This is a genomic window from Psychrobacter sp. I-STPA10, from assembly GCF_021012795.1.
Taxonomy (GTDB): Bacteria; Pseudomonadota; Gammaproteobacteria; order Pseudomonadales; family Moraxellaceae; genus Psychrobacter.
In genome coordinates this window covers 1-57671 of the sequence record NZ_VFYU01000026.1, presented here as the reverse complement: position 1 = coordinate 57671, position 57671 = coordinate 1, and the positions used below count along the sequence as shown (strand labels likewise).

Annotated in this window: 43 protein-coding genes, 1 tRNA gene, 2 pseudogenes and 1 CRISPR repeat array (1 of these 47 running past the window's edge); of the genes and pseudogenes, 26 read left to right on the top strand and 20 right to left on the bottom strand. The window is 38.6% G+C overall.

The genetic code is table 11. The features are described from left to right. A protein-coding gene (cas3f, locus tag FHK89_RS12855) for a type I-F CRISPR-associated helicase Cas3f (protein ID WP_230661027.1) crosses the window boundary here: on the top strand, nt 1–2475 show its 3' portion. The gene continues 1197 nt to the left of window position 1, outside the view; only the last 2475 of its 3672 coding nucleotides appear in the window; its start codon lies off the left edge, out of view; its stop codon occupies nt 2473–2475. Here the strand turns inward: cas3f and FHK89_RS12850 are convergent. Both FHK89_RS12850 and FHK89_RS12845 read right to left on the bottom strand, forming a co-directional pair. Beyond that, nucleotides 2472–2825 (bottom strand): HigA family addiction module antitoxin, encoded by a 354-nt coding sequence (locus tag FHK89_RS12850; protein WP_230661025.1) that lies wholly within the window; start codon nt 2823–2825, stop codon nt 2472–2474. The two genes, cas3f and FHK89_RS12850, sit on opposite strands and share 4 nt — an antisense overlap. Nucleotides 2826–2834: 9 nt before the next feature. After that, complete coding sequence (locus FHK89_RS12845) at nt 2835–3116, bottom strand: type II toxin-antitoxin system RelE/ParE family toxin (protein ID WP_230661023.1); 282 nt, start codon at nt 3114–3116, stop codon at nt 2835–2837. 277 nt (nt 3117–3393) lie between these two features. On the opposite strand from FHK89_RS12845, the gene csy1 reads away from it, so the two are divergent. The 6 genes from csy1 (at nt 3394) to FHK89_RS12815 (ending at nt 12849) form a co-directional block, all read left to right on the top strand. After that, entirely contained in the window at nt 3394–4794 is a 1401-nt protein-coding gene (csy1, locus tag FHK89_RS12840) for a type I-F CRISPR-associated protein Csy1 (RefSeq protein WP_230661021.1), read from the top strand. After that, on the top strand, nt 4791–5780 hold the full coding sequence (gene csy2 / locus FHK89_RS12835) for a type I-F CRISPR-associated protein Csy2 (RefSeq protein ID WP_230661019.1): 990 nt from the start codon (nt 4791–4793) through the stop codon (nt 5778–5780). The genes csy1 and csy2 overlap by 4 nt, the downstream gene beginning before the upstream one ends. 115 nt (nt 5781–5895) lie before the next feature. Further along, nucleotides 5896–6957: a type I-F CRISPR-associated protein Csy3 gene (gene csy3, locus FHK89_RS12830; RefSeq protein WP_230661017.1), complete on the top strand. Its 1062-nt coding sequence runs from the start codon at nt 5896–5898 to the stop codon at nt 6955–6957. 3 nt (nt 6958–6960) lie between these two features. Continuing rightward, complete coding sequence (gene cas6f, locus FHK89_RS12825) at nt 6961–7566, top strand: type I-F CRISPR-associated endoribonuclease Cas6/Csy4 (RefSeq protein ID WP_230661015.1); 606 nt, start codon at nt 6961–6963, stop codon at nt 7564–7566. A gap of 207 nt (nt 7567–7773) precedes the next feature. After that, a CRISPR array of direct repeats spans nt 7774–11524; the repeat unit is 28 nt; unit sequence CTTCAACATCGCATAGATGATTTAGAAA. Nucleotides 11525–11779: 255 nt separating this feature from the next. Further along, nucleotides 11780–12019 (top strand): hypothetical protein, encoded by a 240-nt coding sequence (locus FHK89_RS12820; RefSeq protein ID WP_230661013.1) that lies wholly within the window; start codon nt 11780–11782, stop codon nt 12017–12019. Further along, nucleotides 12016–12849 carry a Fic/DOC family protein gene (locus FHK89_RS12815; protein ID WP_230661011.1) on the top strand — a complete coding sequence of 278 codons (834 nt, stop codon included), beginning with the start codon at nt 12016–12018 and terminating at the stop codon, nt 12847–12849. Before FHK89_RS12820 ends, FHK89_RS12815 begins: the two co-directional genes overlap by 4 nt. Before the next feature lie 143 nt (nt 12850–12992). On the opposite strand, the gene FHK89_RS12810 is transcribed toward FHK89_RS12815, so the two are convergent. Then, nucleotides 12993–13835 (bottom strand): ankyrin repeat domain-containing protein, encoded by an 843-nt coding sequence (locus FHK89_RS12810; protein ID WP_230661009.1) that lies wholly within the window; start codon nt 13833–13835, stop codon nt 12993–12995. A gap of 468 nt (nt 13836–14303) precedes the next feature. On the opposite strand from FHK89_RS12810, the gene FHK89_RS12805 reads away from it, so the two are divergent. Beyond that, a complete protein-coding gene (locus FHK89_RS12805) occupies nt 14304–15545 on the top strand; it encodes a S1 family peptidase (protein WP_230661007.1) in 1242 nt (413 codons plus the stop codon). A 69-nt stretch (nt 15546–15614) separates the two neighbouring features. Then, the gene (locus FHK89_RS12800; protein WP_230661005.1) at nt 15615–16928 is read left to right on the top strand and encodes a phosphoribosyltransferase domain-containing protein; all 1314 of its coding nucleotides are present in this window, start codon (nt 15615–15617) and stop codon (nt 16926–16928) included. Between the two features lie 11 nt (nt 16929–16939). Here the strand turns inward: FHK89_RS12800 and FHK89_RS12795 are convergent, their stop codons facing one another. From FHK89_RS12795 to FHK89_RS12785, 3 genes are all read right to left on the bottom strand, one after another. Then, nucleotides 16940–18028: a leucine-rich repeat domain-containing protein gene (locus FHK89_RS12795; protein WP_230661003.1), complete on the bottom strand. Its 1089-nt coding sequence runs from the start codon at nt 18026–18028 to the stop codon at nt 16940–16942. Nucleotides 18029–18156: 128 nt separating this feature from the next. Next, a complete protein-coding gene (locus FHK89_RS12790; RefSeq protein WP_230661001.1) occupies nt 18157–19389 on the bottom strand; it encodes a leucine-rich repeat domain-containing protein in 1233 nt (410 codons plus the stop codon). Nucleotides 19390–19569: 180 nt separating this feature from the next. Then, nucleotides 19570–20781, bottom strand: a complete 1212-nt coding sequence (locus tag FHK89_RS12785; RefSeq protein WP_230660999.1) for a leucine-rich repeat domain-containing protein — start codon at nt 20779–20781, stop codon at nt 19570–19572. A gap of 450 nt (nt 20782–21231) precedes the next feature. Between FHK89_RS12785 and FHK89_RS12780 the strand changes: the two genes are divergently transcribed. The 3 genes from FHK89_RS12780 to FHK89_RS12770 all read left to right on the top strand — a co-directional run bounded on the left by FHK89_RS12780 (nt 21232) and on the right by FHK89_RS12770 (nt 24733). Next, the gene (locus FHK89_RS12780) at nt 21232–22089 is read left to right on the top strand and encodes an HAD hydrolase family protein (RefSeq protein WP_442966597.1); all 858 of its coding nucleotides are present in this window, start codon (nt 21232–21234) and stop codon (nt 22087–22089) included. Between the two features lie 102 nt (nt 22090–22191). Continuing rightward, a complete protein-coding gene (locus FHK89_RS12775; RefSeq protein ID WP_230661173.1) occupies nt 22192–23523 on the top strand; it encodes a cysteine protease StiP domain-containing protein in 1332 nt (443 codons plus the stop codon). A 190-nt stretch (nt 23524–23713) separates the two neighbouring features. Next, nucleotides 23714–24733 (top strand): HpcH/HpaI aldolase/citrate lyase family protein, encoded by a 1020-nt coding sequence (locus FHK89_RS12770; protein WP_268992986.1) that lies wholly within the window; start codon nt 23714–23716, stop codon nt 24731–24733. A gap of 119 nt (nt 24734–24852) precedes the next feature. Here the strand turns inward: FHK89_RS12770 and FHK89_RS12765 are convergent, their stop codons facing one another. The 3 genes from FHK89_RS12765 to FHK89_RS12755 form a co-directional block, all read right to left on the bottom strand. Further along, nucleotides 24853–25353 carry a hypothetical protein gene (locus FHK89_RS12765; RefSeq protein WP_230660997.1) on the bottom strand — a complete coding sequence of 167 codons (501 nt, stop codon included), beginning with the start codon at nt 25351–25353 and terminating at the stop codon, nt 24853–24855. A gap of 162 nt (nt 25354–25515) precedes the next feature. Continuing rightward, on the bottom strand, nt 25516–25938 hold the full coding sequence (locus FHK89_RS12760; RefSeq protein ID WP_230660994.1) for a hypothetical protein: 423 nt from the start codon (nt 25936–25938) through the stop codon (nt 25516–25518). Nucleotides 25939–26141: 203 nt separating this feature from the next. Then, complete coding sequence (locus tag FHK89_RS12755; protein WP_230660992.1) at nt 26142–27809, bottom strand: alpha-keto acid decarboxylase family protein; 1668 nt, start codon at nt 27807–27809, stop codon at nt 26142–26144. Nucleotides 27810–28036: 227 nt separating this feature from the next. Here FHK89_RS12755 and FHK89_RS12750 point away from each other — a divergent pair. After that, nucleotides 28037–28111 (top strand) — tRNA-Gly (locus FHK89_RS12750). Between the two features lie 332 nt (nt 28112–28443). Then, nucleotides 28444–28955: pseudogene (locus FHK89_RS12745) on the top strand (transposase); the annotation flags it as partial. A 997-nt stretch (nt 28956–29952) separates the two neighbouring features. Here the strand turns inward: FHK89_RS12745 and FHK89_RS12735 are convergent. Further along, on the bottom strand, nt 29953–30522 hold the full coding sequence (locus FHK89_RS12735; RefSeq protein WP_230660990.1) for a hypothetical protein: 570 nt from the start codon (nt 30520–30522) through the stop codon (nt 29953–29955). 304 nt (nt 30523–30826) lie between these two features. Next, nucleotides 30827–31888, bottom strand: coding sequence for an alpha/beta hydrolase (locus FHK89_RS12730; protein ID WP_230660987.1), 1062 nt, complete (start codon nt 31886–31888; stop codon nt 30827–30829). A gap of 97 nt (nt 31889–31985) precedes the next feature. Here FHK89_RS12730 and FHK89_RS12725 point away from each other — a divergent pair. Beyond that, nucleotides 31986–32180, top strand: a pseudogene (locus FHK89_RS12725) (IS1/IS1595 family N-terminal zinc-binding domain-containing protein); the annotation flags it as partial. A 117-nt stretch (nt 32181–32297) separates the two neighbouring features. Further along, on the top strand, nt 32298–32489 hold the full coding sequence (locus FHK89_RS12720) for a hypothetical protein (protein WP_230660986.1): 192 nt from the start codon (nt 32298–32300) through the stop codon (nt 32487–32489). A 967-nt stretch (nt 32490–33456) separates the two neighbouring features. Here FHK89_RS12720 and FHK89_RS12715 read toward each other — a convergent pair. The 6 genes from FHK89_RS12715 to FHK89_RS12695 form a co-directional block, all read right to left on the bottom strand. Beyond that, nucleotides 33457–34881: an SIP domain-containing protein gene (locus tag FHK89_RS12715; protein ID WP_230660984.1), complete on the bottom strand. Its 1425-nt coding sequence runs from the start codon at nt 34879–34881 to the stop codon at nt 33457–33459. A gap of 55 nt (nt 34882–34936) precedes the next feature. Then, nucleotides 34937–36928 (bottom strand): Fe(3+)-hydroxamate ABC transporter permease FhuB, encoded by a 1992-nt coding sequence (fhuB, locus tag FHK89_RS12710; protein WP_230660982.1) that lies wholly within the window; start codon nt 36926–36928, stop codon nt 34937–34939. Beyond that, complete coding sequence (locus tag FHK89_RS12705; protein WP_230660979.1) at nt 36925–37911, bottom strand: ABC transporter substrate-binding protein; 987 nt, start codon at nt 37909–37911, stop codon at nt 36925–36927. The genes fhuB and FHK89_RS12705 overlap by 4 nt, the downstream gene beginning before the upstream one ends. Before the next feature lie 94 nt (nt 37912–38005). Continuing rightward, nucleotides 38006–40129 carry a TonB-dependent siderophore receptor gene (locus tag FHK89_RS12700; protein WP_230660976.1) on the bottom strand — a complete coding sequence of 708 codons (2124 nt, stop codon included), beginning with the start codon at nt 40127–40129 and terminating at the stop codon, nt 38006–38008. Between the two features lie 16 nt (nt 40130–40145). Beyond that, nucleotides 40146–40280 carry a hypothetical protein gene (locus FHK89_RS14915; protein WP_268992985.1) on the bottom strand — a complete coding sequence of 45 codons (135 nt, stop codon included), beginning with the start codon at nt 40278–40280 and terminating at the stop codon, nt 40146–40148. A 158-nt stretch (nt 40281–40438) separates the two neighbouring features. Beyond that, nucleotides 40439–42118, bottom strand: a complete 1680-nt coding sequence (locus tag FHK89_RS12695) for a multidrug ABC transporter permease/ATP-binding protein (protein WP_230660971.1) — start codon at nt 42116–42118, stop codon at nt 40439–40441. A 110-nt stretch (nt 42119–42228) separates the two neighbouring features. Between FHK89_RS12695 and FHK89_RS12690 the strand changes: the two genes are divergently transcribed. Further along, nucleotides 42229–42993 carry an ABC transporter ATP-binding protein gene (locus FHK89_RS12690; RefSeq protein WP_230660969.1) on the top strand — a complete coding sequence of 255 codons (765 nt, stop codon included), beginning with the start codon at nt 42229–42231 and terminating at the stop codon, nt 42991–42993. Between the two features lie 91 nt (nt 42994–43084). Here FHK89_RS12690 and FHK89_RS12685 read toward each other — a convergent pair whose 3' ends face one another. Then, entirely contained in the window at nt 43085–44140 is a 1056-nt protein-coding gene (locus FHK89_RS12685; protein WP_230660966.1) for a helix-turn-helix transcriptional regulator, read from the bottom strand. A 250-nt stretch (nt 44141–44390) separates the two neighbouring features. Here FHK89_RS12685 and FHK89_RS12680 point away from each other — a divergent pair, with 250 nt between their 5' ends. The 9 genes from FHK89_RS12680 (at nt 44391) to FHK89_RS12640 (ending at nt 56420) form a co-directional block, all read left to right on the top strand. Then, entirely contained in the window at nt 44391–46613 is a 2223-nt protein-coding gene (locus FHK89_RS12680) for a TonB-dependent receptor (protein ID WP_230660963.1), read from the top strand. Continuing rightward, nucleotides 46561–48054, top strand: a complete 1494-nt coding sequence (locus FHK89_RS12675) for an LLM class flavin-dependent oxidoreductase (RefSeq protein WP_230660961.1) — start codon at nt 46561–46563, stop codon at nt 48052–48054. Before FHK89_RS12680 ends, FHK89_RS12675 begins: the two co-directional genes overlap by 53 nt. Nucleotides 48055–48150: 96 nt before the next feature. After that, nucleotides 48151–49107 carry a siderophore ABC transporter substrate-binding protein gene (locus FHK89_RS12670; protein WP_230660959.1) on the top strand — a complete coding sequence of 319 codons (957 nt, stop codon included), beginning with the start codon at nt 48151–48153 and terminating at the stop codon, nt 49105–49107. Nucleotides 49108–49415: 308 nt separating this feature from the next. After that, entirely contained in the window at nt 49416–51548 is a 2133-nt protein-coding gene (locus FHK89_RS12665; protein WP_230660957.1) for a TonB-dependent receptor, read from the top strand. A 126-nt stretch (nt 51549–51674) separates the two neighbouring features. Then, nucleotides 51675–52664 (top strand): ABC transporter substrate-binding protein, encoded by a 990-nt coding sequence (locus FHK89_RS12660; RefSeq protein WP_230660954.1) that lies wholly within the window; start codon nt 51675–51677, stop codon nt 52662–52664. Continuing rightward, nucleotides 52664–53683 (top strand): FecCD family ABC transporter permease, encoded by a 1020-nt coding sequence (locus FHK89_RS12655; protein WP_230660951.1) that lies wholly within the window; start codon nt 52664–52666, stop codon nt 53681–53683. Before FHK89_RS12660 ends, FHK89_RS12655 begins: the two co-directional genes overlap by 1 nt. Further along, nucleotides 53676–54716 carry a FecCD family ABC transporter permease gene (locus FHK89_RS12650; RefSeq protein WP_230660949.1) on the top strand — a complete coding sequence of 347 codons (1041 nt, stop codon included), beginning with the start codon at nt 53676–53678 and terminating at the stop codon, nt 54714–54716. Before FHK89_RS12655 ends, FHK89_RS12650 begins: the two co-directional genes overlap by 8 nt. Nucleotides 54717–54747: 31 nt before the next feature. Further along, nucleotides 54748–55605, top strand: a complete 858-nt coding sequence (locus FHK89_RS12645; protein WP_230660946.1) for an ABC transporter ATP-binding protein — start codon at nt 54748–54750, stop codon at nt 55603–55605. Beyond that, on the top strand, nt 55605–56420 hold the full coding sequence (locus tag FHK89_RS12640; RefSeq protein ID WP_230660943.1) for an IucA/IucC family C-terminal-domain containing protein: 816 nt from the start codon (nt 55605–55607) through the stop codon (nt 56418–56420). The genes FHK89_RS12645 and FHK89_RS12640 overlap by 1 nt, the downstream gene beginning before the upstream one ends. A 2-nt stretch (nt 56421–56422) precedes the next feature. On the opposite strand, the gene FHK89_RS12635 is transcribed toward FHK89_RS12640, so the two are convergent. Both FHK89_RS12635 and FHK89_RS12630 read right to left on the bottom strand, forming a co-directional pair. Then, nucleotides 56423–57265 carry an IS3 family transposase gene (locus tag FHK89_RS12635; protein ID WP_329958684.1) on the bottom strand — a complete coding sequence of 281 codons (843 nt, stop codon included), beginning with the start codon at nt 57263–57265 and terminating at the stop codon, nt 56423–56425. Between the two features lie 29 nt (nt 57266–57294). After that, entirely contained in the window at nt 57295–57606 is a 312-nt protein-coding gene (locus tag FHK89_RS12630; protein ID WP_230656861.1) for a transposase, read from the bottom strand. Between the last annotated feature and the right edge of the window lie 65 nt (nt 57607–57671).

The window sequence follows — 57671 nt, the reverse complement described above, 5'->3', positions numbered from 1 at the left end:
TGTAGAAGCTTGCCTGCCATACAGCAAGCTCTGCCTAGACTTTGCAATCATAACCCTTTAGTAAAAAATACTGCTGGCACACTCTTTAAATGGCAAAACAAAGCCTTTAAAAGTGCTTTTGAATATCATGAGTTAAGTGAAACACACGGTTTTTTTGGGGTCAATATGGCATCAACAGGTGCAGGTAAAACCATCGGTAATGCCCGTATTATGTATGCCTTAGCCAATCCTAAAAAAGGCGCAAGAATTACCGTTGCACTCGGACTTAGAGTATTGACCTTACAAACAGGGCTTAGCTTTCGTAGGGATTTGAGTTTAGATGCTAATCAATTGGCTATATTGGTCGGTGGTACAGCACAAAAACAGCTATTTGAGCTCAATCAACAAACTGGGGAGTTAGACGCTCCCTCAAAAGACAAAACTGATTTTACCCATCATTTAGAAAGTCCAGAGAATTATAGCAAGGTTTATGGTAGCGAATCAGCCAATGACATTATTGAGGAATGGGTGGATAGTGAGATTGACATTCATGATTATGATGAGCTTGGACTTGGTACGGTCATTGCCAGCCAAAAAGCTCAAGATTTACTGTTTGCACCTTTTGTCGTTTGTACGGTTGACCACCTAATGCAAGCCTCAGAATGCAAAAAAGGGGGCAAACATATCGCCCCTATCTTGCGTCTACTCAGTAGTGACTTAATCCTAGATGAGCCTGATGACCTTGACCACAATGACTTGCCTGCTCTATCAAGGCTTATTCATCTAGCAGGGCTATTTGGCTCTAGGGTTATGTTATCTTCTGCCACACTTCCACCCGATATGCTACAAGGCTTATTTGAGGCTTATCTTACAGGACGTAAATTGTTTAATCAGCAGTTTAATCAACCCACACCCAAAGTCATCTGTGGTTGGTTTGATGAAAATAACTGCAATATCAGTGCTTGTGATATTCCTAGCAACTTTGCTGAGCAAAATAGGGACTTTGTCCAATCACGAGTAAACTTCCTAAATAAACAGCCCATCAGACGTACGGCAAATATTTTGCCCCTGACAATGAATTATAGTAAAGAGACTCATATTGGCTTTTATGAACAGCTTGGCTTTGCTTTACTACAAAAATCACAGCAACTGCATCAACACCATCATGTAAAACACCCTAACTCTTGCCATCATGTGAGTATTGGCTTAATGCGTATGGCAAATATCCAACCGCTGATGAATGTCGCCATTGCCATGTTGAATCTTGCAAATACACCAGAGTCAGCGACCACGCAGTATCATTTGTGCTGTTACCATGCCAATCAAGTGCTTATCCTACGCAGTCGCCTTGAAAAAAACTTAGATGATATCTTAACCAGAAAACCGTTAAAAAAAGATGCCTCTAATGATAAACACAATAAAGATACTGGTATTTTTAATCATGATGCCATCAACACAGCCATAAACAATCACCCTCATAAAAAACACCATATTTTTATTGTTCTTGCCACTCCAGTTGCTGAGGTAGGTCGTGACCATGATTATGATTGGGCAATTGTTGAACCCTCTTCCATGCGTTCGCTTATCCAATTAGCAGGACGCGTATGGCGTCATCGACCTGATAAAACCATTGTCAACGATATCCCTAATATCAGTATTTTGCAATACAACATACGGGCATTAAAACATAATAACCGAGGTGCAAAACAAGCTGTCTTTACCATGCCTGGCTTTGAACAAAATGGATTTTTATTAAGCAGTCATAACAGTGCAGAGATTATCAGAGAATCTGAGTTAAACCGCATAGATGCCCTACCCAGAATAAGTAAAGTGTCAGCAGAAAACTTTGACGGGACACATTATCTAAGCGATTTAGAACATAGTGTCATGATGGATTTAATGAATAATAAAAATACCAATGTGGTTAATGGCTATTGGCAAAATCCACAAACCTCCAACCGCTCTCATGTGCATCTAAGCTGCCTAACACCCTTTCGTAAAAGCAGTCCACAAACTGAGTATGTTATACAGCCAGAAGATTTTAAACATACCTTATACAATGGCAACCAATACAGAGATAATCCAGATAGCGATGACGAAATAGATAATGCAATAGACGCTGCAATGGATATTAATACAGCAGATACTGACAGTACGCTAAATAAAAATCGTACGAATGACAAATACCCTCAGCAGTATTTAATGTTTAGTGCCCAACAATTAAAAAATATTGGCATAGCCAAAGCTAACTTAGTCAATAGCACCATTAAACCCACACAAGTGCCTATCAGCAATCCTCATGTGTCTCCATGGCTTACCGATAACTTAACCCAAGCTTTAATTGACACACAAGCCCAATTTCCTGAGTTAAGCCCCACCACTATTTTAATCAGATTTGCGGTATTAACTCTGTATGAAAACCAAAACGGTTGGCTTTTTGATGAGCGTTTTGGCTGTTGGCGTGATGAAGGTATGTTTAAAGAGGGTTATGGTTAAGCCATTTCATAAGGCTCAATACTAGCAATGTCATCAGCAACTTCTCGACTTGCCATTTCAAGGTCATAGTGTGCTTGTAAGTTTATCCAAAACTGTGCAGAAGTTCCAAAATATTTTGCAAGGCGTAAGGCAGTATCTGCGGTGATAGCACGTTTACCGTTGATAATTTCACTTAAACGTGAGTCAGGCATATGTGTCGCTCGTGCCAGTGCATAAGCAGAAATACCCAATTCATCTAAGAACTCAGTTTTTAGATATTCACCGGGTGTTAATAATGGTATATCAGGTTGGCTAATATCGGCAACATCGCTGAAATCCATATTTTTAGCGTCTTGCATCGTGATAGACATAAAATGTCCTTAATGATAATCGACAATCTCGACATTTTCAGCATGACCATCTTGCCAGTTAAAGCAGATACGCCACTGTTGATTAATCCGAATACTATATTGTCCCTCACGGTCACCTGTTAATTTTTCAAGATGATTGCTAGGAGGTATTCGTAAGTCTTCTATATTGTCAGTTGAGTTTAATACATGCAACTTTGTTCTTGCACGAGTATATATAACAGGGGAAATACTTTTGGCTCGTTTACCAAAGTATACAGCCGCTGTTGCCTTATCAGCAAATGAGGCAATCATATTAATTGTCCTATGAATAAGGCATGGCAATATAATAACGCCATGCGTAAGTAATAGCAATCTGATAAGCCACCTATGCGGTGGAAAAGAAGTAAATAAATTACCAATTTAATAGTTTTCTAAATCATCTATGCGATGAAGCTTACATTCTACTGGTTTCAGCACTCTCATGCAAATTTTAATCAAAATATATTACTAAATTTATAGTGGATAACTAACTATAAAATATGTTAACTTAATCACAGATTTTAAATATTCGATAACTAAGGGTGAAAAAATGAAAAGTATTACCCACACTCATATAAAAGAAGCCATCAATCGCTTCCTAACCTCGCAATATGACAATAAAGCCAGTCCAGAAGAAAAAAAGCTTGAAAAAGCGATACAAGATAATAACACCCAAGCTATTGAACAGATTAACGCCAAACTGCAACAACTAAAAGATAAATATAAACGTGATACATGGATGGAATATGCCAGTAGCTGGATGAGCAATCAATTAAGTTTCGGCACACATATTTCTAAAGGCGTTCATGCCAGCTCAAAAGGTGACAATATTATTTATACCCCCTCACCTACAACAAATAATCAATCCTCAAAAAAAGATTTTGCTGGTCACCATAGCCTTCCTGAACCAATCATTGATGCCAGTGGCAATGCCGCCGCCCTACCTTTAGCTGCCTTTTTACAAACTACCGTATCTAGCGATACCTCTAATAAAAGCACCAATACCACCATTCACACCACTATTGGAGAACTAATAAAAAACCAACACCCCAGTCTAAAAGACGTTTTTCATTCTGATAGTGCCACTTCCCAGCAGATTCATGATATTTTTTATAAGTTGGTGATTGCTCATATTGATACACCCAGCACGGACGAACAAAATAAGCAAATACTATTTCCTACCGAAGATGATTATATTTGCCTTGTGCCTTTATATCCCACCTCATTAACCCATCATCTCTATACAACTATTCAAGATATCAAATTTTCTGATGACAATATGCTGGCTAAAAAAAATAGAAATAAAGCCACGGAAATTCAGCAACCTTACACCACCATTCATGACTTAGCTGTACTCAATATCGGGGGTAGTAACCCTCAAGGCGTCAGCCAATTAATGAGTAAAAAACGTGGCAAAACCTATCTTTTACCCTCATTGCCACCAAACTTTACCCAGTCACCACAGCTCACATTTAGTAAAAATGCCAATAGCATATTTAATGCCAAATCAATGGCATATCAAACTCGGCGTACTTTAGATGCCTTATATAACATCATAAAAACCAACTACAACAACGTCAGTATTCGTGATGCCCGTAAGTCTATCTTAGATGATTTGCTACTACAGATACTACAAATTGCCAGTAGTATCCAACACAATCGTCCTGCGGGCTGGTCAACCCAATACAATCTTGATTATGCAGAAAAACTTTGGCTTGACCCAAATCGAAAACATCTAGAAGGCGAAGATACCTTTAAAGAGGACTTTGAAAAAGGTCACTGGCAACAAGAAATAGAGCAAAGATTCGCTCGTTGGCTACAAGCCCTATTAAAAAATGAATTCCCCAAAATAAAAGATGACTTTGCTGACCCAGAACAATCTAATTGGCAGCAAGAAATGCAAACTGCATTAAAAGAGTCACAGCGTTTAGGTCAAGGAGCATTTCAATGAGTTATATCTACCCTGACAAAGAATTGGTCGGCTATGTGTTAATCAAAAATATGCATATCCAAAATGCCAACACTATTTCAAGTCCTATTACCTATGGTTTCCCTGCCATTACTGGCTTTACAGGTGCAACACATGCCCTTAGCCGTAAGATTGCTGACATCACTGGATTGGAACATGTCCGTCTTGATGGTGTGTTAATCGCTTGTTATGACTGTCGTCCACAAATATACCGAGAAGAGAGTTATAAAGACTATACCTTTAATCAAACCCGCAACCCTATTTTAAAATCAGGTAAAACCTCTGCCATTATCGAAGAAGGACGCTGTCATCTGCGTATCTCATTAATCATAGGTGTTTATGCAGATGATTTTATGTTGGAAGACGACTGTATCGAACAATTAAAAACTGCCTTAAACATTAAAGTTCAACAACAGCGTTGGGCGGGAGGTAATGTTACCCATCTGGATAGATTCAATCCGATTGACTATTTAGCTGTAGAAGAAATCAATGACTTTAACAAAAGCTTATTACCTGCTTTTATCCTAATAAATGCTGATGAAGACCTTATTAATATTACTGAGGAGTTACAGCAAACCAATCCTGATGCCACCACTTTAGATGCGCTAATAGAAACTGCCACTTTACATCATCAACCACCTATCAATGATGGCAATAAAACAGCCCCTCAGCCAACCTCACAACAAACCTCACAGCAAACAAAGTGGCAAACACAGTCCATCAAAAAAGGTAGAGGTTGGCTCGTGCCGATTGCATTAGGTTTTCAAGGCATATCAGAATGTTATGAAGCTGGCGTGATGCAAAATATCCGTAACCCTGAGTATGCTAGTCAATATGTAGAAGCCATTTATGGTCTAGGCAAATGGGTATTCCCACATCGCATCGAAGACTTAGCAGATGCCCTTTGGTATCAAAAATATGATGCAGAAAATAACTTGTACTTAGTCACTCAATCTTTAGATATTTAACCGTTTTACAAACTGACTTTACCAATAGTTTTATAAACAGCTTTGCAAAATTAAGTAACCAAACTAAGCAATAAATCAAGCAACCCAATGACAATCATCAATCATGGAGAATACTATGTCAAAAACCACCCTTAAAACAGCCTCAGTCCTTGCCTTTGAACGCAACCTTGACGTATCAGACGCTTATCTATGGCAAACCAACAGCAAAACCCAAGCTAACAGCAAAACCAACGATACAGATTCAGCAGACAATAAAGCGTCCGCACGCTCGCCTGTCACCATTAAAGAAAAATCGGTACGTGGCACCATTAGCAATCGGCTTAAAAATGCCATTACTAATGATCCTGCTAAACTGGATGCCGAAACCGAAAAGGCAAATCTACAAAAAGTTGATTCTGCGTCTTTAGATGAACAAAACGATACGTTAATTACTCGTTTTAGCATAAAAGTTCTACCATTTACTGGCAAACCAAATGTCTGTAATGACCAAGATTATCAGCAAGCATTAGAAAAAGTGGTCGCTGATTACATCCAAAGCCAAGGATTAAATGAGCTTGCCCGCCGTTATGCGATTAATATTTTAAACGCACGCTGGCTATGGCGTAATCGTGTCGGTGCTGAAAAAATTAGCGTAAGTGTCAAATGTAATGACCAAACTGTCAGCATTGAAGATGCCCATGTCTATAGTCTGAAAAACTTTGATGCAGATGATGCTCAAATAAAACAAGTCGCCAATTGGATAAAATCAGGGCTAAGTGGTGAAGAGTTTATTATTTTATACATTGAAGCTCATGCCATCATTGGCTATGGTCAAGAGGTATATCCTTCACAAGAACTTATCCTAGATACGGGTAGTAAAAAAAGCAAAGTGTTATACCGTGTCAATGACCGACAAGGCTGTGAAGACAATGCGGGTATGCACTCACAAAAAATTAGCAACGCCATTCGTACCATTGATACATGGTATCCAAATGCCGAATTTCCGATAGCTATTGAACCTTATGGAGCAGTGACTACCATGGGAACTGCCTTCCGCCAACCCAAAGCCAAAATGGACTTTTACAGCCTATTTGATAATTGGGTATTAAAAGGTGAAGTACCAGAAGTAGAACAACAGCATTATGTTATGGGTGTGCTGATTCGTGGCGGGGTGTTTGGTGCCAGTGGTAAGGAGTAATCTATGAGTAAACTTAGCCATTATCAAGAAATTACCTTACTTCCTGAGCCTGATATCTCATCTTATTTTATTTGGCAAAAGTTATATACTCAGCTACATATTGCCTTAGCAGATTTAAAAAATAAGCATGGTATTGAGAGTATTGGTGTCAGCTTTCCTGATTATCACTATGACGCTAAAAATGAGCAATCATCAAAGCTAGGGCATAAACTTCGAGTTTTTGCCCCGAATCAAGCAGATTTAGAAAAGCTTGATTTAAACTGTTGGCTATCTCGTCTTACTGACTATGTGCATGTTAAAAGTATCAGTGCAGTGGATGATAAAGCGACAGGGTATTTGGTGGTGAAACGCTATCGCTTTAAGCCAGTTGAATTGCAGGCACAAACACTTGCTGAAAAACTCGGCATTAGCTATGATGAGGCAATGGTCACTGTGGCAAAACGACCACCAGAGATGCAATTACCTTATATTAATTTAAAAAGTGAAACAACGGGTGTTGCTTATAGGCTGTCCATCCTACAACAATCGGTAGATAGCCCTAATAAGGGCACATTTAATACTTATGGTCTCAATACCATGACCACGGATATTACTGTGCCTCATTGGTGACCATGGCAAACACAGTGACAAAGTTAGTCAAGTTGGCAAAGGTAATGACGAATTACCCAAAATTTGGGTATAAAAACCCTTTTTTTGAGCTATTTAAAAATTTACAATAAAATCAACCAATTATAGCAAGGTAAAAAATGGAGGGTAAAATAAGGGTTTTTGCCTTCCATGCCTTGTTATTATTGGTTTTTTAGAGTTATAATTCCTCTTCAACATCGCATAGATGATTTAGAAAGCTAAGGCTAGCAAATTTAGAGCAAGTGTCATCTTCAACATCGCATAGATGATTTAGAAACAGAGCATCTACACACGTATTTGTACGGATTCCTTCAACATCGCATAGATGATTTAGAAAGTTTTTCTCAAAAACATTACCAATATGAATTACTTCAACATCGCATAGATGATTTAGAAACTGACATTGATCAGGAAATATACGGAGTTCCCGCTTCAACATCGCATAGATGATTTAGAAAAATAGTCATTGATGCCCTACGCTCACAAGTAGCTTCAACATCGCATAGATGATTTAGAAATCAGAGAAGTAACATCAAATAGCAATAAAATCCTTCAACATCGCATAGATGATTTAGAAATCATTACGTTGCCAACCACCTGTAGATGCCTCCTTCAACATCGCATAGATGATTTAGAAAATCTGCGCTATGACGATGATGCCAATGACACACTTCAACATCGCATAGATGATTTAGAAAGCAGTGTTTGGTGATGGTGTTGAATACAAAACCTTCAACATCGCATAGATGATTTAGAAACTCACCAGTTTGTGTTACTGTGTCGTGCTCAGCTTCAACATCGCATAGATGATTTAGAAAAGTAAGCGTGAGGTTGCTCAAATGGGTCGGGGCTTCAACATCGCATAGATGATTTAGAAAAGGTACACAAACAAATGACGATGACTATAAAACTTCAACATCGCATAGATGATTTAGAAAGTTACAATTTGATTTAACTCCGATTTGTGATTCTTCAACATCGCATAGATGATTTAGAAAATTTCAGGGGGGTTATGCTGTATGTAGCGTTTCTTCAACATCGCATAGATGATTTAGAAAATCGGGATTTTTAATGCTAATGTTTTTCGGTGCTTCAACATCGCATAGATGATTTAGAAATATTTCTTTATCCTCAGAACTGTATCCCCTTTCCTTCAACATCGCATAGATGATTTAGAAACAATCCAGCGCAAAGTCGCTCAGATTGTTATACTTCAACATCGCATAGATGATTTAGAAATTTGTGTGTAGAGAGTGGGATTTACAGGGTAACTTCAACATCGCATAGATGATTTAGAAATGCTTGCACATAGTTGAGCACTGGCGCCATCTCTTCAACATCGCATAGATGATTTAGAAACATAACAGCCGGCAATTCAATGCCGTCAAATTCCTTCAACATCGCATAGATGATTTAGAAATCTATACAGCAACAGTTAAACTTGCTGAGACACTTCAACATCGCATAGATGATTTAGAAAAAAAGATAAAGAAAAAGATAAATTTGAGCTGCCTTCAACATCGCATAGATGATTTAGAAAATCAGCACGTTTTGAATTGGGTGGCAGTTGATCTTCAACATCGCATAGATGATTTAGAAAAATCCCGAATCTGAGACGCTGTATGACGGCATCTTCAACATCGCATAGATGATTTAGAAAACTCTCTTCTAGTTCATGGAAAGTGTCATAATCTTCAACATCGCATAGATGATTTAGAAAGTGGTGCGGTGTTTTTATCGCTCACTGTCTTACTTCAACATCGCATAGATGATTTAGAAAAACTATTGCTAGCTGAGGCTCTTGTTTGTCTGCTTCAACATCGCATAGATGATTTAGAAAAATACTGATTAACCCCCAGCGCTCTAGCTATTCTTCAACATCGCATAGATGATTTAGAAACCACCTCGCTATCTGCTTGAGCCAGCATATCTCTTCAACATCGCATAGATGATTTAGAAAATACCAATACTCGCGGCTGACGATTTAATACCCTTCAACATCGCATAGATGATTTAGAAAGCAAAGGGTGGTGGTGATGTGCAGCTACCTACCTTCAACATCGCATAGATGATTTAGAAAAGCACTACTGCCCCTTGCCAGCAATCCAAGCACTTCAACATCGCATAGATGATTTAGAAATGCTGACTCAATACTCATCAGCTCTTTTTTGGCTTCAACATCGCATAGATGATTTAGAAAACCATCACGTAGCTGCTCTTCTCTATATTGCTCTTCAACATCGCATAGATGATTTAGAAATTTTAAATTTCCATTTAAACCATCGCCATTTACTTCAACATCGCATAGATGATTTAGAAAAACAGATTGATAAGCAGATTCATATTTGCTAACTTCAACATCGCATAGATGATTTAGAAAAGCATGCCAAACACCGCCATTGCTAGCATGATCTTCAACATCGCATAGATGATTTAGAAAATATAGCTAACACTCAAGATGCTAAATTTTTACTTCAACATCGCATAGATGATTTAGAAATTTAGTTGAGCTTGTTAGAATTGACTTTAGCACTTCAACATCGCATAGATGATTTAGAAATGTTTCCAATTCTCGACAAGGGGGCGGTCTGCCTTCAACATCGCATAGATGATTTAGAAATTATGAATGAAAATCTTAATATTCTGATGACACTTCAACATCGCATAGATGATTTAGAAAGACCCCCAACTTTTGGCACAAACTAAAATAGGCTTCAACATCGCATAGATGATTTAGAAATACTGAGCCTAATCCAGCTCGTATGTCACCGCCTTCAACATCGCATAGATGATTTAGAAAGTCATAAGTATAACCCTGCTCCAAATACTTTTCTTCAACATCGCATAGATGATTTAGAAAAGCTCCAGTTAAAACATCACGCAGCCAACCCTCTTCAACATCGCATAGATGATTTAGAAAAATTTATTTGTAGTTAAGACAAACGATGTGAACTTCAACATCGCATAGATGATTTAGAAAACATATCGGCAAGGGAAGATTTAGCTATGACACTTCAACATCGCATAGATGATTTAGAAATGTAAAAAATGGTCAGGCAGTGTTGAGGACGGCTTCAACATCGCATAGATGATTTAGAAAAAGTCCACCCCGAAGCCCTTTTGCAATCGAACCTTCAACATCGCATAGATGATTTAGAAAGTCAAACCCTCATCAATTATCATAGATACACTCTTCAACATCGCATAGATGATTTAGAAAATTCTCTATCGCTTTTGACAGCAGCTTCATAGCTTCAACATCGCATAGATGATTTAGAAATGATTTTCACATTTTATTTCGTGGTTTTGATGCTTCAACATCGCATAGATGATTTAGAAATCTCACGATTATTATTCCGCCTGTAATATAAGCTTCAACATCGCATAGATGATTTAGAAAAATATCGACTCTTCATTTTTAATCGCCTTAACCTTCAACATCGCATAGATGATTTAGAAATTCAGGTTCAGGTCTAAATTCAGGTTTTGGTTCTTCAACATCGCATAGATGATTTAGAAAGCCCCAAATCATCATACGCAATACAGAAAATGCTTCAACATCGCATAGATGATTTAGAAACATGCTTTGCCATATTTGAACGTGAACCTGATCTTCAACATCGCATAGATGATTTAGAAAGTACACTTTTGCGCCACCGTGTCGACTTGTACCTTCAACATCGCATAGATGATTTAGAAATTGTACCGTACGGCACAAGGCTAATCACAATTCTTCAACATCGCATAGATGATTTAGAAATGCTGACGGCTACTTCTTTGGACTTATCAAAACTTCAACATCGCATAGATGATTTAGAAAGTCTCTTGTGCGTTCGCTAAACATGAGGTGACCTTCAACATCGCATAGATGATTTAGAAAAAGCTCCGCTTATTTTTTGATAAATACCATTTCTTCAACATCGCATAGATGATTTAGAAAGGTGATGATACTATAAGGTGTGATAAGCAACAACATTATATAGTCGGCTCAATACAAAAATGTTACATCGTTAAACTCACTCACAGTACTACTTGTACACTTTCGCTCGTTTTCTTTATAACAGTATTATCTTGAATTGACTATGTTACAATTGGATATTTAGTCAGAATAACAAAACCAAAAAAGCTGTTCATATAATGATACGACAAACAATAATTGTTCAAACAGCATCAACTTTTTATTAGAGGATATATTATGAAAAAAGATATCAATTATTTTCGCCAAAAAATCAGGGCAATGGACTTTACACCTTTAACAGATGAAGAGCTAATAGTAGTAAATCAAAAGCATATAGACGCTGTTGAGAATGCTCGATTAGAAGGATATTATCAAAAATCAGATTCAAAAGAATTATTTGCTATGTTAAATGAGGAACGTGTACCACTAGATATACAAGAAACTATCGTATATGAATGGGTGGTATCTAATTTATGATTAAATATACTTATACAAATGGTGTATTAATAAATAAATTCGGCATCAAAGACCAAGAGAAGCTAGAATATATTGAAAACAATTTAATTATTGCAAAAGAATTAACCATAGAAAAACTACAAATACCTTTATCTTTTGAAGGAATTAAGTCCATTCATAAATATTTATTTTCTGATATTTATTCATGGGCTGGTAAACTAAGAACAACAACATTAAGTAAGGGTCATTCTTTTACTCATCCTAATAAGATAACTACCAAAGCTACCAAAGTTTTTAAAGATTTTGAGTCAAAAAATCAACTTCAAGGTATGAAAAGAGAAGAATTTGCGATAGAAGCGGCTCATTTGTTTGGTTTACTAAATGAAATCCATCCATTCCGAGACGGGAATGGTAGAACACAAAGAATATTTTTAAAAGAAGTTGCCAAACAAGCAGGACATGAACTTAACTTTAATCCAATTACCCAAGAGCGTATGATACAGGCCTGTATTGATTATAGCTTAGGGAATCCTAAAAAAATGCAGGAGATGTTTGTTGAAATTTCCAATCCCAAGAAAATAGCAAACTTAAAAAAAGTCAATCATTTTCTTATTGAAGGTATAGGTATAGAAAAATGGAACAATCTCTATATTGCCAATGCTCATCCTAATAATACTTATATAGGAATTTTTGTTGCACAAACAAAAGAGGATTTTTTAATTCAGCTACGTGGAAATAACAACGATATTGAAGAAAACAGCTTAATTATTGCAGACAATATATTTTTTCAATACTTAAATAATTTAAACCCGCAACCAAAACAAAATATTATATTAGACATTCCTATATAGGCAATTTAGAAAATAAATTCAGATAACTATAAACTATAAAATAAAAAGGCCACCACCTAATGATAGCTACCTTTGTGATAATGACAACCGTGACCTATTAAAACCACTCAGAAAAAATCATCAGAAAAAATTAGATGCAAGCGTTACTCACAACTTGCCCTACCAGTACGGTGATTAATTGCACCATTTTCAGCAAGCAGTTGCTGCATCTGTTTTAAATTTCGGCTACACGCATACGAATACGCGCTTTGGTTGTATGAACCCATATTTTTATTTTGTGTCGTTGCTACTAAATTAGGGTCTGCGCCTTGTTCTAGCAAGTATTTGACGGTTTCTAGACGATTGTTACTAGCCGCTACCATAATTAGCGTTTCACCATCACTCTCGACAGTTTGGTCGTTTAAATCAACGGGATTTTCTGCATTTAATAATTGATGTACTTTTTTGACAATATCCGTATTTTTACCCAGTACCGCTGATTTCATCACATTATAAACGTCGCCTCTGTCAGTGGCATGCAAATCTGCACCTTGAGCGATTAAGTAATCCACCATGTCTTCATAGCCAATAAAGGCTGCCCACCCCAGTGCAGTTTGATTGAGACTGCCTGTATCTTTGGCTTCAATGTCCTGACCGTTTTCTACCATATATTTAACCGTAGGCAAGTCACCACGTTTCACTGCATCAAACCATGCGGCATCTGCGCCTGTCGATGGTTTACTATAAAAGATACGATGTGATAATCTGTTTGGATTGGCAATGTCAAAATTCTCTTCATCACTAAAGCGAAAGCCTGTTTGTGGCATGGGTGGCGTGGATGACGTAGGTGCTAAACTAGCTGAACTGGTCGTCTGTTGCTTAGTTGCTGTCTCAACATTCGTTGGATTGTTTGCTTGATTTTCAGGATTGGCATTCATGTTTGAACATCCTGCCAATAATACTGCCATAGTAATCGCTGATAGTTTTATGCCAAAAATATGCTGCATAATGTCGCCTTGTTAGTCAGTAATTTAAAGATATAAACTTTTGAGAATGAATCATTCTCTTTTGATATCTGTCATTATAATTTAGCCATTTGCAAATTTAAATGCGCTGAGGTATTGATTTTGCTATGGTTTATTGATGATTCTTATAAATAGTGTTGTATTAGTGATATTTTTTAACCTAATGGCTTTAGCAAGTTTAGCAATGATTAATGGGGTTGAGACAATAGTAATGCACCAAACTGTGTCCCTTAGCCCCTCTAGGCTTTAAGTAAATATAAGTTAATAAGTAGAATTGGTTACGTATATTATTTTTACTGCTGTTATGATAAGCGAAAAAACGGTTACAATGGAATAGGTTTTGATGGTTAGCTGATAAATTTTGTTGTTTAATTTTTAATATATTAATTAGATTTATTTATAAATATGGTTTGAATTACCATGATAGAGTAAATAATAAGGGTTTTCACGATGGGCAAGACGATGTTGGTGTTAGGGGCAAATACAGTTATTTCACAGGCAAGTTGTACGGTTGGTTTTTCCCCGACGAATACTGAGCAACAATTTAACCAACAACTTGGTATGCTTTGGCTACCACTTGATGACAAACGCCATGCTGTGTGTAGTCCAGCCTATTTACACGAAACCAAAGATTGGGCAAGCCTTGATGATGCCAATAATCCCAGTGAGTGGCGATTGGATTTGGATAATCTGTTTGATAAACAGGGTGTGCATTTTTTGCAACTTATCGTCTATGCTTATCACACCCCTACCCTCAACTTGCCAGCCGTTGAGTTTGAAGGCATACATCTTAGCATTGATAACGAACAGATACACTATGACTTTACCACCCAAGAACGCCATGTCAAAGCGGCAATTGTACTAGAGATTTATCGACGCAGTGGACAATATAAATGCCGAGCATTAGGTGAAACTTCCACCCAAGGACTAGATAGCCTCTCGCAACGGGTACAAGTTGCCATTGACACCCGCCCACCCCAAACTCATGAACAAATCCAATCCCAAAACCAACAAATCGGCTCTGAATCTCGCCAGCGTCCACCAAGACAAGTGCAGGCAGGTGAAACTTGGACAGGTACAGCCTTTGCCATCGACCCTTATCATTTGCTCACTTGCTATCATGTGATTGAGTCAGCGCAGCGCATTGGTATTCGTCAACAAGGACAGCCTGACCGTGAGGTACAGGTGGTGCTCAGCGATATCGGTAGTGACAGTGCCATCATTAAAGTTAGTGAGCCTCTGCCTTGTTATTTGCCGTTGGCATCTGGCTGTAGCGATTGGCTTGGAGAAACGATTACAACACTGGGTTTTCCATTATCGGGGCTAAGTAGCCAATTACAGGTAACTCAAGGCTGCATTGCTGCGCTGACAGGCTTTGGTGATGATATTCGATATATGCAATTTACCGCCCCCATTCAGCCTGGCTCTAGTGGCAGTCCGTTACTATTACCAACTGGTGAGGTGGTGGCAATGGCAACCTCCAGCTTTGCCCATGAACACGCCCAAAATGTCAACTACGCAGTAAAATTTCAACTATTATCAGCACTACTAACCAGTGCAGGTATTAGTTTGTCTTATTTGGATAATACTCAATCAGCCACTAAAGTACCTGTATCACCAACCCCACTGACCACACCTCAGCTTAGTCGCCAAAGTCGTGGGGCATTGTGGTTGGTAGGGTGTCAGGGATAATCTGAGACAATATAAAAATAAATATTAACTAAAAAATACAGTCAAAAATTCACAGGAAATTTAGTAAATATGGCAAATACCACCATTCATACCAACACCAAAACCATCACCCTACCCCGTGGCTCGCTCACCCTCACTTATCAACAAACTGAAGAAACCAATCACCTTTATGAACTAGATGACCTGCTTGACTTTGCCCAACGTATTAACCCCAAACGGGCGTTTTTATTTGTCTCAAAAGTCTTGGGGCGACATATCCCAGTTGCCCCTAGTATTATGCGTCAAGCATTTAGTGATTTAGCAAATCTTGTCCCTGATAATCTACCCGAACCGATTGTGGTGGTGGGTATGGCAGAAACCGCAGTTGGGCTATCGGCAGGGGTGCATCAAGTGCTACAACATCGCTACCCAAACGCCTTACTACTTAACTCCACCCGCCATGCGCAAGAGACTTGTCATCATGATAGTAACGACCACTCAAACACCACCTTATTCACCACCTTTAGTGAAGACCATAGCCATGCTAGCCAACATTTAATCTATCAAAGCAATGACCCTAATATTCAAGCTCAATTATTGGCAAGCAAAACGCTGATTATGGTCGATGATGAAGCTTCCACAGGTAATACCTGTATTAATGTGGTCAATGCCTTACAGCAGGCAGGTTTGCATCAGCTTAAGCAAGTACATCTCACCACCTTGGTTGACTGGTCGCTAAGTCAAACCAATATGAATGACAGTATCAGCCAAAAATTAACTCAATCTGCGGATACACCACTACAACGAATAGAAAAAACAATAGCCTTTCATCGTCATCATTTATTGGCAGGCTCGTGGCAATGGACGGACAGCCCCAACCCTGAACCGATTATTATGCCAAGCCTTGATACCACTGAGGCAGGCTCTCAGCCCATCTTAGATACGGCTAATTGGGGACGCTTTCCCACGCTGGATAGCACACAAGGATTTGCTAATTATTTGGCTCAGTTTCAACAAGCCTATGCTCGCCATTTTGGGATTGAAAACTGGCAAGCTAATGATTGGCAACAAAATCCCCTACCCAAGCGTATATTGGTATTGGGCAGTAATGAATTTGTATGGTTGCCGTTTTTATTAGCAGAATGGCTAGAAAATCATGTAACAGAGCAGACGCAAAACATAGTGAAATTTAGTGCCCTAACCCGTTCTCCGATTGCATTGGGCGGAGCAATTAAGCACATGCTAAGTTTTGCTGATAATTATGGCTTGGGTATGACCAACTTTGTTTATAACGTTAAAGCTGACGAGTGGGATTTGATTGTCTTATGTATCGAAACCCATGCCAATAGTGTCGATACGCTATGGCAAGAGCTTGATAATGTGTTGGTGGTGAGTGCTGGGTAAGCGTAGGTTAATTAGGTTAACTCATCATTATCCTGCCAACCTGTAACATAACGTACAGTCCGTAAAAAGGCTTGAACAGGTTCTGATAAATGAGTTAGTGGATTATCATCTAACCTAATCCATTCTAATTTTTTTAGATAACAAATACTTTCAGGCAGTTTGGTTAGTTGATTATAACTAATATCAAGTTTTTTTAAATTAGTCAGTTGTCCAATACTTTCAAGTACTTTGGTTAGTTGATTATTACTAATCCTAAGTTCTTTTAAATTAGTCAGTTGTCTAATCCATTCGGGTAGTTCGGTCAATTGATTACTACCAATATAAAGCTCTTCTAAACGAGTCAGTTGCCCAATACTTTCAGGTAGTTCGGTCAGTTGATTATTACTAATCCTAAGTTCTTTTAAATTAGTCAGTTGTCCAATCCATTCGGGTAGTTCGGTCAGTTGATTACCATCAATATCAAGTTCTGTTAAATAAGTGAGCTGTCCAATCCATTCAGGCAGTTTGGTTAGTTTATCATAACTAATATTAAGATAAGTTAAATTTATGAGTTGTCCTATACTTTTAGGTAGTTTAGCCCGTTGATTATACTGAATATCAAGTTCTTTTAAATTAGTCAATTTCCCAATGCTTTCAGGTAATTTGTTTAGTTGATTACCATTAATACTAATTATTATTAAATTGGTTAGTTGCTCAATACTTTCAGGCAGTTGGGTAATTTGATTATCACTAATATAAAGCTCGGTTAAATTAGTTAGGTTACCAATACTATCAGGTAGTTTCTTAAGTTGGTTACAATCAGCATAAAGATAAGTTAAATTCGTTAGTTTGCCGATACTATCAGGTAGCTTAGTAATTTCATTCCAACTAATATCAAGTGAGGTTAGATTGGTTAGCTGTCCAATTTCATCAGGTAAATAGGTAATTTTAAGAATATGACAGTTATCTTCATCATCATAGCGATTAATATCAAGCTCAGTCATAGCCAGCAGTTTGTATTTATCTCGTGGGATTTCATCATCGGCAATGTCAAACTCATCTGCCCATGCAAAGATGGCATTTATCCATTGCTCATCGGGTTGTTGTATATCTTTAGTCATCATTTATTCAGTGTATTATGGTAAGGTTTGATTGTATAAAACATCAAAACCCCTGCTGATAGTGTCGATACGCTATGGCAAGAGCTTGATAATGTGCTGGTGGTGAGTGCTGGTTAAGAGAAGTACAATTATCTAATGTCATCGTCCCCCATATTCCAAACCTTTGGCACAGTTTGTAAAAACGCCTCAATAGGGGCTGATAAATTGTTTAATAGAATATTAGTTATATCAAGCGTTTCTAATTTTTTCAGGTTACATATACTATCAGGTAGCGTGATCAGTGGATTATCACCAATATAAAGACCTTTTAAATTAGTCAATTGTCCAATATTATCAGGTAATGTAGTCAGTTGATTACACTCTAAATCAAACTCTTCTAACTTCCTTAGATAACAAAGACTAGCAGGTATTGTCGTCAATTGATTTTCATCAAGATTAAGTTGTGTTAGATTAGGCAACTGCCCGATATTATCAGAAATATTTCTTATTTTATTAATTTCACCTCTAAGATAGCTCAAACCAACTAATTCTCCAATACATTCAGGTAGTTCGGTGAATTCATTATTATTAATATGAAGACAGGTTAGATTGCTAAGATTTCCTATACTTTTAGGTAGCTGAGATAATTCATTAAATCCAAGATTTAAATCGGTCAAATTAGTTAATTCTCCAATACTATTCGGTATTGTTGTTAATTCATTACAAAAAACATTAAGATGCTTTAAACTAGACAACTCTCCAATACACTCAGGTAGTTTGAATATTAGATTTTGACCAACATCAAGATATTCTAAATTAGTCAACTGTGCGATACTATCTGGCAATTCAGTCAATTGATTGTGACTAGCCTCAAATACTGTCAAATTAGTTAATCCACCAAAACTATCTGGTAGTTTAACCAGTTGGTTGAACCAAACCCCAAATTTTTTTAAATGAATCAGTGCTCCAATACTATCTGGTAATTCAGTCAGTTGATTGTTACTAATATAAAGCTTTGTTAAATTGGTTAGCTGTCCAATCCACTCAGGTAGCTCGGTCAACTTATTCCCACCAACATAAAGCTCTGTTAAATTAGTAAGTTGACTCATACTATCAGGTAATTTAGTGAATTCATTAAACTCACCATGAATCACTTTTAATTTTGTTAGCCTGCCAATTTCATCAGGTAGATAATTGATTTTATTAAGAAATCTTTTATCCCCCCAACTCTGACGTTTAATATTCAACTCCGTCATTGTCAATAATCTTTCTTTATTTCTTGGAACTTCGTATTCTGGAATATCAAATTCATCTGCCCATGCAAAGATATTATTTATCCATTGCTCATCCTCATCGTTGCATTGTGTTGACATTGTATTCATTACTAACTCCAAAAATTGCTATTTATATAAAAAATATTTAATCATAATAAATATTATAATTAAATAAATAACATGAAAATATAAAAACCCCTGCCAGATAGTAAGTCATGTTACTACCCTATGGCAGAGGTCTAATAATGTGATGCTAGTCAGTAGAGAATAAGGATAAAAGCTAATAACTTATCCCACTTTACGCCAACCCCAAACAAAAGGTATATGGCTCATAAACTCTTGTACTTCTTCAGATAAATCTTTTAATGGATTACCTTCTAAATTAAGAGCTTCTAAATTTTTAAGGTGACATAGGCTTGCAGGTAATTGTGAGAGTTGATTATAACTGACATATAGGTCTTTTAAATTAGTAAGCTCGCCAATATCACTCGGTAAATTGGTCAGTTTGTTACCACTAGCATCAAACTCCTCTAAACTGCTAAGCTGTGCCATCTTCTCTGACAATGCCGTAACTTGATTACCATAAATATAAAGATGACCTAAATTACTAAGTGTCCACAAACCCTCAGGTAAACTTGTCAGCTGATTTTTACTAATATCCAATTTTTTTAACTGTTTAAGATGACCAATATCTTCTGCTACTTGATGAATGCGATTATTATTAAGTTTTAGCAGAGTTAAATTAACAAGTGCGCCAATATGTGCAGGTATTTCAGTAATCTGATTATGATTCAGTAAAAGACTACTCAAGGCTTGCAAACTACCTATGCTCTTTGGAATGGTGGTCAACTGATTGTCACTCATATCTAACAGCACTAAGTGGCTTAATTGTGAAAAGTTATCTGGCAATTGGGCTATTTCATTTTGTGAAAGTTTCAATGTGGTTAACTGATTCAGTTGTCCAATACTATCGTGAAGCTCTGTCAATTGATTGTTCGAAAGATTAAGCTCTTCTAAATTAGTTAAGCGTCCAATACTCTCTGGCATCTGTGACAATTTATTTGAGAAAGCATCAAATACTGTTAAACCATCCAATTGTCCTATTGCTTCAGGCAATTTTTGGAGTTGATTAAAATCAATATGAAGCTCAGTTAAGTTAGAAAGCTCGCCAATGCTTTCTGGTAATTCAGTCAATTGATTAAAACTGATATGTAAAGTAGTCAGATTAGTTAGCTGTCCAATCGTACTTGGGAGTTGCGTGAGTTTATTCTGACTAATATTTAGTTTGGTTAAATTAATAAGCTGACCAATATCCTCAGGCAAATATGTTACTTTTGGCAATTGCGTTTTTTGATGTGATGATCCGCGATCAATATCTAACTCAGTCAGCGCCAATAACTTTTGTTTGTCTCGTGGGATTTCATCCTCTGGGATAGCAAATTCGTCTGCCCAAGTAAAAATATTATCAAGCCATTGATCATTTGATTGCTGTGAGGTCATTGATTGTCCCTATATGTTGATTAAAGTGAGTAAACCTTGCTATCTTAAAAATGTCATTTATCAAGTTTATCATATCAGGAATCAATATCTTCACAAAATCAATATATACGCTCTGATTCTATAGTAAAATTAAGATTGATTATGCTCTATCAAAAGCCCAATAAAGACAGCTGATGTTAATCTGATATCATCTTAGCCCAAAGCAAGCATTTATAATTACGTTTGCTAATTACGTTTGCAACAAGTCATTATGTCATCTCTACCAGCATTGGACTGAGCAAAAAATAATACAAACCGCTTGGTGACATTTTAAAAATAACACTGATTAGCCATCATAATAGTAGACAAGTTGCTTTAATCCAACCAAATCAACCTACTTTGTTTGCATTAAAGCGCATCGACTGGTAAAACCTATTAATCTATCTGCTGAACATGGAAAAAACAAAGCAAATGTCCATATCCTCTTTACAATATCCATCCCCCTATGCGCAGCACAACATAACCAATCAAACTAAGCCAGTCAAGCCTTACGCCTTAATGGATTTGGACGATACTTTGTTTCAGACACAGCGTAAAATAAACGCATGGCATCTGCCCACGGCTGAACAAGAAAAGTTAGTCTGTGCCACGGTGAATAAACAAGGCGAGCCGCTGAGTTTTATGAGCAAACGCCAAGCTCATTTGTTTCATTGGTTATATACTACTACTGAGCTTATAGCAGTCACCGCCCGTGATACCAATGAGATAAAACGGGTCAAACTGCCCTTTAATAGCTGGCAAGTGCTGACGCATGGGGCAGTGATTGTTGAGCCTAATGGCAAATTGCAAACAGACTGGCAAATACAAATAATAGATAAATTAACCCCCCTACAAACGACCTTATCACAACTAATACAGCAAATAGAACAACTGAATCAGATAGAGTCTCTTAACTTAAAACTTACCAGCCATCGCCAATTATTTACTGATAATAAAAATAATGAGCTTATCATCTATTTAGCAATCAAACATACACAAAAAGACCATCATGGGTTAGCAAAATTTGCCAAGCGTTTGCCCTGTCTATACCCCCAACTTGCTGATAATTTTTATATTCATGTCAATGCCAATAATTTGGCGATATTGCCACATGCTATCCATAAACGCCATGCGGTTGAATTTTTATTAACACACTGCTTAGACCATGAACGTCCTAGCTTTGGCTTTGGCGACAGTTTGGCAGATTTGCCATTTTTACAGCTATTAGACTGGTATGGTACACCCAATCATGGGCAGCTTCATGACACGATACATGATAAAATAGGGTAAACCAGTAACAACACCACGCTGCTGCTATTATTGCAACCGTTAAAACCATTATCTATGCCCTAAGTCATGCGCCAACCACCTCACTATGGTGATATAAAAACTATGAATCCAAGCCAAACCACTACCCCATCAACTCTGTCAACACACTGTGGTAGCTACCTGCCTGATGATGTCACCTTGTTACTCAACATTGTCGATAAAGACAGCATTGCCAATGTACCTGTACAACAAAAAGAAGCCTTAATTCAGTCAGGCGAGCAACACTACTCAGATATGCTGACCTTAGAGCAAGCACCCAGTGATACACACCAACAACTATATGCTCAAGCACTAAAGCAAGGCAGCGAGCGCATGGCAAGTGATATTGCCAATCTTGCCACAACACTACACTATAACTTTATAGATAAAATTGATGCAGACAATCCATTGGTATTGGTCAGCTTGGTTCGGGCAGGGTTGCCAATTGGTGTCTTACTACAACGTGCTTTTCGTATGGATACAGATAATGAAACAGACGACTTAGCCAATACCGATAACCCAGATAGTCCAAATAACCCGAACAATCAGGACAGCCAAGCCAGTTATGCCCTGCCCAGTGTGCATTATGGTATTAGCATTATCCGTGACCGCGGTTTAGACCATGTCGCCATGCAGCAAATTTTTTCCCGCCACCCTAATAGCCCTATTGTCTTTGTCGATGGCTGGACGGGTAAAGGCGCAATTTATGAGGAACTGGCACACAGTTTAGTAAGGTATCAAGACACGACTCACCCCTATCATGAGAATATTTTTCATCAAGATTTTTATCACTGTGGTTTTCAGCGACCTCATGATGAATATGTTGATGTCGTTCCCTTAATCACACTTGCTGACCCCGCAGGTGTGGCATGGTTATCGGCAAGCAATGATGATTGGCTCATTCCCTCAGGGCTACTTGGTAGCACCGTCTCTGGGCTGATTTCTCGTACACTTTATACTGAGCCTAGCAGCAACAGCTTAAACCTCAATAATGAATCAACCAACGAGTTGCCACAAGGCTTACATCGCAGTGTGTTATACCATGAGCTTGCAGCGCATGATTGCAGTTTGCAGTTTATTGAAACCATTGATAATAAAAGAAAAAACCTGAAAGAATATACCGAAATACTACCAACTTACGGCAAACCACGCTACCGTACCCAAGCTGTGATAGAACAAATTGCTAAGCAATATCAAATCAGTAATTATAATCGTATCAAACCCACCATTGCTGAGGCGACTCGGGCGATATTACGCCGTGACCCAGAACGGGTATTATTAGCCTCTGCCGACCACCCTGATACAATATTACTACGTCATCTATGCAGTCAAAGAAATATCCATATTGATATCATTGGTGAGCAAATATTACCCTATCAAGCAATCACCTTAATCAAAAAAAGAAATGCTAAATAAACTCAACCTGTTATCTGTCAGCAAAAAGTCTGGCAACAAAAACTCAGCAAGCCTAGCTAACATCATGGCGTATGGTGAGTCTATAATAGCCAGACTACCCAACTTAACGAACTTAATGCGATAGCCCTATTGCCACTATTCCCCCTATCATTGATTAAAAATTCAGCTAACAATACTAATGATGCTAACAATGCTTTCTACTTATTCTAAAAATCATAGCCCACTCAGACATACAGCCATTTCTACTCGTCTGGATATCAGTCACACCCAACAAGATATCGCACAACATTTGCACCCATACCAACTTGGCGCAAGCTTATACATGCCAGCGACTCGCTCAGATATTTGGCAAGTAATATGTGGTGAAAAACTGCCCACACTCAATAGCCTTATCATCTGCTTAGAAGATGCGGTTAGTGACAGTGACGTAGATTTTGCCCTCCAGCAATTACAAACACTGTTAAATACATGGGCTAATCAAGCAGATGCACAGCAGATGCTACGCCCATTGGTGTTTGTACGCCCTCGTCATGCACAAATGTTGCACCAAATCGCTGATTTTAAGCATATTGATTTGGTTGATGGGTTTGTACTACCCAAAATTGATATGCATAGCCTGTCAGATTGGCGTATGGCTTGCCAATATCTAAGCGAGGATAGCCTATTGCTACCAACGCTTGAGACCGCACCTATTTATGACCCTGTGCACAATCAAGAGCTGGCAGTTGCTTTAAACGAAGCATCTAATCAGCCCATTTTTGCGCTTCGCATTGGTGGCAACGATTTATTTGCCGTGTTACGCCTACGTCGTCCACACAATATCAGCATTTATGACACCCCGATTGGCACACTCATCAATCAGCTATTGGGCTGTTTTGTGCCACATGGATTTTATCTCACTGCACCAGTATTTGAATATCTTGAACAGCCAACCTTATTTATGCAAGAATTGACCACTGATGTGAGATTGGGATTGGTTGGCAAAACTGTGATTCACCCCAATCAAATTGCGTTAGTACAACAAGCCTATGCTGTCCCCACCCATCTGCTTGAAGAAGCACAAGCCATCTTAGATATTGATGCCAAAGCAGTATTTAAATTTAACGATACCATGCTAGAGCCTGCAACCCATCGAGCTTGGGCAATGCAAATTATCAAACGTGCACAAGTATTTGGTACGGTAGCTGATGGTTTGGGACAATATGGCTAGCAAATTAATGGCTAGCACATTCGTGTTACTTTTTCCATAAACAATAAAAAACGACAAACCAGATGGCTTGTCGTTTTTTTATTGCTGATAAAATATCAAAGTATCTTAGTTAAAGTTAATTAGTTTAAGTTAAACTGTACTTTAAAAGGTACTTGATTGCCATTACGTGCTTCATTACGAGTGAGTTTTACTCGTACTGGTAATACTTCATTACTACTAGCAGTATAGCCATCTTCTACCAATGCAGTAGGAGATAAATCATCACGACCATAAACGATAACATAAGCACCAGTTGATGGTGTGTCAAATGCAACATTTAAGTGCTGACCTGCTTTAAGCGCAATATTGTACTCGCAGTATTTATAGCCTTGTAGTGTACCTTGCTGAACCACACCACCTTGGTTTAGATTTAAATTAACAGTTTGGTCATTACAAGCCACTGGACTTAAAGCACGAGTTGTATTAGGTACAGCTGTCGTATTAGTCGTTGTTGAGGCTGTGCTAGTTGGTTGGGTGGTGCTGGTTTGTACCGTTGTATTGTTGCTGCTTGCTGGTGATTGGCAACCAAATAATGCCAATGCAGAAACAGATAAAATTGCAGCCAATTGAGTGTGTTTCATTATAATCTCCATAATAAAAAATAAAATATTGCAATACTCTACCAAAAAAGTAGGGCTGATATCATAAAGGGTAAGATATCAGCCAACGTATTAATTTTATTAACAGTTTGTCAAATTTTTATTAAACAACTACGTATTTATTTAAAGTTGTATTATTTTGTATTACTTAATGGTCACTGTTAAGTAAAATGGCTTCGGTGTGTTGCCTTGACGAGCTTGGGCAGCAGGTTGTAGCACACGAATGCTATACTCACCTGTTTTATCAAGTGTTACTGTCTCTGAGCTTAAATCTTGTGAATTTTCACTATAAAGCATTGGATAAAGGTCACGACTACCAACAATGTCTGCACTTATTTTTTGTCCTTTTTTGGCATAAAAAGTATACTCGCAGTATTTGTCACCTTTGATAGCACCTGCACGATTAATATCATATTTACCTTTCGCCATTTGTAACTCTTTTACTCCACAATCTGCCGTATAGTGTAGTTGAGCAGCCTGTGCAGACATCATACCCATGCCCATCATTGCTGTAGAAGCAAGTGCTACAGAAGCAAAAGTTTTAGCAAGTTTAGTAAGATAAGTCATATCACTCTCCAAATATTAAATTTTAAGAAATTAAGTCTAAAGTTTCATTATTCAACTTAGAGCTGCATTATGAAATATTTGCTCACAAATAACCAAGTAATTTAGTAAATAAATCTTAAGCAAACTTATCTAAAGTTATTTTATGAATCCAAGTGATACATAATTTGGACAACTGAAACTTTATGTAAACCTGCAATATTAATTTAAGTCTTCAAAGCAGCTGCAATGTCTGCAAGCAGTGGTGGAATATCATGTTTATCGGTAATGACTTCCAAAAACACCATCTTATCAGGGGTTGCCTGCATCTGTTTTAAAGCTGACTTTAGCTCGGCAGGGGTACTGGCTTTGAGCATCAAACAATTATCATCAGTTGCACCAAAAGCTTTTGGTACTACCTGCCAGTCACAACTAGGAATGTCATTGTAAGGCTGATTTTCACCATGAATGGCACGCTCAACGGTATAGCCTGCATTATTTATCAACACAATGGCAGGATTAAGTTTTTCACGCAACATAATGGCGATATCTTGTATGGTCAATAATGCTGAACCATCACCAATCAAAAGCACACTACGTTTATTGGGGGAAGCAATGCCCGCTCCAAGACTGGCTGGCAAGGTATAACCTATCGAGCCCCACAGTGGTTGCCCATAAAAAGTGACGGCTTCTGGCAAGCGCACATCGCTCATACCAAAATAAGCAGTACCTTGGTCAGCAAATACCAAGTTATGGTCTTCTAACTCATCTGCTATGATATGCCACAAATCAGCTTGGCGTATGGCAGCGTCCTCTTCTCCTTGCTGTTGATGGTGACGCATCGGCTCTATTAATGGCTTTGGTACAATATTAATACCTGAGGTTAATACCTCATGCAATGCTTGTAGAGAGTCTTTGAGCGCAATAGGTGCAAAAATTTGTCCACCTACGCTGGCACGTTCATAATGCAAATCAACCACACTACTTTCATCAATATCTTGGCTAAATCCTGCAGTGGTGGTATCGGTATAATTCACCCCAACTTTAATCAAACAATCACAGTTTTCGACGGCATCTTTGACCACAGGACGGGACGCAACCCCTGCATACGTGCCCGCCCAACGCTCGCTATGTTCATCAAGCAATGACTTACCCCAAGATAATGTCGTATAAGGAATGTCAGTATCAGCAATGAGTGCCTTGAGCTGATTTTGTAGCTTTAAACGGTGCACCATTAAATCTGCCATTAATGTAGTGGTTTTATTGGGCAAAAACTCAGTTAAAGCCACTTTAAAATCTGCTAATGCTGCTTGACTGGTAATGTCTTCAACGCTGTCATCTAATTTCGTAGAAGGTGGATAAATAGGCAGCTTAGCAATATCGGGTGATAATAATAAATAGCCAGGACGTTGCTTTTTTAACACCATGCGAATCACCCGATCAATCTCTGAAGCTGCATTCTCAGGGGTAATTTTAGCTCGAGCAACCGTGACAGGCTCGACCATCTTAATAAAATGGTTAAAATAACCATCTCCTAAAGTATGGTGAATACGCCGCTTGGCATCTTGAACGGCAGTGGCTGGTGCACCTACGACATGTAGTACAGGCGCATATTCTGCAAATGAACCTGCGGTGGCATTGATTGCAGATAATTCCCCTACTCCAAAGGTCGTCACCAGTGCAGCAAAGCCACGTTCTCTTGCATACCCATCAGCGGCATAGCCTGCGTTGAGCTCATTGGTATTGCCTATCCAGCGCAGCTTATCTGAAGCAATGATGTTATCTAAAAATGATAAATTAAAATCACCTGGTACACCAAAAATATCACTAGCTCCTGCTTCGGCGATACGCTCAAAAAGATAATCGGCAATGGTATAACGGTTTGTTTTTGTCATAATGGTTTTCCTTTATATTGTTGTGTATTGATAAATTTTACTTTTTACTTATTACATCTTTGTCTCTATACCTTGTATTTTTACCATATAAATATTTTTTATACTACCCCTTACTTAATGTGATGAATAAAATAATTTTTTGGCAAAAATTTATACATCAATTGTTGACATAGATAAAAAAACACGTATAATATGCTCCCACAGTGATACAACAATCACTATTATTAGCGGGATTAGCTCAGTGGTAGAGCATAACCTTGCCAAGGTTGGGGTCGAGAGTTCGAATCTCTTATCCCGCTCCAAATATTTAAAAAGCCTCACTTAACAGTGAGGCTTTTTTTTGCTTTAAAATTAGGGATTTAAAAGAATTTTCATTAAAAATCAAAAATACCATTAGTAAAATTTTCTTAATAATCATTTCGCCTAAAATGCCGAGCGTGACCAAAACGTGACTGTAGTGTCATAATAAAACTGGACAGCAACTAAGAGGTTATACTACCCCCAAAAAGGATAATTAGTATGACCAAACAGCGCAGCAAATTCACCCGAGAATTCAAACTTGAAGCCATTTGATGTATGCTGAAGAAACCGTAGAGTAAAACTTGGTAAACTAAGGAAAAAATAGGAGTTTACCATGCCAAAGAAAAAGCCATATTACACAGCAGAATTTAAAGCCGAAGCCCTTAAAAAAATAGCAGATAATGGTGATAATGTCAGTCAAACAGCCAGAGATCTTAAGATACCCATGCAGACACTAGCAAACTGGCAGAACAAAGCTAGCCAAGGCAAGCTTAAAGGCACTCAACAATATGACCCTGAGCTTATCGCTCTTATCGAAGAGAACAAAAGACTTAAACGTCAATTAAAAGTAGCCGAAGAGGAACGTAAAATATTAAAAAAGGCTACAGCGTACTTTGCCAAAGTCAGCAAGTGAAGTACGCCTTTATACAAGCTAATCAACAAGACTTTAGTATCACCACCATGTGCAGAATATTAAATATTAAGCTTTCGAGCTACTATGACTGGCGAAACCGAGATATCAGTGAACAACAAATACATCGTAACTACTGTGAACTACTTGTCAGAGCTGCACATAGTGAAACCAAACAACGATATGGCTATGATGACCTTATTGGTACACTATCGGGCATTTATTACTCTGAAGCCTTTACTGATAATGCCAATACTGTAGAAGAAAGTGCTGATGGTGGAAAAGGTGAAATGCCTGCTTACACCGTATGGAACTTTAACCTCCAAAAAACTATTAAAGATACAGATGATGAAAAATTATCACTACAATTTGGCGTTAATAACCTACTCGATGAGCAGTATTACTTCCGTGGTATAGATACCAGTCCTGTTGGTCGCTACCCTGCACCAGGACGCTCTTATAAACTTGGAGTAAATTATCAGTTTTAAATCTTAAGCATGATTTAAATATACATACTCTTTTATTAAGACACAAAAAGCGGTGAAGTTTAAAGCGATGGAACAAAGGTTTCACCGCTTTTTTACCTTTTTAGGATAAGCAAGCTGAAAGCAATGAATTGTTCTAAGAGTATCAAGACTTTGTTAATTAGTTTTTATCAAGTTAATGTCTGCAATTTTAACGACGAAGGGCAGGTTTTATTTACCCAACTCATGTTACAAGGTAATCCTAATGGTCTATTTTTAGTGGGCATCAGATGCTGTTGATAATCAAGCTGATGCAATTTAATATTTGCGAAATTAGCATAATCTTTCTTCTCCAATGATATTACTTGCATAAGCTCCTTCAAGATACTCGCTGGGTAGTCATTTTTTAAAGTCGTCCATAGCAGCGCACAACACTAGGCATTCGTTCAAAAGAGTAGTAATAATAATAGACATCTTGTATTTCAATTAAGCGAATCGGTAGTTTGTGATAATAATCAACCCGAGACAAATTAATATTTCGATAACCAGCTTGGCAATTTGATCATGCTTTATATACCAATTGCGCAACTTTATAAATGCTGATGCGGTGTTTATTAGGAATTAGGAATTAGGAATTAGAAAGCGATGTCATGATTTCACCTTATCATTCTTCGCCATAGACGCACCTTTGAACTATCAATTATCTAACTGTCAGTTGTTGTTATTTAATATCACTGATTAGCTACTTCTAAAGCGTCCTTTTTAACACCTCAATAATCCTTTCATACAACCCATTTTCTGCCAACTTAGGTATTTCTTTTACAAGCTTATTAGATTTTTTACCACCATTATTTTGAAAGCTACGAATAATACGATCAGCATAATCATTAGGCATATCAATAATTTCTTTAATTGCTAAACGTGCTTGGTCATGGCGCAATAAATAAACCGACTCGTTTTGCATATCATGACTGATGACGTGCTGAGCCAACTTAGCAAGATAAACGACATGTGGGGTTAAATCCAAATAACGCCAAACAGGATCTGCGATATCCATCCCATCGAAACTTAAATTAGAGATGATGCCGTCGGCATACTTTTGTTGTTCAAGGCTAAAACCATAATACCCTTGTAATGGCCTCATCAAAGGCTTGGAAATAACATCCAAAACTTGACTGTATTCTTTTAAACTACGAGGAGAACCAACAATGGCTTTTGAAAGTGGTATAATACCTGTATATTCAATCAACCACATGATGCCAATCGGCTCACCACGGTTATGAAAGTCACCGGTTGCATAATAAGTGTCTGCTAGCATAATATTTTTACTTAAATGATTAGAAAACTCGACTATGGCTTAAAACCGATTACGTTTGTAATAAATCGATTATTATTAGGGTGTTTTGCAATAAATTGATTATATCTAGATTTGACTCAAAAGCTACCCTGCAAAAAGGATATCCCTAATCACCTTCATTGTATAGACAACCTAAAAAGAGACATAGCTTAATATATATTTAGGCAAATTTATCCCATAACCTGCCAAGATTGGGGTTACCTCAACATACTTTCTGACACACAACCCTTGTTTTGGATTGGTTGGATCTAAGTTTTATTAGCCCTTAACGACTGTGAGCGGCGTACTCTTCTAAAAATTTGGAGATGGCATGATACGTTTTATCACAGATATCAGGGTTTAAATCTTCCATATTTAAATAGGCGTGAATTACGCCATTATGGATAATATGTTTGACATCGACCCCCGCTTCAGTCAGTTTTTGAACGTATGCCTTGCCCTCATCAACCAAAGGATCCACTTGAGCATTAAAAATGAGCGCAGGTGGCTGGGCAGATAGCTCATCTTGGCTCGCAAATAGAGCGGATTTTGCTTGTCTATCCTCCCCACCCTGAAAGTATTGGTCAAAATACCAGTCAATACGTGATCGGCTAAGCAGATATCCTGTGGCGTAGGTGTTGATAGAGGGGCAACTCATGGTAAAGTCGACGCTTGGATAGATGAGAACTTGGGCGACGATACTGTTTATCAAGCACTCATCTGTCCTATTGCCTATTGCGTTAGGGCCTAGCACTCTTGGGTCACGTAGCAAATTACTGACCAATGCGCCTCCATGACTGTCTCCTGCTACCACTACTTCTTGTGTGGTAGCAATCTTAAGTCTCTTAAGCAAATCAGCCAAGCCTGTTAAAGCAGTATAGGCGTCATTTTGAGCACAGGGGTAAGGATTTTCTGGCGCCAGACGATATTCTGGGGCAACGACGATATGCCCAGTACGTTTTGCCAATCGCCGTAAAATGCCATCATATACAGTCACGCTACCTGCCGTACCGCCACCCCCATGAAAGTACAACATAGTAGGCAATGGCTTAGAGAGCATGGCTGAGGGGTGAAAGACACGCACAGGCACAGCATAGCCACCCAAACTGCCGTCATTTGCGCTAAAAATGATGTCATCTATGATAAGGGGGATATCTACCGGCTCGGTAACAAAGGCTTGGGTTAAATTCGCCAACCCTTCACGGGCATTAATGGCATTTGGCACGCTACCTGATTTCATGACCGCAGGCACGACTTGTTCATTGAATATTTTGAGGTAGTCAGCGACCTTGGGGAGCAGATAAGGTCTGCTGGTTTCGGAAGAATTGATTGAACTCATGGGCAACATAAGAGACTCCCTAGAAATAAGCTCGGTGGTGTGTCAGAAAGTATGCTGAGGTAATAAAGGAGAATGACAGCCAAAGCAAGATGATATATTTGAGGTTATGAAGACACAAATAGATATCAATTGTCCCGACTGTCACAGTTCCAGTTTAAAGACAAATGGCATAAAAAGCTATGGCAAGCAAAACTACCAAGGTAAGGGCTGCAAACGTCAGTTTATTGGCGATCATGCCTCACCTTATAATGGCTGTCATTCTAAAATAGAAGACCTCATACGGCTAATGACGGTTAGAGGTTGATGAGTTCTAGACTTACATGTAGCGTAAGAAGCTCATAAAGATGGTGAAATTAACTTCGCGGGTAACTATATCGTAACAATATGGGGCTGTGGTTCAAGCTGTTTATCAGGGGCTATGATTGATAAACGTACTGGCAAAGTATACGATATCCCACTGGGTGAAACTGAGGATGGGGTCACCCCTTATGAAAGTGGCGCAGAATGCTTCGCAGACGGAGCGGAACTCGATGATAACGAGCGTTTGGCTTTGAATTTTAAACTACTTTTTCTCCTGTATTTATCTTTTAACGCCAAGTTTTTAGCCTAAACTTGGCTCATACCAATCCCTACCTTTTGTTATACTATTTTTAGATGCCTTAGCTTGGACTACCTTGACGAAAGAAATCAACTACCTCTACCTCAGTCTAAAGTCTAATTTTTATTGACCACTAAAAACAAAATAGCTAATTCTGGTATAGTCAATCTAATATAATGTCATCACAAGGCGACCGAGTGAAGATAGTACACGTAGTATATCTAGCGAGGTGAACACCGTGGTGGATTTATAGTAGGCAGACTATATGATTGCTGAAGGAGTAACTAATGAACGCTTATATTCAACAATTTATCGATGCGATAAGTCCAAATATTATCTTGAATTAACCATCAATATAACACTAGAATAGCCCCTATTATATAAGTATAATATATTATATATCAATAACTTAGAAAATGGACTAAGATTCAGGCTCACACTGAATAATAGAGTTTAACTAAGTTTTCAAAAATTGGCTTTTATTATTCTAGGAGAGCTAATGCAAACAATTAAGTTAAGTAGTAAAAAAGGGAGTTATCAAAAATCAACCCTACTGGTTTTGATTATCAGTTTTTGTATTTTTATGTATTACTGTTCAATTCGAGATGTAGCATCTACTTTGATTTGGCTAGGAATTTTCTTAGCAAGTTTAAAACAGTTTTTTATCCCTACCAACTTAAACCAAGATATATCCTCATTAGAAGATGAAAGTTTCATCGATTGTGATAAGAATGACTTACGATATAAGTCACTTATATTCTGTGAAAAAATTTCATTTCTCTGCTGTTTCTTTGGCGTAGCGTACAGCATTTTTTCTAAAATATAATAGAGTCTGGTGGATCATGCTAAGGATTAAAAAACTTAGGATTTAAAAAAACTGTGTCATTCCCTTAAATTGTAAAAAATGGGAATGACAACATAATACATTTTAATTTTTGACGAAGTATTAAAAGCCATCAAATCCAAACAACCTTCCACCTCAAACCCAATACGCTCGAATGCGATTAATCTTACCCTTTAATCCATGCGCCTCACGCAGATACGCCTTAATCGGCTTAAAATCTGCCTTACCAATCGCTCCCCACGCACAGTCAATCTGTTTATCTTGAGCTTTGATTTGCTCAATCACTGCTTGTGCCAAATTATCAGTCTGACTAGCATTAATATGGATAATATCTAGCTTATCCTGCAATACCTCAGGTAATTGCATCTCATCAAAATAACTAAAATCAGCTTCATCATTAGTGATACTAATAACAATGGGAATAATATCAATATGCCAACGCTCTAATACCGCAGCGACAGAAGGCATTGACGTTTCATCACAAATAAGTAGTGGCTGACCGATGGTCATATTTTTGATGGTTTCTGTGTAATCATTATCAGCATAAATAATATCACCTGCTTTAAGTGATTTTGCCCACTCACTACCCGGGCTACCTTCATGAATATAAATATCCACTTCACCTAAATACGTATCTGTATTCGCCTTAAGTTGACGCAGAGTATAATAACGACCTTCATCTGCACCTGTGGCTGTAGATTCAAGTTTTTCTCGTTGTGCCTCTGGCAACCGCTTTAATACTTCAAAGAATAAGATTGAGCCTTGCTTTTTGGCAGTGTTAATAAACTGTGTACCAAAGGGTAGTTGTTTAACCTTAGGTTCAAGTTGTTGCCAGAGTTGCATGGGCAGTTGACGCATATCAAAACTAACCTTATTATCTTGCTCCTCACCTTTTTTATTTAATGTGGTTAAGATAAAGCGGTAAGCAAACCCCGCATCATCATCTGCTAGCACTACATCACTTTTAAGATACAGGCGCAGCATGTTTGGGGTAACAAACTGAGTATTGGTAACTTCAAAATAATGTCTTGTCACTTTATCTGGTAGCACTTCTTCCATTTTTCCAAGTCTAATAAGCGCTTCATAATATAAATAATAAAAGCGTTCATCGATTGAGGCATCTTGGATACGAAATGGCACGAAAACTGTTTGACTGGTTGGATGCTGTTTAATGCTCTCTACTGGGACACTGTCATCATTGCCAGCCTCATTATCCTCTTGTGATATTAATTGCTCTGTGGAGGGTGAGTTTACTTTGAATATGGCATCATCGAGAACCACATCAGCAGGAATATATTGTATTAATAGCCCTTGTTGATAGATTTCTGCAACGATAGGCAACGCTTGCTTGTGGCTATGAACATCGGTAAATGCATGTAGGATATTATCCAGATCACGACGACAATAACTATGGATATACTCTAGCGTGTCTACTTTTTCTTCCGCATCTTCACCTGTAAGCGGTGTACGCTGCTGACCATCAAAGCTGGTAAAAAAAACTCTGCTACCAATGTCTAATCCAATTTTTTTAACCTGATTAATTCTCGCTAAAATATCCATTGCTTTTATCCTTTATTAGTTGTTACTGATTGTCAAACTATTTTTAACAAACCACTTACCTAAACTTACGCATCATCACTAAGAAATACGCCCCACCAAGCACCGATGCCAATATTCCTGCAGGTATCTCATAAGGGAATATTGCATAGCGTCCTATCCAATCTGCGGTTAGCATAATCATTGCACCAAGCAAGGCTGCTAATGGCAATTGCTTCTCTATCTGTACTGCCCCAAATGAACGTGCCAATTGTGGTGTCATCAAGCCAATAAAACTTAAAGGCCCTACGGTCACAGTGGTAATGGTACTAAGTATTGCCACAAATATTAATAGCCCTGCTTGTGCCGATTTAATTGGTAGTCCCAATTCTCGTGCCACAGGTTCGGTTAGACTTAGTAGCTTAATTGGCTTAATGGTTATTAAGCTGACCAGATAAGAGACAATGGCTAATGCCAGTAAGATATAGGCAATCTGCGGCAGGATGTAATAGGTCGTCCCTGACAACCAATTTAAGATGGCTTGTAGTCTAGGGTCTTGACTAAAGCCAATAATGACATCCGATGAGCTAGTCAATGCACCAACAGCAATACCAATTAAGAGTAGATAACTACTATGCACTTTGCTTGATAGCCAAAGGATAATAAGTAGCGTAATTAGGCTACCTAATACACCAAAGCCAAGCACACCTATAATTGGTAAATTGGGAATAAACATAAATGCCATTACCATGGTGATAGACGCAGCGGAGCTGATACCGAGTACGTCAGGGCTTGCCATCGGGTTACGAGTCATCTGCTGTAAGATAACGCCTGCAATAGCAAGTATCACTCCAGTTGCAGCAGCACCTAAGCTACGTCCTAATCTGAACTGCATAATATAGTCAAGATTAAAGGAGAACTGCCAACCTTGAGCGGTTTGAACGAATACTAGAAAATAGCCAAACAAAAATACCAATGGCACGATATACAGCCACCAGTCAATGTCTTGGCGTTTTAGCTCAATGTTATAAGCATCATCGCTTGTTGGTTGTTTGCGTTGTTTGAGGATTAGCCAGATAATCAGTGGTGCACCGAGTACGCCTGTTAGTGTGCCAGCAGGTAGTGGAAATGGTAGCTCGACATAATGGGTTAGGATGTTAATTAAATTGTTAGTCAGCCACAGTAGTAAGCCACCAAGCAAAAATCCCAGCAAAATACGCTGACGAATATGACGTACTTGCATGGCGTTGACCATGGTGGCAGCACCCAAACCAACAAAACCAATAAGTCCGACATTGCTGACCACCAATGCAGTGAGGACAGCGCATAGGATAAATACGCCAAATCGTAGCCACTGCACAGGCAATCCCAGTCGGGTGGCTTGTTCATCGTCAAGTGACATCAGCATTAAGGGTTTATGCAGTAGCATTAGTATCGGTAAGGTGATGATACTGGCGATGGTTAGGTGCTGTAAAGGTTGCCAGCGGATTTGATACAGTAAGCCACTGCTCCATAGGGTAAGACGACTGTAGTATTCGGTATCAAATAGCATGAGTACATTAATAACAGCATTTGCTAAGATACTGACCACAAAGCCTGCTAGGATTAATACTAAGGGATCGAGTTTGCTTGGTAAGGCAATAAGCAATACCAGTCCAAGTGATAGCATCGCACCAACAAAGGCGACCCAAAAGCTACCATAGATGGCTAGGCTGGGAAAAAATAGCATCGCTATGACCATGGTGAGTAATGCACCACTTCCTACTGCAAGGGTACTGTCTGAGGCTAGGTTGTTTCTGACCACTTGTTGCAGTAGGATACTGACTACTGCCAGTAGTCCACCACAAAAAAATGCCATGCCCGACTCGGCTAATAAGATAAGTTGAGCGATCATGGCTTGGGGACTCAGTTGGGATGGATTAGATAGTAAATCGCTCAATGACCATTGCCATTTGATCTGAATCAGGTAAATTGAAGAGCATATAGTAGCTATAATAAATAGGCCTACTAGCAAGATGTACTTAGGTAGGATAAGGTTCGTTGTTAGTTTACTTGATATCTGATTGCTCATAGCTCACCCTCTGTTTGGGTAACATATGTGTAACTAAAGTCACCTTTTCTTTGTGTGGTGACAGCCTTTTCAAGATTTTCAGCAAAGTTAACCATAGCTCCAATTCCCCCATTAGAGATAGGATCTAGTTTATAAACACAAGCACTAGGGCTGAAAAATTTTGAACGCTGCCAAATAGGGCTATGAGCGATCTCATATTTAGTAGTTTCGGGTATTGGTTCGGTAATAAACAGACACACATCATCTGGTATCTCATATAACATGTGCATAGGGACAGAAGTAGAACCATATAGATCTTCACTACCTATAGAAAATAGCTTAAGCCCCATCATATCTGCTGCTAGGCTCGTATGGCTGTTTGTTGTATAAACACTTAATTCTCTTGCATCCCAAAAGTAAGCTACTACAATCCTTCTACTATTACCGATATGTTGACGAACAATTTCACCTGATTGGATAATACGTTTTTTACTATCCGCTAGGTATTCTTCAACAAGTTCAGGTTCTTTTAGTATGGTAGCCATCATACGAGTTGAATCAGCAAAATCTGACCATTTTGGTTGTCTCCCAATCACTTTATGACGTTCGATATCACTATTAACCTCATAGACTGGGATATTGGGATCATAAACTGAACGAGTTGTTTTATAAGCAGCAGTATCTAAAATGACATCAGGATGCAAATACGCTAATAACTCAACATTTGGCTGACCTCGTATTCCGATATCGATTATACTTTCAGGTAACTTGGGTTGACCGACCCATACTGGATATATTCGTTTATCACCAATTGCAATAGGAGGATGGCGCATCATCATCAAACTGACTGCCACATCCCAATCTGGTGTAAATACCTTTAGCTGTTCAGTATCTGACTGTTTAATTCCTTGATTATCTAACCAATGTAAATAAATACTAATGACCATAATAAATGTGATGGACATTAGCATCAGCCCCCGTTTTTTATGTTTACCAAACTTCATAACCAACTATCCAGATACTAAAAAAATTACGTAAAAAAAGGCAAATAGAACCTATCTATTTGCCTTTTTTACTTTATCCACATTTATTTAATACTTACCACTTATAAGTGACTTTGCCAACGATATTACGTGGCTCACCATAAAAGCAATTATAAGTACAAGTGACATATTCTTTATCTAATAAGTTTCTTGCATTAAGAGATAATGACCAATTGTCATTAATTTGATAACTTGCCATCGCATCAACTAAAGTGTAACCTGCAAACTCATTATCATCATATATACCAATCGCACTGCCTCTATAGCGCACTCCTGCTCCTACTTTTAACTGTGGCATGCCAAAGTCAGCAAAGCGATAGTCACTCCAAATTGAAAATGAATTATATGGCACATTACCAGATCGCTTTCCTTCTAACTCAGGTGTGGCGGGACTACTTTCAATGGTACGGGCGTCTGTATAGGCATAAGCAGCGATTAAGTTAGTATTGTCATTGATTGCGGTTTTGGCTTCTAGCTCTATCCCCTGTGAGCGAACTTTACCTAATTGAACTTGAAAGTCATCATCAACGGGATCTTCGACTCCTACGTTGGTTTTGTCAATACGATACACTGAACCTGTTAATAAGGTATCACTACCTTCTGGTTGATAGCGAACACCAACTTCGTATTGCGTGCCTTTGGTGGGTTTAAATAGATTGCCCTGACGGTCTTTGCCAAGGTTAACTTCAAAAGACTGGTTAACACTGGCATAAGGAGCGATGCCATTATCCATCAGATATGCTACGCCTGCTCGACCTGTCGTAGCAGAGTAATCGCCCTCTTGATGTTGACTAGGGTCACTAGGGTCAAAAAAGGGGGTCTCTTCTAGTGTGACTTTATCATGACGCACACCGACAACACCAACCCATTGATCATTAAAAGTCATCTGATTTTGTAGATAAATACCCATTTGTTTTGCATGGTCAGTCGAAGACCAATCTATAGGAGTAAAATCTTCTCCTACACTATCTAAACTATGATTTGGGTTATACAAATCTATATTACTAGCAGTTCCCTCATAACGTTCAGTAGAATGTTTAAGTTTAGAGTAATCAATGCCAAATAAAGATACATTGTTAATATTATCTGTAGCATTCCAATTGTATACTGCGGCAACATTTCCAATTAAAGTACTAGACTTATCAAACCTTTTTTGAGAAGCTCGAGTATATTCGCTATCAGAGCCTGATATTAATTCATAAATATATCCACTTGGAAACTCAATATCTGCATCCATATATTGCAAGCTATGTTTAACAAGTAAATCTGGATTTACTTGCTGCTCAATATCATAACCTAAGGTATAGCGAGTATTATCATATTTATTAAAACCTTTAACAGCTTGGTTAAAACTGCGAGCAACTTTACCTTTATCAGTTGAATATATTGAACCTTCAGCAGGAATCCCTTCCACATAGTCTGTAAGATCATGTTGATAATCAGCCTTTAAGGTCAATTTGGTAGTATCATTAGGTTGCCATGTGAGAGATGGCGCAATATAAGTGCGGTCATCGGGAACAAAGTCAACAAAAGTATCGCTATCACGATAAACACCGACTAGACGTACTGCCAAATCATCGTTAATTACCTGATTAATATCTGTTGAAACTTGCTTATGATTAAAGTTACCTACTTCGGCATTAACTTCATAGGCATTGTTAAAAAATGGCTTTTTACTAATTGCATTAATCACACCTCCGGGTGGTAGCGTACCACTTAATACAGATGCTGGACCTCTAATCAGCTCAATACGATCAAGTCCATAAACTTCTTGCTGTCCATCATAGGTATTATTTTGAAATCTTTGTCCATCACGATAAGAGAAAAAGTTAGGAAACCCTCTAACCACATAGCTTTCAGTTGTTCTATCTTCAGCTTCTGTACGATTAACTCCTGCCGAATATTCTAGCGCTTCGACAACATCATTTGCACCAACTGACTGCATCTCTTGCTGACCTACTACGGTTACTGATTGCGTAGATTTAAGAATAGACTCATCTGTACCTGTGGTAGAGCTAACCGTACTAGCAGCAATACCATAAACAGGACCATCGGCAGATTCTGGATCTGCGGTGACGATGATGGGGGGAACGGTGGTTGAAGGAAGGAAATCTTGATCAGGCGTTTGGGCATAGACTTGGGAAGAAGTTGCAACTGCGCCCATTGCAGATGCATACATGAAATATTTAACAAATTTATTTAATAGAATTTGCTGTGCTGTGCTGTGCTGTGCTGTGCTGTGCTGTGCTGTGCTGTGCTGTGCTGTGCTGTGCTGTGCTGTGCTGTGCTGTGCTGTGCTGTGCTGTGCTGTGCTGTGCTGTGCTGTGCATGAGCGTAGTCCTTATTTGAGTAAATATTAAGTAACTTTTTGTAACACTTTATAACATGGCGTAATAATAATAAACTCGCTTATGATAATCATTCGCATTTGTTAAGTCAAGCTGTTTAACTTTGTTTAATATTAAAAACTGCTTAATGATGAATAAGATTATTTTTGATCAAGCTGAGCCACCGCATCACGACTTGCTGCTTGCCTCTCCTCTCCAGTTAGCTCTATCAACTTGCCATCTTTCATTTGTAGTAATCTATCTGCTTGCTCAAAATAATGGTCATCATGGCTGATAATAATTAAAGTTTTTTCCATCGCTTTTAAGCGCGGGATAATCTCATGATAAAAGGTACGCCGAAACTGCGGGTCTTGGTCAGCCGCCCATTCATCTAATAACAATAGCTCTCTTTGCTCAACCACTGCCAGCAATAATGCCAAGCGTTTGCGTTGCCCTTGTGACAGCTCTTTATTGAGTACTTTGTGATTATCATCAAGCTGGATTTTATCCTGCATTTGTAGTATCTCTAGCCACTCTTGGGTTAACTGCTTCTCATCTTCGCTGAGCGTATCAGCCTTACCCACCAAAGACTTAAACAGATGCAAATCGGTATAAACGGCTGAGAAATATTGCCGATAGTGAGCATATTGTATGGGGTCATTAGCATCAATTATTTGATTGTCTAGTGTGACTTCTCCTGATGTCGGACGATAAAGACCTGTTAATAACTTAGCAAAGGTAGATTTACCACTGCCATTGCCTCCGATTAAAAACACCACCTCCCCTCTTTGTAGGCGGAAGTCTATCGGTCCAATAGCAAAGCTGATGTTGCCTGCCTCGTCTTGATAGTGATAACAAATATTTTTAAATAAAAGCGTTTGCCAAGGTTTAAAAGTTTGCAATACGGCAAAGTCTGGTTGTGGCTCATTAAGCCCAAGCTGCTTGATTTTATTAAAGCTAACATGTGCTTCTAAAAAGGTTGGAATACTGCTAAAGCTTTGTACCAAAGGTGATTTTAAAAACAGTATGGTGACGGCAAAAGTGGTGGCAGTGGTATTGTTTGCCCAACCCACGACATTGGCTAAAAAAAACACCACACCAATGCTAGCAAGCAACATGGTATCGATCCAGTTTAAGGCGGTAAAATGTAGGGTATCGCCAATGACAATGTGCTTGCGAATAGCAAATGCATTGGTTTTAAACTCTTGGTTATACAACAGCTTGGCTCGCTGACGGTTGAGTGACAGCTCTTTGCGCCCGTGGATAATAGATTCAAAGTCTTGATATAGGTTGTCCTCTAGATTTCTGACGATTCGGTAATGCTTATATACTCGTTTCACCAATTGCCTGCCGACTATGGCAATCATGACGACTATTGCTATCACCACCAAAAACAAGTCCCATGCCAGATAGAAAAGATATGCTGATGCACCCAGCGATAAAATAGCACCTTGTATAAACCCCGGCAGATCCATAAATGCACTTTGGATACTGTCAATATCTTTAGACAAGCTGGCTAATAAGCGTGAGCTACCAATACGCTCAATCACGGCAATATCGGTATCCATAATGCGTTTTATCAAGGTATTGCGAAACTCATAGACAAACTTATGCCCGATATAGCTTAAGCTATACTGAGCGATAAAATTTAAGATAAACAAAATGATAAGTAACCCAATCAGCTGTAATAATACTCGCCATGGGTTATCGCTCATCTGGGTTAAGGTGTCATTAATATAGGCAATTACCCCTACCCCTGCAAAGGCACTGGCAATGCTGATCAGGGTAAGCCAAATGAGTACAGAACGATATTGTTTAAAAATAAGTCGCCATAATTGCATTGGTAAAATCCTGTAGAAGAAAGTAGCAAAATGCGATAATATCACAGTTAAAATTAATGATAATCATTACTAAATACTATATTTTTCTGTTTACAGTGCAAGGAATATCCATGCTAACAATTGACTGCGCAAACTTAACGATTGATGATAAGGCTTTACTTAGCAATATTTCTTTGTCCTTTGATAAGGGTAAGCTTTATGGTCTTATCGGACATAATGGCTCAGGTAAATCGACCCTAATTAAGATGTTGGCAGGTGAGATGCAACCGACTACAGGTAGCGTCAATTATAAAGATAAGCCGATTAGCAAAATACCCACCAAGCAGTTAGCCAGACAAATTGCTTATCTGCCACAAAAGCTGCCTGATGCTAATGCGTTTACGGTAGAAGAGTTGGTGCTATTAGGTCGTTATCCTTGGCAAAAGTGGCTACAAAAACCCAGTAGTGAAGACTATGAAATTGCTAAACAGGCGATGCAGCAGACTCGTATTATTGATAAAGCAAAGCAGAATGTATCAACACTTTCGGGTGGTGAGCGTGCTCGGGTATGGTTGTCGATGTGTTTGGCTCAGCAGACGGATTATTTGTTATTAGATGAGCCGTTAGCATCATTGGATATTGTCTATCAGGTGGAGATATTGCAATTGATTCGGAAGCTTGCTCATGAACAAAATCTTGGGGTGATTATTATCATCCATGATATCAATCTGGCAGCGCAGTTTTGTGATGATATCATTGCGCTAAAAGGTGGCAAGATATGCCATGAAGGCAGTGTTGAGGAGACGCTAGACCCTGAGGTGTTGATGGAGATATTTGGGATTAATCTGCATGTGCTCAATCACCCTGTGGATGGGCATAAGATTGCGGTGGTTTGATAAGGGTTGTTGTTAAGGTGAAGGTGAAAAAATAGGAGTTTTTATCGAAACATACAGGGTAAAACATATAGTAAATCACTCACCTTATAGGCTATCTAAACATTTTGGGGTGATGACCAAAGTAAGATTTGAATACTTTAATAAAGTAATCGGTACTGCCAAAGCCAAGTTGAGCAGCAATGATATGCACAGAGGTTTGGTTATCACTAAGCATTTGTAGTGCTTGCTGCATACGTATTTTAAGCCGATATTGATGTATGGTAACCCCTGTTAACTGCTTAAATTCATATTTTAGATAACACGCATTCGTCCCCGAAAAGCGGGCTAACTCATTAATGGTCTTGCTACTGGCAGGATTTTCCTCAATATATATTTTCACTTTGATAGCAGCTAGCCTTGCTGCTGTCTTATCACATGATTCTAGCGTTGTATTATTCAAAGTATCGCTTAATAGTATAGACGCTAGGGTTAAGCATTGACCTTGTAGGTTAACTTGTGCCAGTTTATCGCTGCTACAAGGTAGCGCTAATAGTTCATTGGTTAACTCAAATATTTTATTAGGTACATGCCTTAAAGGTTGAAATATCGCATTGTTATTTGCCGTTAAGCACTTTAATAACTGATTATTAGGATGGTAAGCATATAGCTCATTAAGATATGCTTTATCTAAAAATATAGATATTTTTTTTAGAGTCTGGTTTGCCGGTAAGGTGATTCTAAACTTTCCTAATGAGCCATTTTGAATCCATACTTGTGGTGGCTGTAAAGTGACCTTTTTATTCATTTCAAAAAATTCGTAGTCACTTTTTCCTCTTAATATGATGTGAAATCCAAACTGATCAGTAGAGCATTCATTCTCCAAGCTAAGCTGCTCTGTCAACTGACAGCTTAGCCGTGTAAAGGATAGGTTACTAAAGAAAAAACGTTCAAAACCCCCATTGCCCAAGTCTTTTTTTAAATTCCAATAGTACTCTTTTGTTTGTGTTAGCAAAGCGCGACTATGCCCTGACCTATTTTTTACTTGTAGATGCGCAGGGTTCCAAAGTGACAGTGCTGAGTAAACTTGAGAGGTTATCGTACTGTTCGCACCATTTGTACTGTTTGTATTATGATTAAGCTGATATGTGTTACATGAGTTACCCATCATTTTTCCCCCTATCCCCTACTATGTTGCTTATTTAGCTATAGTTATTGATTCAATATTACTGCTTCCAAGCCACTGAATCAAAATCATTAAAATTGCCGATTTTACGAATTTAATTACCTATTATCCGCCTATTACTTTTATTATTATAGATAATAATTCTCATTTACTCTATTTAAGATGGTTTTATTTCAGTAAAGCCATCTACCGTTTGTAATCCTATGAAAACGATAAGTTCTGGGAGATAGAAATAATGAGAACTTCTAAAATATTAAGCTCTACTCTATTAACCTCAAAACCACTGACCCAAAACGGTATGTTAGTGGTCAAACCATCAATACAAGTTAGCCATACACCTATACTAAACACAAATTTAAGTATCGCGATTCGTCGTCTTATGTGGTTAGTAGCAGTTGCATCGACACCAGTGCTTGCTCAAGCCACTAATCAAGCAACTGCTCAAACGACCGCTCAAAATGCTATTCAAGGTGGCTCTCAAGATACTTCTCAAGGTGCTTCTAAAAATACAGCCCAAATGCCTGAAACAACTGTTCCAACTATCGTTGTGATGGGAGAAAAACAATCAAGATCACTTATGGATACCGCATCTAGTGTGCAGGTATATGATGAGCAGTCCGTAGATGCCCTGCCTGAGACACCCAATTTAAGCACACTAATGCAACACAGTGCCAATATTGTGGATACAGGCAATGGTAATGAAGTGCCGAGTATTCGTGGGATTGATGGCGCAGGTCCTGCCTCTGGGGCAGTGGCTTTTTTGGCAGGTACTCAGCCAAGAGTGAACGCCAGTGTCGATGGTCGCTCATTAGATTATCATGAGCTTGCTTTTGCTCCTCAGTCTATGTGGGATATACAGCAAGTTGAAGTTTTTCGTGGTCCACAAAGCTATATTCAAGGTAGAAATGCCATTGCTGGGGCGGTGGTTATGAAAAGTGCAGACCCCAGTTTTGTATGGGGTGGTAAGCTTAAACTGGCAGCAGGTACGCATGACCATCGCCAATACGCAGGCATGCTAACAGGTCCATTGGGTGAGGATTTTGCTTTTCGAGTAAGTGCAGATCGGTTTGAGCGGACAAGCAGTGCTGATATTGAGCCTTATGAGCCTGTGGGAGACCCAAAAAAGATTCATAACACCACCATTCGTGGCAAGTTGTTATACGCACCTACCGATATACCCCAGCTTAGCAGTCAGCTTACACTCAGTCAGGCAGATACCAAAGCACCACAAAGAGAAGCCCATCAACCTGACACCCCTTCACCCAGAAGTGATGCCAGACGACCTGTCTTTAGTAATAATACCAAGTCTGCTATTTGGGATATTAGCTGGCATGATGATAATTTATGGCAATTTGATAACACGCTGACTTATACAGATTTTGATATTGAGCGTCTCACTGCCCCTAAGCTACCTCATGCCCATATTCAAGCCTCTGAGTGGTCGCTTGAACCGAGAGTACAGTCTAAGCAAGCGTTTGGTATTCAAGGTTTGTCTGCTATGGCGGGGGTTAGGCTTGCTAAAAAAACCCAAGATGAGTCTATTAACTTATTTGGCGGTGCCAATTTTGATGATAGCAAACAAACGCAGGCAGTCTATACTGAGCTGACTTATCCATTGGCAAGTAGCGTGGATATGACGGTAGGATTACGGGCTCAAAAAGAATCGCATCAGCGATATGGTGATACACCGATGATAACCATTGACCTTGACAAAGATTACCAAGCGATATTGCCAAAAGTGAATTTTTTATGGCGTGCCAATCCAAATAGTGTCTATGGTTTCCAAGTTATTCGTGGATTCAATCCGGGTGGTGCGGGTGTCACCTTTAGCCGTCCTTTTAGTGCTTATCAATATGAGCCTGAGTATGTGACTAACTATGAAGTCTATAGCAGACAAAAGCTGATGGACGATAAGCTGCTGATCACTGGCAATGCTTTTTATAATGACTATCAAGACATGCAGCTACCATACACCCTACCCAATAGTCAGGCGATTGTGATAAAAAATGCCGATAAAGTAGTGACTTATGGGACTGAGTTAAATGCTAATTGGCAAGTATCTGATAGGCTGATAGCGACGGGTAATATTGGTTATTTAAATACCAAAATCAAGCAATACCCCAATAGTGGCTTAGAAAATAATCAGCTATTACGTGCACCAAAGCTGACCGCTGGGGCAGGTGTTCGCTATAAGTTTGGCAATGCCGATATTGCTAGCAGCTTAAATTATAACAGTGGCTATTACTCTGATTTGGAAAATAAAGCCATCAATAAAACTGATGCCATTTGGAGTATGAATGCTGAGCTTGGCTACCAGTATAAGCAAGCTAGATTTGCCCTATTTGCAACCAACGTATTTGATAATGATAAGCCAATTATCAAGTATGACGATGGACTATTAGGGCATGTTTATCAGCAACCTGCCACCATTGGAGCGACTGTCAGCTATGAGTTCTAATGATAGTAAAAAGCTGTGTGTGGGTTTAAGTCTGTCACCGACTTGGTTACGTCATCAAGTCGGTCAATCCAGTAGCAATCAGCCAGATACAAATCCATCAAATACAAACCAGTCAAATGATGAGATTAACGATATTTATCCTGCCAAGTTTTATATTAACTTGGCTCAGCAAGCGGAGCAAGCAGGGGTCGATTTTGTCTTTAAGCCAGACAGTCTTTGTTTAAATCTGCCAGAAACAAGCAATCCGTTAGATTGTCCATTAACGCCCCTTTTAGGCATGTTAGACCCCACTATCATTGCCTCAATGATAGCTACGCATACCCAACATATTGGCATTGTGACCACCATTTCAACGACATTTAATGAGCCTTATGTTGTCGCAAGGCAGTTAATGAGCTTGCAGTGGATTAGTCAAGGTCGCATTGGTTGGAATGTGGTGACCTCCATAGATGGCTTTGAAAACTTTGGCTTAGAGCAGATGCCAGATACCAAGATTCGCTATGCCAAAGCATCTGAATTTGTGGCAGTAGTACAACAGCTTTGGGATAGCTTTATTATCGCTGATACTGATGCTCATCCTAACCATAGCAATATCAAGCAATCACCAACAGATAAGCAAGCAACCCAAAGTCACTGGGTGCAGATTAACAAGATTGACCATTCTGGAGAATACTTTAAAGTAGCAGGCCCCTTAAATATTCCCGCTTATCCTTATAGCAAAATTGCCATCTTTCAAGCAGGGGCATCAACCATTGGCAGGCAGTTTGCCGCTAGTGTGGCTGATGCCATCTTTGCAGCCACGCCTAGCTTAAATAGTGCGTTAAACTTGCGTTTAGAGTTACATCGGCTAACTCATCAAACCAAGCAGCAAAGCAGCTATCAAAAATACTATCAAAAACATCAACCCCAAAAAAACCCACCAAAGCTGTTATCAGGGCTATACTTTTTTATCAGAGATGATGAAAGCTTGGCCTATCAAGCCTATCTACAAGCTCATGCCCATTTGGACACTGCCCATCGGCTACAAAAGGTGTTTGATATTATTGGTGCTGACTTTACTCATAAAGCACTGACTGACACCATTACCGTCAATGATTTACCCAATGCCAATACTTCTGATAGCCAGCCTGTACGCAGTCAAACCCATGCCCAATTACTGCGTGATTATATTAAAGACAATAACCCAACCTTATCACAGCTATTAAATAGACCTGAGGTGATAAGCTCTGGTCATTGGACGGTCTTTGGAACAACAAAGCAGGTAGTGAATCATATCATTACTTGGGCACAACAAGAGGCAATAGATGGCTTTATTGCCTTACCGGGTGATGAGGAGAGTTTGCAACGATTTTTTACTGAGCTTATGCCGTATTTGGTCAATCAAGGATATTGTTATTCAAGTGATGAAAATAAGACATTTAATGAGCGTATCAGTTATTAGCAGCGTATTTAGTGATGTTATGAGTAAAGTGAGTATAGATAGATGCTAAAATATTTAAGTTATCTGCACTACCTAAATATAATTACCATCTCCATAATGATTGTATCCACAATTTGTGCCTGTTCATCAGAACCTAAAGCAGATAAAGCTAATGAGCAGTCACAGTCTAATCAAAACTCCCAAGCCCAAAAGAGGGTAACGATCGATACGCCACATGGTGTGGTCAGTCTGCCTGCCAACCCACACCCTTTGGTCGTCTATGATTGGACAGTGTTGCAAAATTTAGTGGCATTGGGGGTGAGTGTAGAAGGTATTCCTGAAAAGTCTGTATTTAATGATGCCACCCAGCAAATAACTGACAATGCCAAAATTGTTGGAACGGTATTTGAGCCAGACTTAGAGGCACTCAATAATCTAGAACCACAAGCCATATTAATTGGCAACCGTATGGCAAAAAAATATGATGTGCTACACAACATTGCCCCTACCCTTGACTTGAGTATGTCTTTTGCAGACCTTCATACCTCTAGCCAACAGCAACTGCAACAACTTGGCAAGTTATTTAATAAGTCTGCTCAAGCACAACAGCTACAAACTGATATTGATAATGCCATTCAGACAACCGCAGCAATAACCCATAATAAAGGTAATGGACTGGTCCTCTCTGTCAAAGGAAAGAGCCTCTCGACATTTGGTGTTAATTCACGATATGGCTATATTCATAAGGATTTTGGTATTGCTATTGCTGACCCAAACATTGGCTCAAACATTCATGGTCAGCCTATTTCATTTGAGTTTATCCATCAAGTTAATCCAGATTGGATATTTTTACTCGACTATAATGCCATCAGAGATGCAGAGGGTAAAAATGCCTATGCAATGTTGGATAATGCTCTGATTCATCAGACCAAAGCATGGCGTAAGCAGCAAATTGTCTATTTAAGCCCAGAGTCTTATTTGGCATTTGGTAGTTATTATCATTGGATAAATGACGCTCAGCGTATTCAAGATGCGTTTAAAAATGCCCCTATTGTGACATCTAATCAGCTTTGAGTTTAGCACCGTAGCAGTTTCGTCGTTCTTTAACTATCATTTAATCATAACAACTTCAATATGATATAAGCCTAATTGACTTGCTTTTACAATTAAGAATGATTATTATATTTAGATTGATTTTTATTATGCTATGTTACAAAAAGTTACTTAATACTCAATAGGTTAAGGATTACGCTCATGCACAGCACAGCACAGCACAGCACAGCACAGCACAGCACAGCACAGCACAGCACAGCACAGCACAGCACAGCACAGCACAGCACAGCAAAAAGCTAATTTTATTAAATAAACTTGTCAAACATTTTATGCAAGCTTCAGCTTGCACTGCCATTGCTCTCACCAGTATGGCTCATGCCCAACAAGCATCATCTATACAAATCAATAACGACACTTCTGATAGCCTACCCTCCACAACTGTTGCTCCTATTGTAGTTACTGCCTCTCGTTCTAATGCTGAATTGGGTATAACTCCACAAACTGTTGAAATAATTTCTGAAAATCAAATACAAAATCAATTAGATATCTCATCAAATTCCTCAGATGTATTAAGTAACCTACTACCTTCTTATACCCCCAGCCGTAGCAAAATGAATGGTAGTGGTGAAACGCTCAGAGGTCGTACTCCTTTAATCATGATTGATGGCGTACCCCAATCAAACCCACTTAGACCCACAGGAAGAGAAGCACATTCTATTGACTTCTCAATGGTTGAGAGAGTTGAAGTTATCCATGGAGCTAATGCATCTAATGGTATGGGAGCTACAGGTGGGGTGATTAATATCATCACCAAAAAACCATACTACGGCAAGACAAACCAACATCTTAGCGTTCAAGTTACTGCCCCCACCGAAAAAACTGACTCTGAAAATTTAAATTACAAAGCCAGCTATGGTATTAACGGAGCTGGTGAAAAAATTGACTATCTATTGTCATTATCTTATGAGGATCAAGGACAATATCTAGATGCTAAAGGCAGAGCTATTGGAGTTGATAATACCCAAGGCGATTTGATGGACTCTCAAGCCTATGACGTACTAGCAAAACTTGGTTATCAGATAGATGATAACCAACATATACAAGCCAGTGTGAATCGCTACCAAATTAAAAATAAAAATACCTATACAAGTGTTGCAGGTGATCGAGACAAAGGCATTCCAACCACTTCAGAGAAGAAAACCCCACCAGGCGAGGCACCACATAATGATGTGTGGACATCCAGTATTCGCTATGAAAACTATGATCTAGCAGGTATGCAGTTAGATGCCATGGTCTTTAATCAAGAGTTTGAAGGACTATTTGGTGCCACTGACTCAAATACTTTCCAAGATCCTAAAATTGCGCCTGAAGGAACATTATATGACCAATCTCGGGCTAAGACTTCTAAAATAGGTAGTAAAGTCAGTCTAACTAAAGATGATCTACTCAATAGTCGCTTAAAACTTACCGCAGGTTTTGATACGGTTTATGATCAGAGTAAGCAGGACTTATATTTAACCAATAGAACCTATGTGCCACTTTCAAAATACACCAGTTACTCTCCATTTATACAAGCCGAAGCTAAGGTTACCGATAACCTAACGCTACATGGTGGTGCTCGTAAAGAGATTGGCACATTAGATACTGAAAGCTATCGTACCGTTGCTCGCTACAATAATGTCTTAGTCAAAGGTGGTAAGTTAGACTTTGATGAAAACTTATACAATGCTGGCATTGTATATTCTCCGATAGATAACACCACTGTTTTTGCTAACTACAGTGAAGGTTATTCCATGCCAGATGTTGGTAGAGCATTACGTTCTATCAAAAAACCTGGACTTAGTATCGAAAACCTAAAACAACTCAAACCAATTTTGACAAAAAATATTGAAACAGGTGTTCGTTTAAACCAAGAGGATACGAACTTTGAGCTAAGTTTGTTTCAATCTAGCTCGGATTTTGGTGATAGATCAAAATATGATGCAAAAACAGATGCCTTCTTGATGTCCAGAGAAAAAACCCGTATTCGTGGTTTAGAAACCAGTATTAGCCAAAAAATTGATAATCATGCTTTAAAGCTAGCCTATAGCCATATAGAAGGTAAATATGATAGCAATGACGATGGCAACTTAGATAAAAACTTAAATGGGCTAAACGTTGGCCCTAATAGATTAATAGCGTCATGGGGAACAAAGTGGACAGACAACTTAAGTACATATCTGCAAGCGAATCATGCCTTTAAACGTAACTTTGATGGTCAAAACCTAGATTTTGGTGGTTATACATTGGTTGATGCCTCTGTGGCTTATAAGCTGCCTAAAGGTACAGCCAGTCTTGCTGTATCTAATTTACTAGACAAGGACTATATAACTTATTATTCACAAAGTGCGCTGGCTAATAATGATCGTTATTTTGCTGGACGTGGTCGCACAGTAACTTTGGGCTATAGTGTTGATTTTTAATAGCCTTTACCATTACTAATTAGTATCACTAAGATGGCGAACTAAAATAAACCCATCATTATAATAATATTGATGGGTTTATTTATTAGTAGGATTTGATAGATCTATTAATAAAGGCGACTGTTTATGCAATTAGCAAATAATGTAAGTCATAGTACTTGGTCTGTATATTCAATGATAAAAAAGATAGTTTATGTTTTTATCAGCATTATTCTATCTTTAATATCAACAACGCTATCAGCAGACTCTTCTACTCGCATAGTACATCATGCACTCGGTGTTACTGTCATTGAAGGAAAGCCAAAACGCATCGTCAGTCTCTTTCAAGGAGCAACTGATACATTGGTAGCATTAGATATTAAGCCTGTAGGTGTTGTTGAGTCTTGGACCCAAAAGCCTATGTATGAGTATCTAAGACCTTCTTTAGAAGGTGTCCACTATGTTGGCTTAGAGACTCAGCCAAGCCTTGAAGATATTGCATTATTGCAACCTGATTTAATCATTGCCACTCGTTTTCGTAATGAGAAAACTTATAGCTTGTTATCACAAATTGCACCAACAGTTGCTTTAGAAGATGTCTATGATTTTCGCCAAACGTTAAAAACAGTTGGTGAAGCAGTTGGTGAGCCAGAAAAAGCCAATCAAATACTTACACAATGGAATAATCGAGTCGCTCAAACACGTAGCAAACTACAAGCTAAATTTGGTCAGCAAGATTTACCTAAGGTATCTCTATTAGAATTCCGAGATGACCATGTACGTGCTTACTCTCCCAATAGTTTTGCTGGCAGTATCTTGTCTGATTTAGGCTTTGACTGGTCAGCAGCCACCAAAAATGAAACATGGGCATTAAAAAAACTCTCTAGCAAAGAGAGTATTCCATTAATTGACGCTAATATCTTTTTTGTCTTTTTACGCGACAAACCTACCACACAACAAAACTATCAAGCATGGACATCACACCTATTATGGAAGCACACCCAAGCAGATAAGACAGGTGATATCTATAAAGTAGATAGTGTTAGCTGGAATTTAGCGGGTGGCATTATCAGTGCCAATCACGTCCTAGATGATATCAATAAGCTATTTATTACTGATGATAGGGACAATAAATAATGGCTAATCCAATATATGCTTCAGGTTTAAAGCATCATTTAGCCTTGCTCTTATTTGGTGGGATATTATTATTGCTGTGCTTTATTCTAAGCTTATGTGTGGGGCAAGATTTTATAAGTCCGATGGTAGCACTGCAAGCTCTTACCAATCACGATCCACTTAATATTGAGCATGTTATCGTGACGACTACCAGGCTATCACGAAGTATTATCGCCATGGTAGTTGGGGCATGTCTGGCAGTGGCTGGCACACTGATGCAAGCTTTAACACGCAACCCTCTAGCATCACCAAGTATTTTTGGTATTAATGCAGGCGCAATGTTTAGCATTGTGCTATTTTCAATGCTATTTAAAATAACTGCCATAGAACAATATATGTGGCTTGCCTTACTTGGTGCCTTTGTGTCAGGAGCAATGGTTTATTTTATTGGCACTATGGGTAGTGGTCGCTTAAATACACTCTCTATTGTTCTTGCTGGTGCTGCAATTACCGCTTTATTCTCTTCTTTTACCCAAGCATTGTTAATTATTGATCAAGAAGGATTAGATAGTATTCTATTTTGGTTAGCTGGGTCAGTTGCTAATCGACAATTGGATATGCTGTGGTCACTACTACCCTATATGTCCGTTGCCATGGTGGTAGCTTTATTATTAGCCATACCCATCAATATTTTAATGGCGGGTGAAGATATTGCGAAAGGCTTAGGACAACGTACTGCACTGGTACAATTAACGATGGGACTAATCATAACGGTATTAGCTGGTTGTTCTGTCGCCATTGCAGGTAGCATCGCTTTTGTAGGACTCATTGTTCCTCACATTGTTAGGCGTATCTTATCCCCATCGCATCAATGGCTTATACCAGGTTGTATCATTTTTGGTGCCTCTTTATTGTTGCTGGCAGATATCATTGCCAGAGTCATTATTTTTCCACAAGAGATACCTATTGGTGTAATGACTGCTTTGTTAGGAGCCCCCCTTTTTATTTATCTTATTCGAAGAGGTATGAGCGATGGCTAAGACTTATACGTTACGTTTTCAGTCATTCTCTCGCATCATTCATGTACGAACAGTTATTGTCGTTGCAATACTGCTATGTCTGACTTTTGCACATATTTTATTATCATTATCTCTTGGTAAAGTACCCACTAGTTTATCACAGGTCTTACAAGAGCTATTTTCTCCAGAAAAAGGAGCTTATGGTTTTATTATTGAAACACTACGATTTCCTAGAATCATAATGGCTGCCTTTGTAGGAGCTTCTTTATCATTATCAGGTCTTATATTACAAAGCATTGTCCGCAACCCTTTAGCCTCTCCTGATATCCTTGGTATTACCACAGGAGCATCTGCATCGACCATATTTTTTATGTCTTTTTTAGCTCCTTTTCTAAGTATGCAGTTATTGCCTGTATTTGCAATGCTTGGAGCTTGGCTAAGTGCCTTTTTGATTTACATGTTGGCTTGGAAACAAGGGGTAACCCCAAATAGATTGATCATGATTGGTATTGGTATGTCAGCTGTGATGAGTGCGGTAACCACACTTCTATTGGTATTAAGTCCATTAACCTCTTCACTATCTGCTTATGTTTGGCTGACTGGTAGTGTCTATGGAACAATTTGGCAAGATGTCCGTTATTTTGCAATCTGGCTCATTATTCTATTACCTTTTTTACTCTATGTAGGTCGATGGCTCAATGTGCACGAACTTGATGACAGCATCATGCAAGGCCTAGGCTTACAGCCTGAACGTGAGAGAATGTGGCTGCTATTATTGGCTGTCGCATTTGCTGCAATCGCTGTGGCTTATGCTGGGGCAATTGCTTTTGTGGGTTTGATTGCTCCCCACATTGCCAGACGACTTGTTGCTCGCTCATTTGCAGGGTTGGCTTGGACAAGCACCTTAATAGGGGCAAATCTTGTGATGTTAGCTGATCTCATTGGTCGTACAGCATTTTTACCACTTGATTTACCAGCGGGTATTTTTGTGGCAGTGATGGGTACACCTTTTTTTGTGTACTTACTTATAAAACAGCAACATCGAGTTAGATAAAACATATCGTATTTTTAAGGAAGCTATGAATATGTATCCCTTACAAAGCCAATCACTCACATTGGGTTATGACCAAGAGATTATCATAGATGATCTCAATATTAGTATTCCTAAAGAAAAGATCACTGTTTTTGTGGGTAGTAACGGCTGTGGTAAAAGTACGTTATTAAAGTCATTTGCTCGTCTAATTCATCCTAAAAAAGGCAGTATCATTTTAAACGGTGAGGATATCCGAAATAGCCCCACCGCTGAAGTTGCTAAAAAGCTTTCTATTTTGCCCCAATCGCCCACTGCACCTGAAGGTATGACGATTTATCAGTTGGTACGCATGGGGCGTTATCCACATCAAAACTGGCTCAAACAGTGGTCACAAACAGATGAAGATAAAGTCATACAAGCATTAACCAGCACCAATCTGATGCCATTAAAGGATCGACCAGTTGATGCTTTATCAGGTGGGCAAAGGCAACGAGCTTGGATTGCTATGACGTTAGCACAAGATACAGACATTTTATTATTAGATGAACCAACCACTTACTTAGACTTGGCTCATCAAGTAGAAATATTAGATTTATTGTATGATTTAAATCAACAGCAACACAAAACCATTATTATGGTATTACATGATTTAAATTTAGCCTGCCGTTATGCCCATCACATGATAGCAGTAGCAGATAAAACGGTGTTTGCTCAAGGTGAACCAACGACAATTTTGACCGCAGAAACAGTACAACACGTATTTGGCTTGGAGTGTTGTATTGCCTCTGATCCATTATTTGGTACACCAATTTGTATACCTTATGGCAAAGGCAATAAAGTAAAAAGCAAGGTAGAAAACAAAAAGTCTGCTGAAAACTCCACTACTCTTCTAAAAACAAGTAGCCTGTGATGCATAGCCATGAAAACTTATCAGATGAACTTTTAGAAGATAAGCTTTTAGAACATGAGTATCATCTTTTATCGGATAATTTTAAACTAATACCTGCCTCACAAAGAGACTCTCAATTTAGCACTTCTTTATCGCAGTTATTACAACATGAGCACTGTGAAAAACTTCTGTATCAATTGACTCCTGTGATCCATTCTCCATCTATTAAGGTAACTGCCTCACTACTTAGTAAACGCTATGCATTTCTTGTTACTGCTTCTAGCTTGTATGCCATGAGTGTTTTTGATAAAGGGCTAAATTTCTCTTATAAAAATTGTTTTGTAGATTTTTGCTATCATCAAAAATTATGGCGTTCAAAAATGCCTCTGCAAGATCTCACAGTAACTATGCCTAATAATAATATCAGTAGTAATCGACAACAATGGCGTGAGCAGATTATCAGTCAAATTTTTGCCAATAATTTAGCTTTATTTTGGCAGGTTTTAGTTGATGTAACCAATATCCATCCTAGGATACTATGGGAAAATACGGCTGTGCGTGTCTATTCTTTATATGAAAAAAAGATGCCAAAGCTTTGCAAAGACACTGAGAAAAAAATACAAGAGGATTTTATATATTTAACGGAGCAAGCTGGACCTGAAGTTTTTGGTATTGATTACAATCCTTTAAAGAAATATAACTTTAAGAAAGTAAGTCTATCTACACAAGAACAACCCATTCGTTTTAGAAAAAGCTGTTGTTTTTATTATAAGGCAACAGACCCTTTTGAGTACTGTAGCAATTGCCCATTAGTTAGAGCTGTAGTGGTCAACTAAATTTAGACAACAGATAAGAGGTTTCGATTGAAGTAACGTTTCTCTTTCTCTAATGGGGTCAGATAATTGTTGAAAGTATGTGGTCTGATGGTTTGATAATAACCCCAAATATACTCATTAATAGCACACTTAGCTTCCTTAATATTCTCATAGCCAACCTTTGGCATCCATTCAGTCTTAAAACTTCTGAAGAATCTCTCAGTAGGAGCGTTATCCCAACAATTGCCACGGCGACTCATACTGTGAGTCATATCACTGCACTCACTCACATAGATAGAGAACTCAAGACTGGTATAATGACTCCCCTGATCGGAGTGGAACATTACCCCAGCAGGGTTTAATCTAGTGTGATAAGCCATCTTTAAAGCTGATCCAGTTAATAAGCTATTAGGTGAATCTGACACAGCAAAGCCTACAATGCGCCGAGCATATAAATCCAAAACGATTGCTAAGTAGCACCAGCCACCCTTGATACGGATATAAGTCACATCCCCAGTCCAAACTTGATTAGGTGCTATGGGACTAAATTTGCGCTCTAAGGTATTGTCATGAATCTTGTGACCCTCATCGCAGTGTTTGTACTTAGGTTGCTTAAGCTGTCTGCTGATAAGCCCCATACGCTTCATAAACTTACCTGCTTTATAACGAGACAACCTAACACCGTGTTGATGCCATAAGATAGCTGTGATAGTGCGCGTACCTGCTGAGCCATTAGAGTCATTAAATATCTGGCGAATTAACGCTTTAACCTTGATAGCTTCGATATCGATTGGCTTAATCTTAGTGCTGTAGTAGTAACTGCTTCTGACAATACCAAGTAAGTTACACAGTTGGCTTTTACTAATTTGTTTATCTTGCTCTGATAACTTAGTAATTAGCGATAGTCTTTCAGGTTGTCCAATGCTAGCAGAGCGGAAGCCTTTTTTAATATATCACGCTCCATCCGTAAGCGTTTATTCTCCTTACGTAGTTGCTGAAGTTCTCTTTGTTCATCAGTTAAAGCATTGCCTTTGACTGGTCCAATACCCTGCTGTTCTTGACGATACTTACGCACCCAGTTATCAAGCGTTGAGATACCAATGTTCAGAGAGTTGGCCACTTCTTTGATTTTACGGTTTTCGTCAATAACGGCACTAATGGCTTCAAGTTTGAATTCTCGGGTGAATTTGCTACGCTGTTTGGTCATACTAAGTTCCTTTTTTAAGTTAGTATAACCTCTTAGTTGCTGTCCAGTTTTATTATGACACTACA

Bases quoted from the DNA above. Each gene is read 5' to 3' on its own strand.
- FHK89_RS12665 (WP_230660957.1), top strand. From the start codon at position 49,416: ATGCAAGCTTCAGCTTGCACTGCCATTGCTCTCACCAGTATGGCTCAT.
- FHK89_RS12800 (WP_230661005.1), top strand. From the start codon at position 15,615: ATGGCAAATACCACCATTCATACCAACACCAAAACCATCACCCTACCC.
- FHK89_RS12850 (WP_230661025.1), bottom strand. From the start codon at position 2,825: ATGTCTATCACGATGCAAGACGCTAAAAATATGGATTTCAGCGATGTT.
- FHK89_RS12810 (WP_230661009.1), bottom strand. From the start codon at position 13,835: ATGCAGCATATTTTTGGCATAAAACTATCAGCGATTACTATGGCAGTA.
- FHK89_RS12770 (WP_268992986.1), top strand. From the start codon at position 23,714: ATGCTTTCTACTTATTCTAAAAATCATAGCCCACTCAGACATACAGCC.
- FHK89_RS12655 (WP_230660951.1), top strand. From the start codon at position 52,664: ATGGCTAATCCAATATATGCTTCAGGTTTAAAGCATCATTTAGCCTTG.
- FHK89_RS12660 (WP_230660954.1), top strand. From the start codon at position 51,675: ATGCAATTAGCAAATAATGTAAGTCATAGTACTTGGTCTGTATATTCA.
- FHK89_RS12820 (WP_230661013.1), top strand. From the start codon at position 11,780: ATGAAAAAAGATATCAATTATTTTCGCCAAAAAATCAGGGCAATGGAC.
- FHK89_RS12685 (WP_230660966.1), bottom strand. From the start codon at position 44,140: ATGATGGGTAACTCATGTAACACATATCAGCTTAATCATAATACAAAC.
- FHK89_RS12735 (WP_230660990.1), bottom strand. From the start codon at position 30,522: ATGCTAGCAGACACTTATTATGCAACCGGTGACTTTCATAACCGTGGT.
- FHK89_RS12700 (WP_230660976.1), bottom strand. From the start codon at position 40,129: ATGTATGCATCTGCAATGGGCGCAGTTGCAACTTCTTCCCAAGTCTAT.
- FHK89_RS12720 (WP_230660986.1), top strand. From the start codon at position 32,298: ATGATTGATAAACGTACTGGCAAAGTATACGATATCCCACTGGGTGAA.
- csy2 (WP_230661019.1), top strand. From the start codon at position 4,791: ATGAGTTATATCTACCCTGACAAAGAATTGGTCGGCTATGTGTTAATC.
- FHK89_RS12640 (WP_230660943.1), top strand. From the start codon at position 55,605: ATGCATAGCCATGAAAACTTATCAGATGAACTTTTAGAAGATAAGCTT.
- FHK89_RS12845 (WP_230661023.1), bottom strand. From the start codon at position 3,116: ATGATTGCCTCATTTGCTGATAAGGCAACAGCGGCTGTATACTTTGGT.
- FHK89_RS12790 (WP_230661001.1), bottom strand. From the start codon at position 19,389: ATGAATACAATGTCAACACAATGCAACGATGAGGATGAGCAATGGATA.
- FHK89_RS12805 (WP_230661007.1), top strand. From the start codon at position 14,304: ATGGGCAAGACGATGTTGGTGTTAGGGGCAAATACAGTTATTTCACAG.
- FHK89_RS12780 (WP_442966597.1), top strand. From the start codon at position 21,232: ATGTCCATATCCTCTTTACAATATCCATCCCCCTATGCGCAGCACAAC.
- FHK89_RS12765 (WP_230660997.1), bottom strand. From the start codon at position 25,353: ATGAAACACACTCAATTGGCTGCAATTTTATCTGTTTCTGCATTGGCA.
- FHK89_RS12760 (WP_230660994.1), bottom strand. From the start codon at position 25,938: ATGACTTATCTTACTAAACTTGCTAAAACTTTTGCTTCTGTAGCACTT.
- FHK89_RS12675 (WP_230660961.1), top strand. From the start codon at position 46,561: ATGTTTATCAGCAACCTGCCACCATTGGAGCGACTGTCAGCTATGAGT.
- FHK89_RS12795 (WP_230661003.1), bottom strand. From the start codon at position 18,028: ATGACTAAAGATATACAACAACCCGATGAGCAATGGATAAATGCCATC.
- FHK89_RS12815 (WP_230661011.1), top strand. From the start codon at position 12,016: ATGATTAAATATACTTATACAAATGGTGTATTAATAAATAAATTCGGC.
- FHK89_RS12650 (WP_230660949.1), top strand. From the start codon at position 53,676: ATGGCTAAGACTTATACGTTACGTTTTCAGTCATTCTCTCGCATCATT.
- FHK89_RS12645 (WP_230660946.1), top strand. From the start codon at position 54,748: ATGTATCCCTTACAAAGCCAATCACTCACATTGGGTTATGACCAAGAG.
- cas6f (WP_230661015.1), top strand. From the start codon at position 6,961: ATGAGTAAACTTAGCCATTATCAAGAAATTACCTTACTTCCTGAGCCT.
- csy1 (WP_230661021.1), top strand. From the start codon at position 3,394: ATGAAAAGTATTACCCACACTCATATAAAAGAAGCCATCAATCGCTTC.
- FHK89_RS12680 (WP_230660963.1), top strand. From the start codon at position 44,391: ATGAGAACTTCTAAAATATTAAGCTCTACTCTATTAACCTCAAAACCA.
- FHK89_RS12705 (WP_230660979.1), bottom strand. From the start codon at position 37,911: ATGAAGTTTGGTAAACATAAAAAACGGGGGCTGATGCTAATGTCCATC.
- FHK89_RS12695 (WP_230660971.1), bottom strand. From the start codon at position 42,118: ATGCAATTATGGCGACTTATTTTTAAACAATATCGTTCTGTACTCATT.
- FHK89_RS12730 (WP_230660987.1), bottom strand. From the start codon at position 31,888: ATGTTGCCCATGAGTTCAATCAATTCTTCCGAAACCAGCAGACCTTAT.
- FHK89_RS14915 (WP_268992985.1), bottom strand. From the start codon at position 40,280: ATGCACAGCACAGCACAGCACAGCACAGCACAGCACAGCACAGCACAG.
- FHK89_RS12785 (WP_230660999.1), bottom strand. From the start codon at position 20,781: ATGACCTCACAGCAATCAAATGATCAATGGCTTGATAATATTTTTACT.
- fhuB (WP_230660982.1), bottom strand. From the start codon at position 36,928: ATGAGCAATCAGATATCAAGTAAACTAACAACGAACCTTATCCTACCT.
- csy3 (WP_230661017.1), top strand. From the start codon at position 5,896: ATGTCAAAAACCACCCTTAAAACAGCCTCAGTCCTTGCCTTTGAACGC.
- FHK89_RS12630 (WP_230656861.1), bottom strand. From the start codon at position 57,606: ATGACCAAACAGCGTAGCAAATTCACCCGAGAATTCAAACTTGAAGCC.
- FHK89_RS12755 (WP_230660992.1), bottom strand. From the start codon at position 27,809: ATGACAAAAACAAACCGTTATACCATTGCCGATTATCTTTTTGAGCGT.
- FHK89_RS12715 (WP_230660984.1), bottom strand. From the start codon at position 34,881: ATGGATATTTTAGCGAGAATTAATCAGGTTAAAAAAATTGGATTAGAC.
- FHK89_RS12775 (WP_230661173.1), top strand. From the start codon at position 22,192: ATGAATCCAAGCCAAACCACTACCCCATCAACTCTGTCAACACACTGT.
- FHK89_RS12690 (WP_230660969.1), top strand. From the start codon at position 42,229: ATGCTAACAATTGACTGCGCAAACTTAACGATTGATGATAAGGCTTTA.
- FHK89_RS12670 (WP_230660959.1), top strand. From the start codon at position 48,151: ATGATTGTATCCACAATTTGTGCCTGTTCATCAGAACCTAAAGCAGAT.